At 43.6% G+C, this 57,671-nt stretch carries 49 protein-coding genes and 1 pseudogene (1 of these 50 running past the window's edge); 10 read left to right on the top strand and 40 right to left on the bottom strand.

The genetic code is table 11. The features are described from left to right. The 12 genes from CHI10_RS05505 to CHI10_RS22605 all read right to left on the bottom strand — a co-directional run. Nucleotides 1-167, bottom strand: the 5' portion of a protein-coding gene (locus CHI10_RS05505) for a M42 family metallopeptidase (RefSeq protein WP_095243313.1). The gene continues 901 nt to the left of window position 1, outside the view; the window shows 167 of its 1,068 coding nt (coding positions 1-167); the start codon lies at nucleotides 165-167; the stop codon falls past the left edge of the window. Between the two features lie 85 nt (nucleotides 168-252). Beyond that, nucleotides 253-1,872: an ABC transporter substrate-binding protein gene (locus CHI10_RS05500; protein ID WP_095243312.1), complete on the bottom strand. Its 1,620-nt coding sequence runs from the start codon at nucleotides 1,870-1,872 to the stop codon at nucleotides 253-255. Nucleotides 1,873-2,133: 261 nt separating this feature from the next. Further along, nucleotides 2,134-3,399: a cytosine deaminase gene (locus CHI10_RS05495; RefSeq protein ID WP_095243311.1), complete on the bottom strand. Its 1,266-nt coding sequence runs from the start codon at nucleotides 3,397-3,399 to the stop codon at nucleotides 2,134-2,136. Then, nucleotides 3,389-4,657: a cytosine permease gene (gene codB / locus CHI10_RS05490; RefSeq protein ID WP_061791640.1), complete on the bottom strand. Its 1,269-nt coding sequence runs from the start codon at nucleotides 4,655-4,657 to the stop codon at nucleotides 3,389-3,391. Before codB ends, CHI10_RS05495 begins: the two co-directional genes overlap by 11 nt. Before the next feature lie 304 nt (nucleotides 4,658-4,961). Beyond that, complete coding sequence (locus tag CHI10_RS05485) at nucleotides 4,962-5,318, bottom strand: SpoIIAA family protein (protein WP_095243310.1); 357 nt, start codon at nucleotides 5,316-5,318, stop codon at nucleotides 4,962-4,964. A 501-nt stretch (nucleotides 5,319-5,819) separates the two neighbouring features. After that, a complete protein-coding gene (locus CHI10_RS05475) occupies nucleotides 5,820-6,710 on the bottom strand; it encodes an acyl-ACP desaturase (RefSeq protein WP_095243308.1) in 891 nt (296 codons plus the stop codon). 276 nt (nucleotides 6,711-6,986) lie between these two features. Further along, complete coding sequence (locus tag CHI10_RS05470; protein WP_095243307.1) at nucleotides 6,987-7,817, bottom strand: carbohydrate ABC transporter permease; 831 nt, start codon at nucleotides 7,815-7,817, stop codon at nucleotides 6,987-6,989. 12 nt (nucleotides 7,818-7,829) lie between these two features. Beyond that, on the bottom strand, nucleotides 7,830-8,729 hold the full coding sequence (locus tag CHI10_RS05465; RefSeq protein ID WP_095243306.1) for a carbohydrate ABC transporter permease: 900 nt from the start codon (nucleotides 8,727-8,729) through the stop codon (nucleotides 7,830-7,832). Between the two features lie 132 nt (nucleotides 8,730-8,861). Further along, nucleotides 8,862-10,115, bottom strand: a complete 1,254-nt coding sequence (locus CHI10_RS05460) for an ABC transporter substrate-binding protein (protein WP_095243305.1) — start codon at nucleotides 10,113-10,115, stop codon at nucleotides 8,862-8,864. A 45-nt stretch (nucleotides 10,116-10,160) separates the two neighbouring features. Then, a complete protein-coding gene (locus tag CHI10_RS05455) occupies nucleotides 10,161-12,278 on the bottom strand; it encodes an amylo-alpha-1,6-glucosidase (RefSeq protein ID WP_095243304.1) in 2,118 nt (705 codons plus the stop codon). Nucleotides 12,279-12,430: 152 nt separating this feature from the next. Then, nucleotides 12,431-13,447, bottom strand: coding sequence for a LacI family DNA-binding transcriptional regulator (locus tag CHI10_RS05450; protein ID WP_095243303.1), 1,017 nt, complete (start codon nucleotides 13,445-13,447; stop codon nucleotides 12,431-12,433). Between the two features lie 321 nt (nucleotides 13,448-13,768). Beyond that, nucleotides 13,769-13,897, bottom strand: a complete 129-nt coding sequence (locus tag CHI10_RS22605) for a hypothetical protein (RefSeq protein ID WP_286137190.1) — start codon at nucleotides 13,895-13,897, stop codon at nucleotides 13,769-13,771. A 283-nt stretch (nucleotides 13,898-14,180) separates the two neighbouring features. Here CHI10_RS22605 and CHI10_RS05445 point away from each other — a divergent pair, with 283 nt between their 5' ends. Further along, nucleotides 14,181-15,053: a DUF1672 family protein gene (locus tag CHI10_RS05445; RefSeq protein WP_286137189.1), complete on the top strand. Its 873-nt coding sequence runs from the start codon at nucleotides 14,181-14,183 to the stop codon at nucleotides 15,051-15,053. A gap of 13 nt (nucleotides 15,054-15,066) precedes the next feature. After that, nucleotides 15,067-17,181: an SA1320 family protein gene (locus CHI10_RS05440; protein WP_095243301.1), complete on the top strand. Its 2,115-nt coding sequence runs from the start codon at nucleotides 15,067-15,069 to the stop codon at nucleotides 17,179-17,181. Nucleotides 17,182-17,540: 359 nt separating this feature from the next. Here the strand turns inward: CHI10_RS05440 and CHI10_RS05435 are convergent, their stop codons facing one another. The 10 genes from CHI10_RS05435 to CHI10_RS05390 form a co-directional block, all read right to left on the bottom strand. Next, complete coding sequence (locus CHI10_RS05435) at nucleotides 17,541-18,038, bottom strand: hypothetical protein (protein ID WP_095243300.1); 498 nt, start codon at nucleotides 18,036-18,038, stop codon at nucleotides 17,541-17,543. 445 nt (nucleotides 18,039-18,483) lie between these two features. After that, nucleotides 18,484-18,825, bottom strand: a complete 342-nt coding sequence (locus tag CHI10_RS05430) for a hypothetical protein (protein ID WP_095243299.1) — start codon at nucleotides 18,823-18,825, stop codon at nucleotides 18,484-18,486. A 150-nt stretch (nucleotides 18,826-18,975) separates the two neighbouring features. Continuing rightward, nucleotides 18,976-20,622 carry a glycoside hydrolase family 13 protein gene (locus tag CHI10_RS05425; RefSeq protein ID WP_095243298.1) on the bottom strand — a complete coding sequence of 549 codons (1,647 nt, stop codon included), beginning with the start codon at nucleotides 20,620-20,622 and terminating at the stop codon, nucleotides 18,976-18,978. Nucleotides 20,623-20,658: 36 nt separating this feature from the next. Beyond that, nucleotides 20,659-21,927 carry an FAD-dependent oxidoreductase gene (locus CHI10_RS05420; RefSeq protein WP_095243297.1) on the bottom strand — a complete coding sequence of 423 codons (1,269 nt, stop codon included), beginning with the start codon at nucleotides 21,925-21,927 and terminating at the stop codon, nucleotides 20,659-20,661. A gap of 12 nt (nucleotides 21,928-21,939) precedes the next feature. After that, complete coding sequence (locus tag CHI10_RS05415; protein ID WP_286137188.1) at nucleotides 21,940-22,773, bottom strand: carbohydrate ABC transporter permease; 834 nt, start codon at nucleotides 22,771-22,773, stop codon at nucleotides 21,940-21,942. A gap of 12 nt (nucleotides 22,774-22,785) precedes the next feature. Next, nucleotides 22,786-23,709, bottom strand: a complete 924-nt coding sequence (locus CHI10_RS05410) for a carbohydrate ABC transporter permease (RefSeq protein WP_197217751.1) — start codon at nucleotides 23,707-23,709, stop codon at nucleotides 22,786-22,788. A 53-nt stretch (nucleotides 23,710-23,762) separates the two neighbouring features. Beyond that, complete coding sequence (locus CHI10_RS05405) at nucleotides 23,763-25,031, bottom strand: ABC transporter substrate-binding protein (protein ID WP_095243296.1); 1,269 nt, start codon at nucleotides 25,029-25,031, stop codon at nucleotides 23,763-23,765. A 26-nt stretch (nucleotides 25,032-25,057) separates the two neighbouring features. Continuing rightward, on the bottom strand, nucleotides 25,058-26,083 hold the full coding sequence (locus CHI10_RS05400; RefSeq protein ID WP_179288961.1) for a LacI family DNA-binding transcriptional regulator: 1,026 nt from the start codon (nucleotides 26,081-26,083) through the stop codon (nucleotides 25,058-25,060). 241 nt (nucleotides 26,084-26,324) lie between these two features. Next, nucleotides 26,325-28,304: a bifunctional metallophosphatase/5'-nucleotidase gene (locus CHI10_RS05395; RefSeq protein WP_095243294.1), complete on the bottom strand. Its 1,980-nt coding sequence runs from the start codon at nucleotides 28,302-28,304 to the stop codon at nucleotides 26,325-26,327. A gap of 70 nt (nucleotides 28,305-28,374) precedes the next feature. Continuing rightward, nucleotides 28,375-31,155, bottom strand: coding sequence for a DUF6359 domain-containing protein (locus tag CHI10_RS05390; RefSeq protein WP_095243293.1), 2,781 nt, complete (start codon nucleotides 31,153-31,155; stop codon nucleotides 28,375-28,377). 309 nt (nucleotides 31,156-31,464) lie between these two features. Here CHI10_RS05390 and CHI10_RS05385 point away from each other — a divergent pair, with 309 nt between their 5' ends. After that, a complete protein-coding gene (locus tag CHI10_RS05385) occupies nucleotides 31,465-33,576 on the top strand; it encodes a putative bifunctional diguanylate cyclase/phosphodiesterase (protein ID WP_095243292.1) in 2,112 nt (703 codons plus the stop codon). A 404-nt stretch (nucleotides 33,577-33,980) separates the two neighbouring features. On the opposite strand, the gene CHI10_RS05380 is transcribed toward CHI10_RS05385, so the two are convergent. Together CHI10_RS05380 and CHI10_RS05375 are read right to left on the bottom strand one after the other, a co-directional pair. Then, on the bottom strand, nucleotides 33,981-34,547 hold the full coding sequence (locus CHI10_RS05380; protein ID WP_095243291.1) for a LysM peptidoglycan-binding domain-containing protein: 567 nt from the start codon (nucleotides 34,545-34,547) through the stop codon (nucleotides 33,981-33,983). Nucleotides 34,548-34,745: 198 nt separating this feature from the next. Continuing rightward, nucleotides 34,746-35,363 (bottom strand): cell wall hydrolase, encoded by a 618-nt coding sequence (locus tag CHI10_RS05375; RefSeq protein ID WP_095243290.1) that lies wholly within the window; start codon nucleotides 35,361-35,363, stop codon nucleotides 34,746-34,748. Between the two features lie 527 nt (nucleotides 35,364-35,890). Here CHI10_RS05375 and CHI10_RS05370 point away from each other — a divergent pair. Continuing rightward, a complete protein-coding gene (locus CHI10_RS05370) occupies nucleotides 35,891-36,604 on the top strand; it encodes a hypothetical protein (protein WP_095243289.1) in 714 nt (237 codons plus the stop codon). A gap of 156 nt (nucleotides 36,605-36,760) precedes the next feature. Here CHI10_RS05370 and CHI10_RS05365 read toward each other — a convergent pair whose 3' ends face one another. The 8 genes from CHI10_RS05365 to yhfZ all read right to left on the bottom strand — a co-directional run bounded on the left by CHI10_RS05365 (nucleotide 36,761) and on the right by yhfZ (nucleotide 44,289). Next, complete coding sequence (locus tag CHI10_RS05365; protein WP_095243288.1) at nucleotides 36,761-37,954, bottom strand: phosphopentomutase; 1,194 nt, start codon at nucleotides 37,952-37,954, stop codon at nucleotides 36,761-36,763. A 2-nt stretch (nucleotides 37,955-37,956) separates the two neighbouring features. Continuing rightward, nucleotides 37,957-39,117, bottom strand: coding sequence for a YhfX family PLP-dependent enzyme (locus CHI10_RS05360; protein ID WP_095243287.1), 1,161 nt, complete (start codon nucleotides 39,115-39,117; stop codon nucleotides 37,957-37,959). 27 nt (nucleotides 39,118-39,144) lie between these two features. Then, the gene (locus CHI10_RS05355) at nucleotides 39,145-40,287 is read right to left on the bottom strand and encodes an aminotransferase class V-fold PLP-dependent enzyme (protein ID WP_095243286.1); all 1,143 of its coding nucleotides are present in this window, start codon (nucleotides 40,285-40,287) and stop codon (nucleotides 39,145-39,147) included. Further along, the gene (locus tag CHI10_RS05350; protein WP_095243285.1) at nucleotides 40,287-41,204 is read right to left on the bottom strand and encodes a phosphotriesterase family protein; all 918 of its coding nucleotides are present in this window, start codon (nucleotides 41,202-41,204) and stop codon (nucleotides 40,287-40,289) included. Before CHI10_RS05350 ends, CHI10_RS05355 begins: the two co-directional genes overlap by 1 nt. Before the next feature lie 28 nt (nucleotides 41,205-41,232). Continuing rightward, nucleotides 41,233-42,525 carry a YhfT family protein gene (locus CHI10_RS05345; protein WP_095243284.1) on the bottom strand — a complete coding sequence of 431 codons (1,293 nt, stop codon included), beginning with the start codon at nucleotides 42,523-42,525 and terminating at the stop codon, nucleotides 41,233-41,235. Nucleotides 42,526-42,552: 27 nt separating this feature from the next. Beyond that, nucleotides 42,553-42,912, bottom strand: coding sequence for a DUF2620 domain-containing protein (locus tag CHI10_RS05340; RefSeq protein ID WP_061792828.1), 360 nt, complete (start codon nucleotides 42,910-42,912; stop codon nucleotides 42,553-42,555). Between the two features lies 1 nt (nucleotide 42,913). Then, entirely contained in the window at nucleotides 42,914-43,288 is a 375-nt protein-coding gene (locus CHI10_RS05335; protein ID WP_095243283.1) for a PRD domain-containing protein, read from the bottom strand. A 68-nt stretch (nucleotides 43,289-43,356) separates the two neighbouring features. Beyond that, entirely contained in the window at nucleotides 43,357-44,289 is a 933-nt protein-coding gene (gene yhfZ, locus CHI10_RS05330; protein ID WP_095243282.1) for a GntR family transcriptional regulator YhfZ, read from the bottom strand. 170 nt (nucleotides 44,290-44,459) lie between these two features. Here yhfZ and CHI10_RS05325 point away from each other — a divergent pair, with 170 nt between their 5' ends. Further along, nucleotides 44,460-45,053 carry a transposase gene (locus CHI10_RS05325; protein WP_353615962.1) on the top strand — a complete coding sequence of 198 codons (594 nt, stop codon included), beginning with the start codon at nucleotides 44,460-44,462 and terminating at the stop codon, nucleotides 45,051-45,053. A gap of 104 nt (nucleotides 45,054-45,157) precedes the next feature. On the opposite strand, the gene CHI10_RS22945 is transcribed toward CHI10_RS05325, so the two are convergent. Then, entirely contained in the window at nucleotides 45,158-45,649 is a 492-nt protein-coding gene (locus CHI10_RS22945; protein ID WP_441294255.1) for a methyl-accepting chemotaxis protein, read from the bottom strand. 42 nt (nucleotides 45,650-45,691) lie between these two features. Further along, a pseudogene (locus CHI10_RS22940) lies at nucleotides 45,692-46,087 on the bottom strand (PAS domain-containing protein); the annotation flags it as partial. Nucleotides 46,088-46,394: 307 nt separating this feature from the next. On the opposite strand from CHI10_RS22940, the gene CHI10_RS05315 reads away from it, so the two are divergent. Beyond that, the gene (locus CHI10_RS05315; RefSeq protein ID WP_095243319.1) at nucleotides 46,395-47,915 is read left to right on the top strand and encodes an alpha/beta hydrolase; all 1,521 of its coding nucleotides are present in this window, start codon (nucleotides 46,395-46,397) and stop codon (nucleotides 47,913-47,915) included. Nucleotides 47,916-48,297: 382 nt separating this feature from the next. Here CHI10_RS05315 and CHI10_RS05310 read toward each other — a convergent pair whose 3' ends face one another. Then, on the bottom strand, nucleotides 48,298-49,509 hold the full coding sequence (locus CHI10_RS05310; RefSeq protein ID WP_095243318.1) for an MFS transporter: 1,212 nt from the start codon (nucleotides 49,507-49,509) through the stop codon (nucleotides 48,298-48,300). A gap of 261 nt (nucleotides 49,510-49,770) precedes the next feature. Here CHI10_RS05310 and CHI10_RS05305 point away from each other — a divergent pair, with 261 nt between their 5' ends. Continuing rightward, the gene (locus tag CHI10_RS05305) at nucleotides 49,771-51,387 is read left to right on the top strand and encodes an SWIM zinc finger family protein (RefSeq protein WP_095243279.1); all 1,617 of its coding nucleotides are present in this window, start codon (nucleotides 49,771-49,773) and stop codon (nucleotides 51,385-51,387) included. Continuing rightward, the gene (locus tag CHI10_RS05300) at nucleotides 51,380-54,199 is read left to right on the top strand and encodes a DEAD/DEAH box helicase (RefSeq protein ID WP_095243278.1); all 2,820 of its coding nucleotides are present in this window, start codon (nucleotides 51,380-51,382) and stop codon (nucleotides 54,197-54,199) included. Before CHI10_RS05305 ends, CHI10_RS05300 begins: the two co-directional genes overlap by 8 nt. A gap of 7 nt (nucleotides 54,200-54,206) precedes the next feature. Here CHI10_RS05300 and CHI10_RS05295 read toward each other — a convergent pair whose 3' ends face one another. Then, complete coding sequence (locus tag CHI10_RS05295) at nucleotides 54,207-54,593, bottom strand: hypothetical protein (protein ID WP_095243277.1); 387 nt, start codon at nucleotides 54,591-54,593, stop codon at nucleotides 54,207-54,209. Between the two features lie 204 nt (nucleotides 54,594-54,797). On the opposite strand from CHI10_RS05295, the gene CHI10_RS05290 reads away from it, so the two are divergent. Next, nucleotides 54,798-55,196: a helix-turn-helix domain-containing protein gene (locus CHI10_RS05290; protein WP_179288960.1), complete on the top strand. Its 399-nt coding sequence runs from the start codon at nucleotides 54,798-54,800 to the stop codon at nucleotides 55,194-55,196. 146 nt (nucleotides 55,197-55,342) lie between these two features. Here the strand turns inward: CHI10_RS05290 and CHI10_RS05285 are convergent, their stop codons facing one another. Continuing rightward, entirely contained in the window at nucleotides 55,343-55,534 is a 192-nt protein-coding gene (locus tag CHI10_RS05285; protein ID WP_286137191.1) for a hypothetical protein, read from the bottom strand. Nucleotides 55,535-55,539: 5 nt separating this feature from the next. Further along, nucleotides 55,540-55,908, bottom strand: coding sequence for a single-stranded DNA-binding protein (ssb, locus tag CHI10_RS05280; protein ID WP_095243274.1), 369 nt, complete (start codon nucleotides 55,906-55,908; stop codon nucleotides 55,540-55,542). A gap of 265 nt (nucleotides 55,909-56,173) precedes the next feature. Between ssb and CHI10_RS05275 the strand changes: the two genes are divergently transcribed. Further along, nucleotides 56,174-56,632, top strand: a complete 459-nt coding sequence (locus tag CHI10_RS05275; RefSeq protein ID WP_095243273.1) for a YwpF-like family protein — start codon at nucleotides 56,174-56,176, stop codon at nucleotides 56,630-56,632. 18 nt (nucleotides 56,633-56,650) lie between these two features. Here CHI10_RS05275 and CHI10_RS05270 read toward each other — a convergent pair whose 3' ends face one another. Beyond that, nucleotides 56,651-56,938 (bottom strand): hypothetical protein, encoded by a 288-nt coding sequence (locus CHI10_RS05270; RefSeq protein WP_095243272.1) that lies wholly within the window; start codon nucleotides 56,936-56,938, stop codon nucleotides 56,651-56,653. Nucleotides 56,939-57,072: 134 nt separating this feature from the next. Then, nucleotides 57,073-57,501 (bottom strand): 3-hydroxyacyl-ACP dehydratase FabZ, encoded by a 429-nt coding sequence (fabZ, locus tag CHI10_RS05265; RefSeq protein WP_061792847.1) that lies wholly within the window; start codon nucleotides 57,499-57,501, stop codon nucleotides 57,073-57,075. Between the last annotated feature and the right edge of the window lie 170 nt (nucleotides 57,502-57,671).

The following is a 57,671-nucleotide window of genomic DNA, read 5'->3' as shown; positions in this document are numbered from 1 at the left end:
GGAAAATCCGGGTTATTTCCTTTCTTTTTCACAATCAGGTTCCCAACCGAATCGACGTGGTATTCATCCACATAATCCTTCACTTCATTTAAAATAAATCGTTGTACATCTTGTTCAAAACCGCTTGGACCGACGATATCGCATAAGCCTTTTAATAATTCATACACTGTGAAACCCTCCCTGGGGGACAGAGGGACAGGTTCACTGTCCCCAACGCACCTTGGGACATAGGACCTGTCCCCTCGTCCCCTGTTAATTCGTCAAGTAAACCTTCGTAAAGTCATCATCTTCCATTGGGTGTGCTGTGAATCCCTGGACATAGGCCGCCATTGCGATTGGCGGTGTTGTATGTGCAAGCGTCACCCATGGGGCATCTTTGTGGAAAATTTCCTGAGCCTGCTGGTAAAGCTTTGCCCGTTCGTCCTGGTCAAATGTTACACGGGCGTCCTGCAGAAGCTTCGTGAATTCTTCGTTTTCATAGAACGCACGGTTGCTGGCAGGTTTCTCCGTATTCGTTGCACTCAGGTTCGGGAACAGGAAGTTATCCGGATCGGCCATAACGCCTGTCCAGCCGTATAAGCCCATGGGATGTTCCCCGTTTCCAGACTTTTGAAGGTACGTTGCCCATTCATAGGTTACGATTTCGGCTTCGATGCCAACTTTCTTCAAATCTGATTGGATGGCTTCTGCCACCTTCATCGGCTGCGGCATATACGGCCTTGGGTTGCTCATCGCCCAAAGCTGGGTCTTAAATCCATCTGGATAACCGGCTTCTGCCAATAGCTTTTTCGCTTCTTCCACATTGAATTTGTAGTCTTCAATGCTGTCATTATAGCCCCAAAGCACAGATGGGAATGGGTTTTTCGCCACTTCGGCATAGCCGTTATAAAACGCATCTACAATGGCCTGTTTATCAATGGCCATATTGACTGCCTGGCGGACTTTAACATCATCAAAAGGGGCCATTTGTGTGTTGAGAACCATGTAGCCGATGTTAAAGCTTGGGCGCTTGACAAGACTTAAGTTTGAATCCGCTTCGATGGTCGTGGCATCATCCGGATTAAGCCCATCGATGATATCGACTTCCCCCGCTTGAAGAGCCGTAAGACGTGAGGAATTCTCCGGAATGACGCGGAAAATTAGCTCATCCAGGTATGGACCTTCGCCTGCATAATTTTCATTTTTCTTTAGGACGATTTTGTCATTGGTTTTCCAGCTTTCAAATACAAACGGGCCAGTTCCCACTGGATGCTGATAGAACTTGTCACCATGCTTTTCGATCGCCGCCGGACTTGCAATTCCAAACATAGGAATAGCCAAATAGCTGATAAAAGCTGCTGTCTTTTCCGTTAATTTAAACTCTACTGTTGATTCATCAACTGCTTTTACATACTCGATCTTATGGTTGGGATCCCCTTTAAAGCCGCCATACAAGAAAGGGTAGTATGGAAAATCCCCTTTATGGTAGGGGTTATCAGGATCCATCCACCGATCAAAGTTGAACACGACCGCTTCCGCATTAAAGTCGGTTCCGTCCTGGAACTTGATGCCCTTTTTAAGGGTAATGGTCCATGTCAGTCCATCGTCAGAGACTTTGTGAGATTCCGCTAATCCCGGCTGGACTTCAAGATTTTCGTCATATACAAACAATGTTTCAAAAATATTGCTTGTTACACGGATGGATTCGCCATCTGTTACATTGATGGGATCCAGCCCAATCGCATCAGCACCACGGGCATAAATTAAGGAACCGCCCTCTTTTGGATCGCCGCTGCTGCTGCCTGATGCTTTTTCATCGCTGCCGGAACATGCAGAAAGCAGCAATGATAGAATCAGTAAAATGCTTAAAACCAGTGAAGACTTGCCTTTCATTGTGTTTCCCCCTTATGGTTTTTGTGTAGATGAAAGTAAGAAAAAGTATTGTTTTTAGACTTTTCATACTTTTTAATAAAAATTAGTATATATTAGATTATCGAAATATTCTACTATATTTTTAGAGTCGAAATACTTATTTTGGAAAGCTTGTTTTACCAGCTTCTTTACCATTAAGGTTGTAAGCGATTACATAATTCTAATAATTTTTTGGATAGCAAAAAAACTGACCCAGTCAGCCTGAGCCAGTCATTCTTTCTATCATTTATGAAAATCCACATTCATTTTTTCTTCACCAAACACCACTGATGTCTGGCTGGGTTTCGTTTCAGCAATTATTTTTCCATTTCTAACTGAATACTTGACAGCCGCCTGCCTCCTAATCGCTTCATACTCATTTTCCGCATCAAGAATAATCAGGTTGGCCGGCTTTCCTTCTTCAATTCCATATTTCTCATCAATATTTAAAGTTTTAGCACTGTTAGTTGTTATCAGGTCAAACGAGTTAACAATCTGCTCATGCCCCATCAGCTGTGACACATGGATGCCCATATGGAGCACCTGCAGCATATTGCCTGTGCCAAGCGGATACCATGGATCAAAGATGTCGTCATGGCCGAAGCTTACATTTAGCCCTGCTTCAAGCAGCTCTTTTACTCTTGTAATTCCCCTGCGCTTCGGATATGTATCAAAGCGTCCCTGCAGATGGATGTTTACGAGCGGGTTTGCGACGAAATTAATGTTTGATAGCTTTAACAGTCTGAACAGTTTGTAGGTATAAGCATCATTGTACGAGCCCATTGCCGTTGTATGGCTTGCCGTTACCCGGCTGCCCAATCCGCGTTCATAGGCTTCCGCAGCCACCACTTCCACAAAGCGCGACTGTTCATCATCGATTTCATCGCAATGGATATCGACAAGGCGGTCATATTTTTCCGCAAGATCAAAGGCCGTTTTCATTGAAGCCACGCCGTACTCCCTTGTGAACTCGAAGTGAGGAATGCCGCCCACCACATCAGCCCCCATTTTCAGCGCTTCCTCCATGAGCTCGGCGCCGCTTGGATACGAATTGATCCCCTCCTGCGGGAAAGCTACCAGCTGTAGGTCCACATAGTCGGACATTTCTTCTTTTACTTCCAAAAGTGCCTTTAATGCCGTAAGACTTGGATCGGTTACATCCACATGTGTGCGGACATGCTGGATTCCCTGTGCAATTTGCCATTTCAATGCCGTTTCCGCCCTTGTCTTTACATCTTCATGTGTCAGGGTTTCTTTTCTTTGTGCCCATCTTTGAATGCCTTCGAATAATGTTCCGCTCTGGTTCCACTCCGGTTCGCCTGCTGTCAATGTTGTGTCGAGGTGAATATGGGGTTCGATGAAGGGTGCTGAAACCAGGGATCCGGCAGCGTCCAGAATTTCCTGGCTGGCATTAGATTCCCCTTGTGTCAGGCTATGAATCTTTCCATCTTGTATCGCTATATTCCATAAGCCTTCCCGGCCTCTCAGTTTCGCGTTTTTAATAATCACTTCTTAGTTCCCCTTCCCGAACTGTATTTCTGCCTTGTAATGAAGCAGCCAATTTTGATACCAGGACAAATGTTATGGCTGAACCTAACAGCGAGTTGACTGGCGGGATCCCCGGCACGAAATTTGCAGCGGCTACACCGGCTGCCCAGGCAAGGATCGCGATCCAGTTTACAGCCTTAAACTTCATATCTGCAAACTTCTTATATTCTCCGCGATTTACGATAAAGTAATCTGCCAGGATGATAGCTCCGATGGATGGCAGCGTCGATCCCAGAATCGTCAGGAACCCGACAAAGTTGTTGTACAGCCACATGGCCGCAATCGTTCCGACAATTCCGTTGAAGATGACAACCTTTCCCTTTCGGATCTTTAAAATGCTCGCAAACCCTAAGCCTGATGCATATAAGGCGTTATCGTTCGTTGTCCAGATGTTTAAACCAAGAACCAGAATCGCCGGGAAAATCAATTTTTGGATGAACATGACTTCTGAGATATCCGATTGCCCTGTTGCGATCGCACCGATTGCACCGAACAGGAACATGATCGAGTTTCCGATGAAGAAGGCGATGACGGTTGATACTACCGCTGAACGCTTTGTATTTGAAAATCGTGCGAAGTCCGGAGTCAGCGTGCCCGCACTGATAAACGAGCCGACGCAAATTGTTAAAGCCGCTGCCAGACTAATGGCCTCAGTTGGCTGATATTGCATAAGCCCTTCCAGTCCGCCTGCTGTTTCTGTTGCTTTAAAAACGGAGAAGCTTCCCAGAACAGTGATTAAAGGTACTGCTATGAAGCTTAAGATTGCCAGTGCCTTCATACCGAAGAAGGCTGTGCCTGTCATCAGGAGACCTGCCACCGCAATCAGAAGATACGCATCAATTCCTGTTACTTTTTGAACCGGCAGCGCAAACATCGCTACCCCAACTCCGAACCAGCCAACCTGAGTGGCAGCCAGCAGGAAGGATGATAGATAGGATCCTTTTTCACCGAAAGCATAGCGGGTGAGCAGGTGCGTTGATAGGCCTGTCTTTGCCGCGATATAGGCAAGTGCCCCTGTGTAAGCACCTAAAATCAAGTTGCCTGCCAGAACGATTCCGATAAACTGAATGAACGTTAATCCTGTTCCAAGCGTTCCGCCTGACCACATGCTGGCCGAGAAGAAGGTCAGACCGAGCATCACCACAAGCATTTTCCAAAAACCATTGCGATGCCCTTGAGGTACCGCTTCTAACGAAAAATCCAAATCTACTTTTTTCATACCAATTCCTCCAATCGTTTTTTGAACTGGTACCGAAGGATCTTCGATAGTAAGTGGATGGAAAAAGAAAAAGGCTTCTCGCCGTTTTCCGACAAGAAGCCTTTTCCCTGCATGAAGAACCCTTGGGCAGGATATACCTCACCCATTGGTCATCATACTTCCGCTGTCCTTGTCAGCCTCACGGGACTGAATTAAAGGTACCAGTATTTAATTGTCTACTATTGTTTCAGAAAAAATTAGTAGTGTCAAGATGGAAAAGTGAACCGAGATCCAATCCAACACAGAAAATAGCCCTTCCAAAAGGCTATTTCAATATCCATGACCAGGCTTCCTCAAGCTGATGGCCTTCAAAGTATTCGACTGTAATTCCAGGCAGGTAGTTCGTAAGCTTTGAGACTGTAAAAATCCAGTCTTTATCACTGACAACCGCGAATTTATTAAACTGCTTCCACCTTTTTATATCAAATTCCATTCCTTCCGTGGCACCCTGGAAAGTTGTCCCGTCTACATCCGTCATGATGGCGAGGATATTGAATTTCTGGTCATCTTTAAAATTTTCTCTCACGTATTGATCCAGTTTTTCAGCATCTTCCTTTGTTGCATTGCCATTGAATGCGAGGGCGATGGTAGAGGGAGAGCGGGATTCTATGAATTGAAGCATACTGATTACCTCCAAGTGGTTTTATTTGAGGTAATTTCCCGATTTTGCGGGCTGCGAAACTAGCAGTGGGGAGTTTTTTATTGGAAATGGAGTGTGCTATTTGCAGGTTTTGCTTTCTATTTGCAAGTTTTATCCGACTATTTGCAGAATCAAAAACCCTATTTGCAAGTTCACAATTCTATTTGCAAGAATTCAGATTCTATTTGCAGCATTCACAATTCGGTTCTTTCCCAACAAAAATAGAACCAGCCAACGCGCCGGTTCTATCTATTGGAAAATGGTGTGCTATTTGCAGGTTTTGCTTTCTATTTGCAAGTTATACCCGACTATTTGCAGAATCAAAAACCCTATTTGCAAGTTCACAATTCTATTTGCAAGAATTCAGATTCTATTTGCAGCGTTCACAATTCTATTTGCAGAAATCCAGATTCTATTTGCACTATTCACAATTCGGTTCTTTTCCAACAAAAATAGAACCAGCCAACGCGCCGGTTCTATAAATTATTTCTTGCTATAAAATCGATCCCGGACCTTTTTGAGGCGGGCATGATAGTTTAGGATATCAAGTCTTGCTTTCTCTGCTTCAGGTGCGATTGGCCGCAGCTTTTCCACTTCCCAATAGTCAATAATGACATCGAGAACCTGATCAAAATACTCGAGCGGGCCGTAGTTGGCTTCTTTTGCGATGATAGCCATGCGGTTTTCAAAATCGGGCATGACAGCACCCGGCATTTTAAAGTTCATGATGACGTTCGCGAGGTAGTAGCAATAGTTAGGTTCTAATTGCAGGTGATGTTTTATAACGTCTCTGTAAAAAGTATAATGCAGGGTCTCATCCTTGGCCAAACGCCTCAGCAGGGTGGACAAATCCTTATCATGAGGACCCGCTACCTTCGCCACATTATAGTAGAACACCATGGTGGCCAGCTCCTGCATGGAGGTATAAACCATTGTTTCAAATGGCGTATGGAAATCGGGATTCCAGCCATTTTCGACTGTCTGCTTATGCAGCTGGTGAAGCCTGCCCGGATGGACATTCCGCGTGATTAACAGATAGGTTTCAAGTAGGTTGGAGTGCTGATCCTCTTCCGCAGTCCAGGTATGCACAAATTCCTTAATAACATTCAATGACCCTTTAAATGTCTGGTCCAAATAAGAGGTGAACCATGGGAGATTGACTTCTGTCAAAAGAGCTGTCTCCACAGCGGTAATGACAGGCTCCGGTAGCGTCACCTGGCTTTCATCCCATGGTACACGCCGGAAATCCTGTGCTTTATCCCATGGAAGAAATTCGTGATAGCCCCAATCTATTTTTTCAGCACGCTTTTTATGCTCCTCATACAATTCCCTTACCTTCGGCTCCAGACGAAAATCGAGATGATTTGTTAACAAGTGTAGACCTCCATCGCTATTATATAGCTAACTATTATGACCTGTTACTAATTTAATTTAACTATATCACATTTGCACGTTAACTAACTAATATAAAAGTCGAATTTTCGGGAAATTAGGATTTTTATTAAGAGCTGTAAGGAAGAACGAAAGAACCGCCGATATAATTAATCAGCGGTTTACATTTAAATCTTGTATCACCTGACTAGGCCATTAGCTCTTTCACCAATATTGCAAGGCCCTCAGCACTTCGAGAGAGAGTCCCTGCTTCCATCATTACTTCCCGCCCGTAAACGAAATTCCTTTAATAAAGTAGCGATTAAAGAATGCATACAGCAGCAGGACCGGAAGCGTAAAGACCATGGACGCTGCCATAATATAGTTCCAGTAGCTGACAAATTGGCCTTTAAACGTATTCAGCCCTAATGGGAGAGTGTACATTTCTGTATCTGTCATAACAATCAGCGGTCTCATGAAGTCATTCCAGAAGCCCATGAAGACAAAGATTGCCTGGGCAGCCAGAGCCGGTTTGGCAAGAGGCAGCACTACCTTGAAGAAGATTCCCAGGCGGCTGAGCCCATCAAGCTGTGCAGCTTCCTCCAATTCTTTCGGAAAATTGATAAAAAATTGTCTCATCATGAAGATGAAGGTCGCATTGACCATCGAAGGTACAATCATTCCCTGATAAGAGTTCAGCCAGCCCAGTTCTTTCAGGATTAAATAGTTTGGAATCATGGTCACTTGCGCCGGTATCATTAACACAGCGAGAATAATGATAAACAAGGTCTTTTTACCGGGAAACGCAAGTCTTGCAAGGGCATAGCCTGCCATTGAGTTAAAAATGATATTTAGCAGCGTCCCGATTACCGCGATGATAAGGGAATTTAATAGCCATCTGGGAAACAGCTCCTGTTCCACAAAAATTTGCTGGTAGTTTGCCAAAGTGAAGTTTTTCGGAATAAAGTTCATGGTCCCGCTAATAATTTCTTCTAATGTCTTAAAGGAGGATGACAGGGCCCATAAGAACGGAACAAGTGTGGTGACAGCGTATAGCACAAGAATGACGTATAGAAGACGCTTGCTGAATGATTTTTTCCTGGAATTCATGTCCGTTCCCCCTTAATAAAGTGATTCTTCCTTCGAAAATTTACGCTGGATCAGTGTTGCAACTAGAATAATAATAGCCAGTGCAAATGCCAGTGCAGCCGCATATCCCATTGTTCCGAGTGATTTGAATGCATATTGATAGATTAATAGAACGACTGTCAGGGTTGAATTGTTTGGTCCCCCGGATCCGCCGGAGAAGATATACGACTGATCAAACAGCTGGAATGTTCCAATTAGCCCCATGATGACAACAAACGAGGTAACCGGACGCAGGAAAGGAACCGTTACATAAAAGAACTTCTGAAGAGCATTGGCCCCATCAAGCTCTGCTGCTTCATATAAGGAATCGGGAATATCCTGAAGAGCTGCGAGATAAATCACCATAAAAAATGGCGCCGTCGCCCAAATATTCATCAGCATGATTGCATTTAATGCGATATCAGGATCGCCTAGAAAGTTATACCCGGGAAGTCCGATCATTTCCAGAAGGTTGTTGATCAGCCCTTCTTTGTTATACATCCACATGAAAATTAACGTTAAAACGGCAGAGGAAGTTAACGTCGGCAAAAAGTAAACAATGCGAAAGAACTTTTCTCCCTTTAAACCGGCATTTAACGTTGCTGCCAATATCAGAGCTAAAGCCGTCTGGCAGGGCACCACAATCAGCACATATTTCGCGGTATTCTTTAACGCGATAAGGGCTCTGTTGTCTTCCATAATTCTGGCGAAATTTTCAAACGCCACAAATTCAAAACTCGTTTCGCCAAGAAGCTGAACTTTATTAAATGAAAGGAAAATAGCATAAAGAATAGGCCCAATGATAAATAGGGCTAACACTAATAGTGTTGGAGACATAAACAAATACCCCTGCCCGGCATCTTTTAATTTTTTCTTAGAAGATCGTTTGTTCATGAGTATTCCTACCTTCTATCTATTTGGATAATACTTTCCTAAATGGCCGGTACGCCTCAAACCTCAAAAGAAAGACTGCAGCATCAGATTATGAATGTACCTGACACCATAAAAGTGCCAGGTACATCTGCCTTATTGAATTTCACTATTTGCTTGCTCCTGTGCTTCCTTCAATGCGTCAGATAGCGGACGATCCCCAAGGAATGCAGCAATGAATTGGTTATTAAAGTTATTCATGATAATCGGGAGGTTCGCACCTTCCTGCCATACAGTGGCATAGGAAGCTCCTGCTACTAGTGCACCTCTTAATGGATCTTCATTAAAGCCTAATTTTTCCGCGACCGATTTGCGTGTAGGAAGGGCGAAACCTTTAGAAGTCCATGTTTCCATTCCCTCTTTGCCAGTCAGGTAGGAAATCAGCTTCCATGAAGCTTCCTTCTTCTCGGATGCTGCATTCATGACATAACCAACCGTATAAGCCATGGTCCCTTTTTCGCCATTAACAGCAGGAAGTTCAGCTGTTCCGTACTCCACATCAGGGAAAGTATCCTCTAAGAATGGAATCGCCCAATTCCCTTCAATGACCATTGCCGCTTTCTGCTGGCCGAACATTTCTCCGCCCCAGTTTGCGCCAACTTCTGATGCCTGGGCAGAAGTTTTGTCTTCAAGATGCTGATCAACGATTGGCTTTAGTGCTTCCACTACCTCCGGAGAAGCGAAATTCGCCTTATCATCCTTCACCACATCGCCGCCGGAAGCCTGGGCAATATGATATAACCTGGCAAGTTCAGGTGCTACACCAAATCCGTATACACCTTCCTTGGTAAGGGCTTTGGATACTTCGCGCAGCTCATCCCATGTTTTTGGGACTTCTACACCTGCTTCTTCAAACATTTTTTTATTATAAAAAAGAGCTAGAGTAGAGTAATCTTTTGGAAAGCCGTATGTCTTTCCATCCACCTGAAATGCTTCAAGCATCGGCTTCTCAAAATCTTCAGTATCAAAGTCCTCTGTAACATACTCGTCTAAAGGCTCGACGACACCCGTTTCAATCAATGCCGGCGCTTCAAGTGCATCCAAATAGAACACATCGGGACCTTCTCCGCCAATCAAGCGTGTTTTTAGGACATCCATATACTGCTCTGAAATCACTTCATGCTTAACATCAATGTCGGGAAATTTCTCTTCGAAGTCGGCAATGGTCTGTTTCAGAAGCTTTTGCTCAGATGGGTTGCCGCCCCATCCTGCAAGCGTTACTTCAACCTTCTCTCCTTCAGATCCTCCAGAGCCTTCCGAGTTTGTTTCATCTGAGCCGCTGCAACCGGCAAGCAGGGACCCCATTAACATTGTCGTCATACCTAAACCAGCCAACCATTTCTTCTTCATCCTTCGTAACCCCTCTCATTTCCATTGATTTTTTATGTTAAAAAATTATTGAGTTACCTTCACATGTTTGACGATTTCAAAGCCTGTTGTATTTTCTAAAATGGCTGTCTGTATTTCTTCACCCTGTCTGCTGACAGAAACGGAAAGGGTTCCTTCACCAATTTTGATGTTACTAACCTTCAATGTATTCATTTCATCAAGCAGCATCGGGCTCAGCTGAATTTCCTTCTTCAGGCTGTCCGGGAAAAGGCCCAGCAGTGATTGGACAAATACAAGCGGAGTACCTGCTGCCCAGGCCTGCGGTGAACACGCAACCGGGTATTTAACAGCCTTCCCGATTTCTGCACCATAGCCGCAGAACAGTTCAGGGAGACGATCGTACTCAAAATACCGGGAAGCCTGTATTAGGCCAGTCATTACTTTTTTAGCATCTGCAGAAAAACCAAGCTTGCTCATTCCCAGTAAAATCATGCTGTTATCATGTGGCCAGATACTGCCATCATGGTAGCTCATCGGATTATATCCTGCTTCTCCTTCACCCATTGTGCGAATCCCAAATCCTGAAAACATTTTCCCGCTCGTCAGCATGCTGCTTACTTTCTGTGCACGGTCTGCTGCGAGCATTTCCGAATACAGAACATGCCCCGGGTTGGATGTAATGGTTCCAACCTGTCTTTTTCCGCCATCAAGAGCGATGGCATAAAACTCCTGATCCGCCATCCAGAACTCGTTTTCAAATGCTTCTTGAAGTTTTTCAGCCTCAGCCTTCAGCTTTGCAGCACCCTCTTCGTTTTCAAGCCTGTTATACATGGAGGCAATCCCCTGCTTTGCCTGATAGACATATCCCTGTACCTCGGAAAGTGCTATTGGTGTTTCAGCATAATCACCATTTCGATGAACAATTGAATCTCCGGAATCTTTCCAGCCCTGATTCGCTATTCCCTTTGCTGATTCCTGATGGTATTCCACAAACAAATCGCCATCCCGATCTCCATACTGGTCAATCCACTCTAACGCACGTTTGACGTTTGCTTCGAGCTGCCGGAACGTCTCCAAATCTCCGGTCCATTTCACATACTCTGTTAATAGAACAAGGAATAACGGTGTCGCATCAACCGTTCCATAGTAAGGAGTGAATGGAATCTGGTTTGTATTCGCAAGCTCCCCGTAACGGATTTCATGCATTATTTTCCCCGGCTGCTCATCTCTCCACGGGTCGACTTTGGTCCCTTGCTGACTTGCCATTGTAAACAAAGTTCCTTTTGCCACATCCGGCTGGAAGGCAATCATCTGAAGTGCCGCAATCAGACTGTCCCTGCCAAACGGAACGCCGAACCACGGCAGTCCTGCCACCGGGAAATTGCCGTAGCCCATGTCTGTCAACAGCACCCGCAAGTCCGATAATCCCCGATCAACAAGCCTTTGCAGCGGCAGATAATCTGTTTCAACTGAAGCCAGCTCTGAAGACCAGCTCCGGTATGAAGATTTGAGCTTTTGAAGAGCTTCATTTACAGGTAAAAGATCTGTTCTCGTTTCTGCATTTTCAAGCGGAATAACCATAATGGTTACAGATTTAGATTCCTGGTGCCGAAGAGTTAGAGTAAATGTAATTTTGCCGTCTTCTTTTACTTCTTTAGGGATAAGAGAAGTATCCCATTGAATACGCGTTGCTCTTTTAATATCATCTGCACCATCATAATGGAATGTTAGAGCATTTTTATCAGCTGTCTGACCTGTTCTTTTTCCTACATCACCTGTCTGAAAACCGCGGACGATAAACATATCATGAAAATCCGCATCGGCTTCTACATTTAAATCAAACGTCACCGGTTTCGGAAAGTAGTTCTTCGCCGTAACCGTTTCATATAACACGTCATCATAGATAAATCGCTTTCTTTCAATCTCAACGGATTCTCTCCAAAGAATTAATTCCCCATCCTTTTCCTGGTGCGGATTTGTTGAGAGAATGGAAGACATATAGTTTTCAGATCCATCGGAGTGAAGAAGAATCGGCTTTTCATTGTTGATCCGCACATTAAATTTACTGAGGAAACGAGTATCGTTCTTGTATAAGCCTAAGCCGTAGCTGTGATTGGCAGTGATATCCCCCTGTTCATCTGTTAATAGAAATAGATTGTTCTCTTTTATCACTCTGTAGTTCATTTTGCCCCTCCTGCACTTCCGGTTTTCATAGCTGTTCGCTTTCCGAAACGTTTCGGTTTTTTAGTAAAAAAATATTACCAAAACGTTTCGGATTAATACTAAAGTAAAAGCTGGCTATCCTTGCTGGCTATCCAGCCCGGGTCCGCCAACATTTATTTTTTCACTTCTGCTGTACTCTCTCGTTCCATTAGCTCTGTTTTCATAACAAGACGGTGTGTGTCTGTCTCGTTTTGAAGCAGTCCAATCAGTAATCTTGCTGCTTCATATCCCAGACCGAACTTATTCTGTGCAATCGTTGTCAGCTTCGGACTAACATATGAGGCTAATAAAATATCATCGTATCCTATTATGGATAGCTCCTCAGGAACCTGACGATTAAGCTCTTTCGCAGCGGACATGGCTCCAATTGCCATTAAGTCACTTGCACAAAATAACGCCGTGATTTCAGGATGATTGCGCAGCATTTGAAAAGCCGCTTCCTTCCCTTTTTCTTCTGTAAATTCACCATCGGCAATGTATTCCGGATGGAAGGCAAGGCCTGCTTTATCGAGAGCTTTTTGATACCCCTGCAATCTTTCACGGCTGACAAAAGCAAATTCATGTCCATTAATCATGCCAATTTTTTCATGGCCGAGATGAGTGAGATGTTTTACCGCTTTCTCAGCCCCCAGCACATTATCTGTGGTGACATGGCTGACATGATCTGATTCAAGCGGAATATCAATTAATACACAAGGAATATCGCTCTCTACCACTTCCTTTAAATAAGGATCATCGGTGCGGATCCCCTGAATAATAACACCATCCACTCTTCGCTCACGGCACAGCTGAGTATACGTCTTTTCCCGCTGTTTGGAAGAATTAGTATTAAATAAGATAAGATCATAATTGGATCCCGAAACATACTCATTAACGCCCGCAAGAACCTCTACCATGAAATTATCCTTAACGCTTTCCTTCGTAAAACCTGACACCAGCAGCCCAATAGTCTGTGATCTTTTCATTACTAAACTTCTGGCAAGCGAATTAGGGCTGTAATTCAGATCCTTCGCAACTTGAGTTATCTTTTTTCGGGTAATTTCACTAACATCGGAGTATCCATTTAACGCCCTTGAAACAGTCGTAACAGATACTCCTGCCTTTTTTGCAATATCCTTAATTGTAGTCACTCAGACAACTCCCAAAACGTTTCGGTTTTTCTTTAACTTGACTATACAACATGCTGAAAACGATTACAACCATTTTTATAAAATTCTAAACTGTTTTTCTATAAAAACCAATTGGCAGCTCGGTTTTCCTATTTTATAGTGAATCATTTGCGGCATTTGATAGTCTATTTGCAATTTGATTGTTCTATTTGCAGGTTTCCGGCTCCTATTTGCAATCTCTTTGTTCTATTTGCAGGTTTCGAGCGGCTATTTGCAGATTCCATAATTCTATTTGCATGTCCCCTTCTCTTTACTATACAAAAGCTCAATCAAACGTTTGATTCAATTATTTCGGCCGCCTTCTTCCAATGGCTCTTTAAAACATTCCACCTGGTGGCAGCATCCGGCATTTCCAGGATTCGTTCTTTCATAATTGTTCAAGCTTGCCAGAGGAAGCTTAATTCCATCCACAAACTGCACTCGCTCTTTTTAATGTCCTTACCATGAGAAACAGCTTGAGCAACATATTTTTAGTACAATACTCCCTAACCACTCTCTTACTTTTTACCTATTTTTACCTAAAAAGTGTAATTTTCCACGTTAAAACTGTAAAAATCTAACTTCATCGGCTAAAATAGGGGGTATACTCTGAATGGCACATTCCTTTAGGGAGGACATTTAACTAATGCGCAAAAAAACAAAAATTTTACTCTGCAGTGTTGGAATATCATTAATGCTTGGAGGATGTTCTGGTATGAATAGCACGAATAACAATCAAGACAGTGAAAAAGCAAAAGAAACACAGGCTGCCGCCTCTGGAGAAACATTGGTAAGTGTCCAGGATTATACCGGGGAAGGCTATGCACTTCCATACGGAAAAGAAACGGATAAAATCGCTGATGAAAACCTTGATCAGATAGAGGAAGCTGCCATCAAGTTTTTTAAGGAGAAATATAAGACCGATGTAACGGTGCATAATGTAGTTGGGGCTAAGGATGGGGCTACTGTGTTTGTTGAATCCAAAGGTGAGCCGCATTTCTATACTTATGCTGTAGTACCAATAGATGAACTGGAAAAGAAAGCGATGACAGAAAAGATATGGGCGGATGAATTCCAGGTGGAGAATGCCATTAAAGGCGGATTGTATCACATGATTTTTAATGAAGAGTTCAAGAAGCTCGATAACTACCTAGAATCAGTTGCGGCTGACGGGCAAGTAACAGGTAAAACAGAAGAGGCCCTCCAAAATGTGGGCGGACATGGATATATGACTCCCTATTATTTTTTAGCATTAACAAGTAAAGAAGAGGCTATTAAACCAGTCTATGACCTTTATATTAGTAATCCTGAGGAAAGTACGGAAAATTTGAGAAATGCCTATGAAGAAGGCTCGTTTAATCCTGAAAACTTCAAAATCAATATTCAGTTATTCATGGCTGACAAGCAGGCAGAGCCAAGTGAAAAGACTTTCAATCAAGTAACGAAAGAACTGGAAGAAATGAGCTCAATACCTAAAGGCACCTACAGCTTCTCTCTCAATGATAACTTCATTGATAAACAGAGTTCAGAAGGTGCTAAAGAAAACTCATTAAAACGCGGATTCCCGGATTACATTATTAAGGAATAAAGCAGGTGAATATATGGATACTCTAAAGGGTTCACCAAATATAAATAAGGATATAGCAGCTAATAATGATAAAGATTTAGTGGAACTGGCCGGGCATCATGCTTATACCTATCCGCTATTTGAATCAGTGCTGCAGGTAAATAATACAGACTATACAGTTATTGATACCCGTTATGAAGACCCAACCGGGCTTGATGCTATGACAGTCGTAAATATGGAGACAGAGGAAATATCCATTATTTATGTCGGCACGGATGCAAGCGGAAAATATGGCAACAAAGATATTCTGACAGATGCACAGCTTTTAAGTGACCTGACTCCCGCCCAGCTGAGTGCAGCAAAAAGCTATTATTCTGAAATGAACCAAAAGTTTAACCAGGTTGGCGGCGTTCAATCGATCGCTGGAAATTCACTTGGCGGCGGTCTGGTTGGTGCAGTAGCAGTTGAAAATCCAGATGTAAATGCAGTTACCTTAAACCCTGCCCTGCTTCCTGAGGGGATGGTGGATCCTAATCAAACGTATGACAACATAACGAATTATTTCAGCAGCTACGATGTGCTCACTCAGACTTTGATTGCACTGGATCTGCATGGCAGGATTCCAGGAAAACAGTATGAAATCTTTAATGGTATTCCTGAATTCTCAAAGCTTGCCACAAACCATACTGGTTATTTGAGGAATGAAGATGGCACTCAGTTCTATGTTATTGGAGAAGTCGGCAAGCCGGGCTATGGCAAAATCTATGTGGATGCTGATGCCCATATCGTATCCAGCATCTGGACGGGAGTACCGCTGTATGGCGGGCATTCAGACCGCATCGAGATTAACAAGGAGAACCTGGATCTTCTTGCTTCCTCCCTGCAAAGTCATGTGATGGAGAGATTGAACCTGGCACACGAGTACCTGGGCAATTCGGTTGCCATTGTTGATGATGAAGCCAGCCGATATTATGAGCGGCTAAGCCGTCTGCAGAAGATTTTCGAGGATATGTTTGAAAATCTGATCAGCGAGCCGCTGTTTATGGGGATTACCTCTATCAGCAATCGATTAACGGCCGAGATTGATCATTTGGTTTCTTTGTTAAATGTGGCGGAAAGTCATGCTAAATCATTGAACTATATACTGAACTCTCCGCCTGCTGAGCTGCTTGAACATATTTTCCGGACGAACGTCAGTGTGGAAGGCATCTTTAACGAAATTCGCGGCTTTTTGTATGATTTGAAAGCAGATGTTCAGGATCTTTCCAAAAGCCTTATCCGGATCATCTCCAATAAAATTCCGGAGCTGTTTGAGGGCGGAAAAGAACTCTGGTATGATGCTGTAGTCAGTGAGTTAAAAGCACATTATGGGATCGTCAATAATAACAGGGATAAGCTTCTTTCACATATCGGCGAATATCAGAAACAAGTTCAAGATGTTGCCTCGAACTTTCATGACCGGGACCTTTCCCTGGGACAGTCGATTAGAAGCAAATCCACCCATTCCAATTCCATATCCGTGCAGGGAACGAACACGTATAAACTGGAAGATTCCCCTTATATGGAGCTTAGGATGAAGATTAAGGAATTCCAGATGGATACGTCTTATTCTGCCTTCACTGCCTCAACCCAGGCACTTCTCATGCCTATATTGCATAAGGGCTGGGTGATCACCCTGAACATTGAAAATGAACTTGAACTCCTGTCGAGCACTATCAAAGGCGCAACCAAATTCGCCTTGGACTACACCATCCCCGGCAAGTTATTCGGCCTGTTTTCGGACTTTGACGATAAAATCCGAAACAGCGTCAACAACGCGCTGGAGCCTTTGGATGAATTTGCCGGCACGATTGAAGGCATCCGAAAAGGTTTAGACCGATTAATGGCGGAGTACCCTACTCTATTGGAGAATTTCAGGCCTTATGTCGAGACAGCCATATTCAATAATAGCGGTTACTATAATGTCCACCTCTATAACCTCGCATCCATTGCTATTTTAAGAGAAATGGAGATGCTGTTTGATGATGTGGTGTATCAGCTTGGGAATCACAAAGCTGAAGCGATTGAGGCATTGTGCGAGGTTTCGAAAAAAGTGAAGGGTAATATGGGGATACTGTATGAACAGGTGGACCGCGGGACGATAAATTAACCCCGGGACATGGGGACAGGTTCCTTGTCCCACAATTAGAAATAACAAAACCGAGCTGAGTGGCAGTTCGGTTTTCCTTTTATATAGGGATCAATTTGCGATATTTCATAGTCTATTTGTAAATATTATTAATCTATTTGCAAGTTTCCGGCTTCTATTTGCAACCGCATTGTTTATTTGCAGGTTTCCAGTGGCTATTTGCAATTTCAATTACTCTATTTGCAGGTTTCCGGCCCCTATTTGCAAATTTAATTGTTTATTTGCAGATTCAATAATTCTATTTGCAAATTCACCAAACCGCCAAAAGCCTGCTTTTAAGCAGACGCTGCTCCGTGTCCCATACAGAAACCTGGATTGAATTATTCCGCTTTTTCCATATATTCCTTCAACAACTCTCTAAAAACCTCATTCAATTCCTTATTTTTCTGCTCCTTCAGCCATTCCACCTGGTTAATGGGCAGGTTTAATTTAAGTGTGATTTTTTCATTCGGCATCTCTACTTTTCGGATATCTTCCAGGGTAATGCCAGCTTCAATATCGGGAAAATCCGGAGCATCCTCTCTAATTCTTAAGACCCCTTCATATGACTCTTCTGGATCTATTTCGCAAAATAAGCTCAGCCGGGGCAGCTTCCCTGGCACAGCCTTTAGAAACATAAAGGAGCTTATCTGCCTGCCGTCCTCCAATTCAACTTCTGTGATCAGACTGTCCCTGTCCTGATATTTTCTTAGAGTAACTTCGCTAACAATCATGTCTACTTCCAGCGTATTTCCGGATGACGATTCAAAAATATAGATGGCACTGTTAAACACATATATTTCTTCTCCATCGAGATTTAATGACCTTATAGCAGACATCTTTGTTCCTCCCATATTTCATAAAAGCTGCATTCACTATGGCATTGTCTTAGCAAAATTTAATAAAGAGCATATCTGCTGAGTCTAATTTCCACATTTGCTGTAAATCTATAAATATAATGTAACATACGAATACGCAACCCACTATATATACGTTCCCCTTCAATGTTATAAAATTCGGAGGAAGGCTTTTCTAAAGTAAACTCAGGAGAAGTTCCGAGAAACTAGGGGGTGTCTCTCTTCCGGCAGTCATTTTAAATATTTTTTAAACAAAGAAAAACACTCTAGATGCTGGCATCTACAGTGCTTTACCTTATGTTTGAAATTTTTAGTGGGGTGTTTAGCAAACATGTTATAAGAGAGCAATAACCAAGAAGAGAAAAAAAGGGGAAAATATAGACTTTGGTGTGTAACTAATCTTTTAATTACACATTGGATTTTTATTTTAAAGGAGCTGTCTTTTGATATTGCCAATATCTCTTTCATTTCTTGCGGTTTTCTCCCAAATAAAATCCTGGTCTCTTTCAAGGATTTTAAAGTGCTCTAAGATCTCTTTATGGCGCTGATCACTTTTAGTTTCCAGCTTCTGCAGATCTTTTTTCATCTCTTGCTGTTCTATTTTCATTTCTAGTTGTTCTATTTTCATCGCTTGCTGTTCGATCTTCATCTCTTGCTGTTCTTTTTTCATTTCCTGCTGCTCTTTTTTCATTTCCTGCATATCAGATTGAAGACTGCCAACCATTTTTATTAATTGGGCAAGCATACTTTCCATTTTTGCTTCGTTCATTGTTCACACCTCCTCTTTTATAGTATATAACAAATTTCCTAAGATAAATGTGACAATTTCAGGTGAACATGGGGACGGTTCAACCGTCCTCATGCTTTCCAGCTTACTAGGAAGAATAACTTATACTATGCAAGAGGTTCATTCATCATTTCACCGCTTGTTCAAAATTCTATAAATCCTTGCTTCATAAGGCCGCATAACTAGCAACTCTGCAGAATCTCCTTCTGGAATTTCAGCATAATTCCCAAGCAGAAGTTCTTTCCCGGTACCCTGTGCAATATCCGGTAATTTGACCTCATTTGTTCTTTCACTATGATTAAGGACTATCAGCCATGTAACTTCCCCTAAAGACCGGGTATAGATATACAATTCTTCCTGGCCATCAGAGAGATCTGCATAATCACCGTAAACCATGACTTCATTTTCTTTCCGCAATGCAATCAGCTTTTTATAATAATGGAAGACAGAATCCGGCGTTTCAAGCTCCCTTTTTACATTGATCTCTTTGTAATTCGGGTTTACTTTTATCCATGGGATACCGCTTGTGAAACCGGTGTTTTCACTGTCATCCCACTGTACAGGTGTTCGTGAGTTGTCTCTGCTAAGAGGCTGCAGATCTTTCAGGACCTGAACAGGATCTTCTCCCCGTCCAACCAGCTCATTGTACTTATTTTTCATAGCGATATCGCGGTAGTCTGAGATATCTTCGAAACATACACCGGTCATTCCTATTTCTTCTCCTTGAAAAATATAGGGAGTTCCCGGCATGGTATGAACTAGCGTACCGAGTAATTTAGCCGATTCTGCCCGGTATTCCCCATCATTTCCATATCTGGTCACCTGCCGGGTATGATCGTGGTTATTTAAAAACTGCGAGTTCCAGCCTTTCCCCTTTAAGCCCTCATACCACTGCTTCTGAATTTCCTTGTATCGAAGCATATCCCAGGATGGCATATCATCAGCCACCTGAAAATGGAATAAGGTATGAAGTTCATTTCGATCTTCCCCAACGTATAATAAGCCATCTTCAGGGGTGACAAATGGGATTTCCCCCACAGTCATAATGTCATAATGCTTAAGGACTTCACGGTTCATTTCCTGCAGGTATTCATGTATGCCCGGATTATTGCCTAAGTAGGAAAGGTCATAAGGATTAGCCGCATCTCTATAGTCTTTTTGTTTTGCGAGCAGATTAATAACATCCATACGGAATCCGTCTATTCCTTTATCGAGCCAAAAACGCATGATTCTGTATATTTCTTCGCGCACTTCGGGATTTTCCCAGTTCAGGTCTGGCTGTTCTGCAGCAAAAGAATGGAAGTAATATTGACCCGTTTTCTTATCCCATGTCCAGGGTGAGGGGGCAAAGTAGGAGCGCCAATTGTTTGGCTCTTTTCCATTTTTAGCATCTTTCCAGATATACCAGTCTCTTTTCGGGTTATCCTTCGAAGACCTGGACTCCAGAAACCATGGATGCTGATCAGACGTATGATTAACGACTAAGTCCATTATTATTTTCATACCAAGGTTATGAACTTCTGTGATTAGCCGCTCGACAGTTTGCATATCCCCTGCCTTTTCCATTACCCCATAATAATCCGAAATATCATACCCATTATCTTTGTCAGGAGATTGATACATAGGATTCAGCCAGATGACGTCCGCCCCAAGATCTTTAATGTAATGCAGCTTTAACAGAAGGCCTTCCAAGTCGCCGATCCCGTCTCCATTAGAGTCGTAGAAACTTCTCCAATACACCTGATAGACCACTGCTTCTTTCCACCATGTTTTTTTCAAGACTATCCCCCGCCTTCACACATTCTGATAAATAGGTCAGCTTGATGAAATACTTTCCCGGATAAAACAATTCTCTTTTAATAGATTGCTTCTTAACTCATCCGCATTAAGTGCTTTAGGATGGATGCCCTTCTCGACAGACAGCGCTGCGGCCATGCCTGCTGCCTGGCCCATTGCATAGCATGTCGGCTGAATACGGAGGGAGGAATGTGCTTCATGTGTAGAAGAAATGCATCTCCCCGCTACCAAAAGGTTATCGAAATCCTTTGGAAGCAGGCAGCGATAAGGAATGTCATACCATTGACCCTTCGGCAGAATCACCTTCTCAGTCCCGGCCCCTGTTGGATTATGAATATCAATCATATAGGAGCAGGAAGCAATAGCATCATCAAACTTTCGGCATTCCAGTACGTCCTCAGCAGTTAAAACATATTCACCCATAATCCGGCGTGATTCACGAATGCCAATTTGCGGACCTGTCGTAACCAGGTAAGAGTTTTCAAACCCTTCCACGTTTTCCTGCATATATTCAACAATCTCTTTGACTTGCTTTCTGCCTTCGATTTCGGCTCTGGTTAAATCATCCACATCCAGGGCATCCACGTTGACGATGCGGGTCATATTAATCATGACCTCTCCTTCACGGGGCATCTTAAAAAATAATACCCTTCCCTGTGGAAGCCTTTCATCTTCAACTGCATACTCACAAGCTTTTTTCCGGTTTGTGACTCCGCCCATTTTGAACATAATGCTTGCAGGCTGACACTGGCCATCGGACTCACGTCCAATCTTAAATTCTGCTCCTGCTCTTGCTGCCAGGTCGCCATCCCCTGTACAATCAATGAATGTTTTTGCTTTTAACAGCTGGCGTCCTGATTTGCTTTCAATGATTAACCCTGAAATCAGATTCCCCTCTGTCACCGCATCGACCACAAAAGAATGGAATTGAAGCCGGACCCCGCTTTCGAGAGCCATTTCATTCAGGACATATTTATAAACTTCAGGATCGAAGGACCAGGCATGCCCTCCTCCTCCAAATGCTCCCGCCTCCTTCAGACGATCAATCATTTCCTGAAAGATGCCTTTCACCAGCTGGGTTTTCCCTGAAGAAAAACTCATAAACGGATTTACAAGTGCAGCGGAGCCCATTCCTCCTAAAAAACCATTGCGTTCAAGCAGGATGGTATCTGCCCCCTGCCTTGCTGATGCAATGGCAGCCGCAATCCCGGCAGGGCCGCCGCCAGCTACGATTACATCTGCCTGTTTTGAAATCTCTATATTTTTTACCTGAGTATACATTTCCATTTCCAATTCCTCCTATCCCTTTACCCCTGATGATGCGATTCCTTCTACTAAATAACGCTGAAAAACAATAAAGATTAAAGCAATCGGAATCATGGATAAGGCAGATGCCGCCATTAAAAGATTCCATTTCACCTCATACTGTCCCTGGAACTGAGTTAAAGCGACTTGAAGCGTCATCATATCCGGTGAATCCAGCATAATTAATGGCCATAAAAATTCATTCCAGGCTCCAAGAAACGTTAAAATTCCCAAGGTGACCAGTGCCGGTTTGGTTAAAGGCAAAATAATCTGCCAGAAAATCCGGAATTCCGAGCATCCGTCAATTCGGGCCGCTTCCATCAGCTCAGTTGGAATGGTGCTCATAAACTGCCTCATCAGGAAAACCCCATAAGCGTTTGCCACCAGTGGCAGGATAACAGACCAATAAGAATTTAATAAACCGATTTTTGACATCATCAGAAAGATCGGAATCATAATGACTTGCATGGGAATCATCATCGTTCCCAGGAATAACAGAAAGAGCAGTTTCTTTCCCATAAAGTTAAATTTCGCAAATGTGTAGCCCGCCAAAGAACAGATAAATAAGGTAATGACTGTTGTTAATACCGATATAATCGACGTGTTAATAAAATATTGAGTGAAGTCTCCCGAGTTCCATGCTGCTATAAAATTCCCCCAATTTGCATCCTTGGGCAGGAATGTAGGAGGACTTGTAAAGATTTCATTATTGGGCTTCAAAGCACTTGAAATCATCCAGACAAATGGAACAAGCATCCCAATTGAACCTAATATCAAAAATGCATATAAAGGTATTCGCTTTAACATTTCTCTGCTTTTATTGCTCATAGAAGGTCCCTCCTAGAATTCACTGTCGGATTTAAACACTCTCATTTGAACCAGCGTTAAAATAAATAGAATGATAAAGAATACATATGCTGCCGCAGATGCATACCCCATATCAAATCGCTGGAATGCCTCCTGATAAATATAATGCACAAGAACCATTGTGCTCGTGCCAGGTCCGCCGCCTGTTATGACATACGCCAGATCAAATATTTTAAATGAACCGATTAACGTAATGATGAGTACAAATAGTGTTGTAGGCTTCAGGAGCTGTACGGTAATATGCCAAAACTTCTGCCAGGAATTAGCGCCATCGATCTCGGCAGCTTCATATACACTGCTCGGAATGGCCTGTAAACCGGCAAGAAATAACAGCAGGTTGCTCCCCAGTCCTTTCCAGATACTTACGATAATCAGGACAATCATGGCCTGATCTGAATCAATCAACATGTTCTGAAGAGGCAAGCCAAGCTTTTCTAATACATAGTTGATAAATCCATAGCTTGGACTGAACATCCATTGCCACACCAATCCGACGACAACCATGGAAAGAACGACCGGGAAGAAAAAGGCAGCCCGGTAAAATCCTAAACCCCTTATCTTCTGATTCAAAAGCACCGCAATAAATAAAGCAATGGCCACCTTTAAAGGAACAGAAAGAGAGAAGATTAGAGTGTTCTTAATCGAAATCCAGAAAAGCGGATCTTTGAATAGACGCACATAGTTTTCAACGCCTACAAATTCGGGCGTTCCAATCATTCCCCATTGGTGGAAGCTCATAAAGAAAGCAAATAAAACCGGGAAGAATAAAAATAGGGAGAAAATAAGAAGAACAGGTGACATAAATCCAATCGGAGTTAATTTTTGTTTCCATTTATATCGTTTTGCCGCCAGATGATTGCGTCCCTCTTTCACTTCTATTGACTTGACCAAATCCATGTAATATCACCCCTGGAATTAGAAAGGAGGGGATGCTGCCCCTCCATCCTTCATTATTTTTTTAGCACCGAATTGTTTATTTGCTTTTCCATAGATTCAGCAGCTTCTTTCGGAGACTTTTCACCTAAGATTACCGATTGCATTTCGCTCGTGAGAATGGATTTATAGCCTAAGTATTCAGGAATTGAAAAATCTTTCACCGCAAATTCAGGAACACTATTAATCTCATTAATGATGGTTTGCATCCCTTCATCAATAGCCCCATAATCCACAGATTCCTGTGCACTCGTACGGGTAGGAACGACTCCTTCTTTTGCTGCAAACTCAGCCATTTTCTCTTCGCTTGTTAAGTATTTCATCAGTTTGACTGCTTCTTTTGGATGCTTTGTCTCATTAAAAGAAACAATATTTGCCCCGCCCAGCTTCGTTGCTGTTACTTCTTTTTTCGGCAGGTATGTCACGCCATATTCAAACCCTTGAATATCTTTTTCAAATGAATTGATCAGTCCAGAGAAAGTAATGACCATTGGCAGCTGTCCCTGTTTGAATAGCTCATCTGATTTTTCTGACCCGATAAAGGACTCTTTGGAAGCCAGACCTTTATCAAATAATGATTTGAAAAATTCGATGGACTCAATGGAGGAATCAGAATTGATTCCGGCAGATTTTTGGTCTTCACTTAAGACAGTTCCCTTATTTTGATAAAGGAATGGAAGGAATTGTGATACATCACTTCCTGTGCTGACACCATATTTTAAGTTGTTGGCACTTTTTACTTTTTCCGCAGCTGCAGCGAATTCTTCCCAGTTCCATGTTGTATCAATGGATTCAGGTACTTTCACGCCAGCTTTTTCAAAAAGATCTTTATTATAGAAAACGGCAATGCTGTCTGTAAAATGAGGAACTCCTACTACTTTATCTCCATTCTTTACACTTACAAGAGCAGAAGGGAGAAAATCATCCTTCTCTTCCTTAAGATCGCCGGAAACATCCAGAAGCAAATCCATATTGGCATATCGCTGAGTTGCAAGTACTGGAGTGTATAATAAGTCAGGTGTTCTGCCTCCAGCAATCATTGTTTCGATTTTTTCAAAGAATTGATCTAAAGGTATCTTTTCAACATTTACTTTAATGTCGGGATTTTCTTTTTCAAATTCCTTAATTTGTTCTACAAGAGTCGGGCTGTCATTATTAAGGATGAAGCGGAGTTCGACTTTTCCATCTTCACCGCCCCCGGTCTCAGATCCACCGCAAGCGCTTACAAACAGGGATAAAATAAGGACGAATGCGAACAACAAAGACATTTTACTTTTTCTTAACATCTTAATCCTCCTCAAAAAATATGAATTTATAATTTTTTACAAGAACTATTTTTCATAAAGTGAAGATCGATAAAATTGGCCTTAGGCGTTTCATTTCCTTCCAGTAAAGAAATGGCCATCTTAGCTGCCTCTTTTCCCAGCTCTACCTTAGGGATTCGGATAGTGGAAAGCTCCAGCCCAATAAAGTCATTAAACTGTTCATTCAGCTCCTGGTTATCATCAAATCCAATAACAGAGATATCTTCCGGAATCTGAAGGCCTGCTTCCTTAATGGCAGTTGTTGCCCCAATCGTTGCATACGTGTTGTTAATTATCACAGCTGTGGGCTTTTGCTTCAGTAATTCTTTCATGGCGTTATAGCCATCCAGTTGTGTCTGGCTTTCTTCAAACACAAGCTGAGGATTATAGACAACATGGTGCTTATACAGAGCTTCCTGGTATCCGAGCAATTTATCATAGTCAGGTTCAATGATTCTTGATTGTCCTATGAATCCGATTTTCGTATGACCCAGCTCTATTAAGTGTTCAGTTGCCATCCTTGTACCTTTCACATAATCAGGCGATATGAAATAAGGCTGGATTCCTTCAATCTCCCTCTTTCCAATAAAGACATAAGGAAACCCTTTTTCATGTACATTCCTGATATCATGCTGATTAATCTTTACACCCATGAATATCACACCGTCAACAAAGCTCGAATGAGTAATCCGGTCACTGTAGGATTGATCTTCACGATTTGCAAAAACCAGCAGATCATACCCTAATTCAGATGCACCCTTCTGAACACCGTTAATAATTTCATTGTAAAAAGCCGGGTGGACGCCTTTTTCGGTGTACACGACGAGCCCAAGGATGTTCGTTTTTTTCCTTGCAAGACTTCTGGCAATTAAATTGGGCTGATAATTAAGCTCTTTTATTGCCTTTAATACTTTCTGCCTGGTTTTCTCTGAAACACTTCCGCTATTATTGATGACTCTGGATACGGTCATGTTAGAGACTCCGGCAGCTTTTGCGACTTCTATTAAATTTGAACTTCGAGTCACCAGCATCATCCTTCTTACTCTTTTCAAAAATGTTAACGTTAACATTTTTATGTTAAAAAAAATACTTTTGAATGAAATATTATGTTAGCGTTAACATAATAATAGCCTTTTCGAAAATGACTGTCAATATGAAATTTACGCTTTTTATTTATTACCTTTCCCACTTGGTTTAACAGAGTATTGAACCCCAATACAACAGTAAAATACCGGCCACAAAGGGCCGGCGTCTAATAAACTTTCAAATTACTGCTTATTTAATAGTAAGCTTCTGAATATTCTCTGCTCCTCGAAGCTCCACTAAATCACTTTTCTCAATAATGACTTCTTTCACTTCTGCATCGCTAAAGTCTACGATGATCGGCTCTTTCTTTGGTGTTACACGAACACTCACATTCTTAAGGCCATCCCCCTGCAGGACAGCAGAGTTTTTGAGCCAGATGCCATTTTTAATTTTTGCGGTTTTTTCAACATTAATAAAGGAAACCTTGTTTACTACTAATTTCTTCTTTTTATCATCCGTAAGATTATATTCCTTTTCAAAATCAAGCTCTGTTACTGGAGGAAGGCTGTCAACGTCTATGATACGGCCTTCCACCGCCGGTTTGATGGTGCCCAGGCTGGATAGGTGATCCGCAAAGTTTTCCCAATCAGAAAGTCCAAGATCTGTTACTCTGCCCTCCTGGTAAGCTTTTGCGAAGACTGTATATCCATCTCCGCCTTTAGCTGTAAAAGCATTTGTAGCGATTGTGTAGGTTTGATTGTCCTGGATTTCAGTGTAAGTGCCCTGTTCATTTTTATATTCAATCGAAACAATCCGCTCGCCGGCAGGTTTAGTCGAATCGAATTTTACTTTTGCACCGGACACGTGCAGGAAGCCGCCATTTTCTGCAGGATATTGTCCCACGCTGATTTCAAAGGCCTCTTTTAATTCAGCTCCCGTTATCTCCATAGTGGCTAATGTATTGCCAAATGGAAGAACCGTGATTACTTCGCCAACAGTGATTGGCCCTGCATCAATACCTGCACGAATGCCGCCTCCATTTTGGAGTGCCATGATTACATTGCTGTCATACTGCTTTGCTTTTGCGAGCATGCCGTCTGTAATCAGGTTGCCCAGGGCGGTTTCATTTTTCCGTACACTTGGCTCTGTGCTATCTCCGCTTGTACGCGGATTCTCAAGGGCAGCCAGCGTTTCTGCTCCGATTTCCGTGTTCTTTAGTTCCTCTATCTGGGAGGAGTACTTTTCAAGCAGCGCTGCAGCTTCAGGATCCTCTGCTTTATCCGCTACTTTAATTAGCTGGCCGGCATGCCCAGTTACTTTTCCGGCCTCGTCAAATTGTACATCCAGCGTTCCGAGATAATTATTGTACTGGCCGGCTTGTACAATAACCGTAGGATCCTTTGCAACTCCTGTTTCATCAGCTGCCACAACCACTGGGGCATTTAATTGCGTATGGCTGTGTCCGCCAACAATCACATCAATTCCATCTACTTGAGCAGCCAGGTTTAAGTCATTATCCACATTTGGGTTATCATCATAGCCGATATGAGTTACAGCCACGATTTTATTAATACCCATGCCCTCAAAAGTTTTTACTGCTTTTTCTGCTTCTTCCAGATAATCCTCAAATGTTACCTTACCCGGACTGGAAATACTGGCTGTTTCAGCTGTAGTCAACCCAAAGAATCCTACTTTTTCTCCGTTAACCTCTTTGATAATGCCATTATATATTTTTCCATTGGCAGGTTCGCTCGATATAAGATCACTGAACAATCCCTGCAGGTTGGCATCCTCAGAAAAGTTTACGTTTGAACTGACGAATGAGAATTGTGCACCTTTTACAAAGTCAGCCAGTGCTTTATGTCCTTCCGCACTTGAACCTAAATCGAATTCATGATTACCGAAAGTCATAATGTCATAGCCCATGAGATTCATAAATTCAAGGTCAGCTTGTCCAAGGAATTTATTAAAATATAAAGTTCCGGAAAAAACATCTCCTGCATCAACCAGCAGGGCATCCGGCTTTGCTTCTCTTACTTCCTTTACCGCCGTCACTTTCTTTGCGGCGCTGTCCATATTGGCATGTGTGTCATTGGTATGCATTAACGAAAGCGTGAAATCTGAAGCTGAAGTCTCATTTGCTGAAACCAGGCCTGCCGGAGCGGCTGCCGAGATGGTTAATGCTGCTGTTAAGGCTACTGTAGATAATACTTTAATAGGTAATTTCATAAAAAATGCTCCTTTCAATTGTTGTTCAAAGAGATTGAAAGCCGGAGCTGCTGCACTCCGGCTTCAATTGTTATGCCGCTCCTTCTTCCTCATAAGGAGAGTCCATTACTTCCCCATCCGAATCTTTGAAAATGATATGAGACGGGTCCGCCTTTTTCCCAAGTGTCCACTTCTGCACATTTTCAGCGCCGCGGATTTCCACGACTTTGTCACTATCGATCATGACTTCTTTAATTTCTGATCCTGTTAGATCCACCACTGCCCCTTTGTTGGCGGAGCTGATGACCACTTTCGTATGTTTCAGCCCTTCGCCTTTAACAGCAGCTGATTTCTTCAGCCATAGACCCTGCGAGAGGCTGGAGGTGCCATCCATCACAACTAATGCATTATGTGGTCCTACCACGAATTTCTTCGCATGGTAGTTTACCAGATTGAAAACATGATCATATTTAGGCTCTTCCGGTTTTTCTGCCGGATTTAAGCTTGTCTGTATCAGGACAGGATCATGGTCACTTGCACGGCCGTGCTCTTCCATGAAGCCTGAGTTGATGTGAAGAATATCAACTTCTGTTTTCTTTGCCAGGTTGTTGGATACTAAAATGTGATCGAGCACCTGTGCATTTCCCTGGTACGTATAGGTGTATCGCTCTTCTGCCGAAACTTTTTCAATCATATTAGTCAGTTCTTCGCCCTTTAGTGCCTGTAAAGGATTGGAGAACTCAAAATCGTTAAAGTCGCCAAGCAGGACGATGTTGGCATCAGGGTCTTCCGCTTTGATATCCTTTACAAAACCGTTCACAACGTTAGCGATTTTCATGCGCTGGATTTCACTGCTTAAGACTGGCGGCTGCTCTTTTCCGAATAATGGAAGATCTCCGCCTTTCGAGTTAAAATGGTTCGCTACAACAATAACGCTTTCGCCCTGGAATTCGAACTGGGCTGCCAATGCTTTGCGGCTATCTTCAAAGGCTTCGTTTGTTGGATCAATACGCCCTGGGTTTAGCGTCAGTTTGCCGTTTTCAAAATCAACTGCATCTGTCGCAGAGCCTTTTTCACCTTCGGTTAAAGTTACCCGTTCAGCGTTGTAAAGGAAGCCGACACGGATATTTCCTCCCGGCTGGCCGCCATCCTGTTTATCTTCCGGTGCAATGTCTGTGTATGTGTAGGCCGGTCCGCCAAGCTCTTTAATTTTTTCAATTAACAATGCTGCACTTTGATCTGCTGCTGTGGTGCCGCTATCAGTTGGTCCGTCGTTATCCTGAACTTCTGTCAGGCCAATGATATCCGGCTGTTTCATTTTATCTGTGATCGCTTCTGCTAATCTCGTAACCTTTTCCGCATCCGTTTTGGTTGAGAAGTTTTCAACATTATAGGAAGCAATGGTTAATTTGTCTTCTTCTGATGTAATGCTGGTTTCTTCTCTTACTGCAGAGCCTTCAACGAATTCAGGCAATGCGTCTGCATCACTCAACACTTTATAGTTACTGAAGCCATAGCTGACAACACCCTGGATGCTGCCTTTGAAGCTGTCACCCATTTTGGCAACAAAATCTTCATCGTTAATATCAAGCGTGATTCTCTCAGGGTTAAAATCGTTTTCTGAAATACGCAGTCCGCCTGCCGTTGTGTTTGTATCCACATCGCCAGGAACAACTACAAGCTCGCCGTATTTTTGTGGGGCAACTACTTTAGCGTTGTCCACTTGAACAAGCATGCCTTCCAGGCTTTCATAAAAATCGATTCCATCCTGCTCTGGATCAAACTTCCCAAGATTATCATTGTCGATAATTTCAGTCGGAAGATTTTCTTTGTTAATAACCACCGGAGCAGGAAGTTCCTGACCGGAAGCAATGATCTCAATCGATGCTGCATTGATTTCTGTTACTGGAAGATCTGTTTTCAGCTTGTCTGAATAGCCATCAAGCACCCACTCTTTCACCTGTCCTGAAACGGATACCACATCTCCTGCCGTTAGACCGTGGCCTTTTTTATAAACCAGAATTCCTTCAGATGTATTTTCATCATTGTCAGGCTGCTGATCCTGCATGTAGAAATTGCTGCTGTCCACTACCTTAGTGATAATTCCTTCAACATTTGAAACCTGCTGGTTCGCATATTGGGAATAGTGTCCTGCACCTTGAATATCATGAATGCGCTTATCTTCCAGTCCAATCATGTACTGAAATACAGACAATTTGCTGTCTGTTAAGCCATCTTTGACAGCTATTGCTTTAATCGTTGTCTCTTCATTAATAATGATGTGATCGGAATATACTGTGCTTTCAGCAGTCGGTTCTGATCCATCAACTGTATAATGGATTACTGCACCATCAGTGGAGGTCGATAGTTCAACTGCTGTTCCAGCTTTAACAGGACCCGCCTCAGGGGAAGCTATAACCGCTGAAACCTGTGGTGTGCCAGTATCTTCTACAAATGTGTATGCTGTTGGGCTTTTTAAACCCGGCACTGTATAGTACGCTTCAAGAGAGCCTGTAATTTGGACCTTTTTCCCGAGGTGATCCGGGTTGTCCTTTAAATTCAATTCTGTCCTGATAGAATTATTAGGCAATTGAACCGGCAGTATTTTACTGGGGTCTGTTTCACTTGGGGAATCGGCAATGGCTAAATTTGTATATACGTCAAATGGGCCGGTATGGGTATATTTCGGCCCATTTGCGGTCGTTCCCACAATATATCCTTCAACCGTTGCTGTTCCATTATTATCCGCAATCGCTTCTGCCACAGACTTTAGTTCTTGTGCACTTGCCGCGGCAAAGGGACTGAATAGACTAAGAATAAATGCAAAAATACTCATAAAGCTAATGAACTTTATGCGCTGCTTCTCTATCATGTAATCCTCTCCTATATCCATATTTTAAAGCGTTTACACACACTACCACTCTAGTAAATCACTCTTCTTTTTGGCATACAATCTGATATTTGTAAAAATTGAGTAAATAAGTAAAAATGAGAAAATACTCATGTATCATAATGAGGAATAAGACCTTCAAAAGAGAGCATTACCACTCTTTTTGGACTAGAATTATTTTTCAGACAAATCTCAATAAATAAACTTTTGTTGTTATAATTGTAAATATTGGGTAATCATAGTACCCTTTTACTAAGAATATTACGAACTCCGAAAAAAAGGAGAAGATATATGAAAATCAGGAAGAGGAAAAGTTCAGGTCTCTTTTCTATCGTTCCTTCAAAAAATCACGGCAATACTCAGCAAGAGAACATAGATTCCTTTAAAGCCATCTACAATGATTATTCCGACGCCGCTTTTTTAATAGAGAAAGAGGGAAAAATAATCTATGGCAATGAAGCTTCTCAGATTTTGTTCGGATATATGGAAGATAGAAAAGAGCCATTTACCAACTACTTCATTCATAGTGACAGGGATTCAATTAAAATGTGTTTCCAGCGAACCATTATGGAAGGAAAAGCACAGCGGGGCAGCTTTTTTGGCATTCAAGCAGGTCAAATTGCAGATATTCAGGCCACCTTCACCCCCGCCTTCAATGGAAGTAATATTTCAGGAGCCTATCTGACTCTTCATGTTCCTGAACAGCAGACAGCCTTATTAGAATTTCATAATGATGAACTCCAGCGTGAATTGTCAGAGCTTAAAGAGCGAAAAAAGAAGATCCTAGAAAGCATTGACGCGGGAATATGGGCTTTCGATATAGGCGCGCAAAGATTTACAGTTTGTTCTGAAGGCATCCGGAAAATAACGGGCAGAGAAAATGCCGACTTCCTGACAGGTAAAGTGACTTGGAAAGACCTTGTATTCAAACAGGACCTTGAAAAATATGAATTGAGCCAGTCACTGCTTTCAGAAGGAAAACAGATACGGCATGAATACCGCATTACCCTTCCAGATGGCTCTCTGAAGTGGGTGAGTGATCAAACAATTCCAACACTGGATGAGCATCAGAATTTAATCCGCCTTAATGGAATTATTACGGATATTAACGATCATAAAATTTTGCTGCACAAGGTTCAGCATATAAGCTATCACGATTCACTGACGAACCTTCCGCTGAGAAGGCTGGCAGAGAAGGAAATCCAAAGACTTTTACTGAAAAGCGAAAAATTCGCCATTTTTTATATAGGTATTGACCGTTTTAAATATATCAATGATATTCTCGGACATACACTTGCAGATGAGGTGCTCATCCAAGTGGCAATCCGGTTTAGGTACTTTCAGGAAAAACGCTGCTTTGTTTCCCGAATTGCCGGTGATGAATTCATGATCATTTATCCGATTCATTCAAAAGAGGAAGCCATTCAGGGTGCGGAAGAAATACTAAGCAAACTAAGCAAGCCTTTTCGGATCGATTCGTACGAAATTCCACTCCAGGCTTCCATTGGAATCAGTACGTTCCCTGATGATGGAGATACCCATATTGATTTGATCAAGAATGCGCATGCCGCTCTTCACCGGGGCAAGGAAGCCGGTGGACGAAGCATTCAAGTTTACACAAAAAATAATGATCAGAAAACGAAAAGAATATTTGAAATTGAAAGCGGCCTGCAGAAGGCTTTAAATAAAGAAGAATTCATTCTGCATTATCAGCCTAAAATGGATATTCAAAGCGGCAGAATGATTGGCGCCGAGGCTCTCATCCGCTGGCAGCACCCCGAGCTCGGACTCTTGTCACCAGGGGAATTTATTTCTATCGCTGAAAAAACCGGATTAATTCTGGATATCGGCGACTGGGTCATCAAACAAGCATGCGTCCAGCTGAAATTATGGATGAATGAAGGCCTTCCAGTTGTGCCCATTTCCATTAACATCTCACCACAGCGCTTTTTGAAATATGACTTGGTCAACTATATTACGCGCACATTGGAAATTCTTCAAATTCCGCCTGCCCTGCTTGAGCTGGAAATCACCGAAACACATTTTCTCTATAATGAAGAAAGAGTAAATTCCATTATCCAGGAGCTAAGAAAGCTTGGGATCCGGATTGCACTCGATGACTTTGGTACAGGATTTTCGTCTTTAACACATATAAAAGACTTCCAGATTGATACTCTTAAAATAGATCGATCCTTTATAAAAGAGATTGAAACAAATAAAAACCATGCCATCCTTGTCGAATCCCTTATTTTCTTATCAGAACGTTTGGGAATCGACGTCATTGCAGAGGGAGTCGAAACACAAAAACAGCTCGAATTCCTTAAGCGCACGCAATGCCAGTATGTGCAGGGGTTTATATTCAGCAAGCCGCTGCCTGTTGAGGATTTTGTTCGTTATCTTTAGTAGAGTGCCCATTCCTGATAGGGATGGGTTTTTGCTTTTAGCGCGGGGATAGGGTTCTATTTGCAGGTTTGCTGGATCTATTTGCAGAAGTTCAGTGTCTATTTGCAGGATTTTTGACTCTATTTGCAAATTTGCTGGTCTATTTGCAGGTTCGCTGATTCTATTTGCGGCGTTCACAATTAACCTAGAATTCTCCCTTACAAAAAGAGAGTCTCCCACACAGTTTTGCAATTTTGCTGGATCTATTTGCAGAAGTTCGGTGTCTATTTGCAGGATTTTTGACTCTATTTGCAAATTTGCTGGTCTATTTGCAGGTTCCTCATTCTATTTGCAGCGTTCACCTATTAAGAAAGCAATCTCCCAAACAAAAAAAGAACCTCCGCTCGGGAGATTCTCTCATTTTATTATTTATATACTTTGATTGTCACTGTCTTGCTGCCCCATTGAAGGGCACGCTCTTTGTTCGGGATGAATACGTCAATTTTACTTCCTCTTACGGAAGAGCCTTTATCTCCCGCAATTGCTTCTCCATATCCTGGAACGTAAACTTTAGAGCCTAAAGGAATAACTTTCGGATCCACTGAAATAACCTTGGCATTCGGGTTCTTTTTCAGATTGATTCCTGTATAGGTAATGCCGCTGCAGCCCTTGCAGCTGGCAGTATAGGCAGTTGCTTTCACTTTAATTTCTTTATAAGCTTTCGTTGATGCAGCCTTTACAGCTGTCTTTTTAGGTGCTGCAGCTTTCGCTGAAGCTCCAGTAACTTTAAGCACTTGCTTTGGTTTAATTGTATCTGAAGATAATTTATTCCATGATTTGATTTGCTTTACGGTAACTTTATGTTTTTTAGAGATGGCCCAAAGCGTATCTCCCTTTTTTACTGTATACGTATTTCCTGCGGCTGAAGTGACATTGGAAAATCCAAACGATAGAAAAACAGCTGTGATTAGATAGATTACTAATTTCTTCATGATATCTCCTTTATGTCCCTTGATAGGAACATATTAACATCGTTAGATAACAGAAAGATGTCAGTAAAACTCTATTTCCGTTACAAATTAAGATGATTTTAATATATTTGTAATAAAAATTACCAGATTTGCATTCGGATTTTCCTGCAGAACCAAATAAGACACCTTTTCCCGCTTGTACAGGTAAGGTGCCCCAATTTAATAGGCAAAATTGTGACTGCCGATTTGTTTAATGACTGTTCTAGTAAATATCCATTGATCCGAAGCTGTATAAGGATTGTAATAATAGACGGCACCGCCAGTGGGGTCCCATCCATCAAAGGCATCTTTTACTGCCTGATAAGCTGTAGCATCAGGCTGCAGCCAGTATTGGCCGTCATTCACAGCTGTAATGGCATTCTTTTGGAAAATCACATTGGAGAATGTATCCGGAAATTCATTTGACTCCATGCGATTGAGAATGACAGCGGCAACTGCCACTTGGCCTTCATAGCTTTCCCCGCGCGCTTCCCCATAAACGACATGAGCCAGCATGTCCACATTTCGAAGCATTTCTGCCGTGTTAACTCCCACTATGCCATCAGCGGCTAAACCGAAGTCATACTGAAAGTTTCTTACTGCATTCTCTGTTACCGTTCCATAATACCCTGTATGGTCTGTATTAAAATAACCAAGCTTTTGTAATGCTGATTGAATATATGTAACTTCCGGGCCTGCTGAGCCACTCTTTAAAACAGCTGCCTCTGCTTTCGGCTGGCTGAAGCTCAGCACAAATACCATTGCGACAGCGGCTGTAATCCATTTTATGTATTTCATTTGGACACTCCTCTTTATGTATTATGCTGGTGCTTCGAGCTAGACTTCCCTCCTTTAAATAAGATAATAATCACCTTTGCTAGTTTCCCTATAAACCCGTTTGAAAACTCGGTCAAATGGTTTAATTTCTCTTACGGGACAATTTATGTCCTTCGTTTAGGGATTTTGCCACGGATTCCTTCAGATTCTTCCTAACAGTGAACACCCTTACCAGGCTAACAGTTCCTACTACCAAGCTTGTAGTGGGCTTTCACAATTAAGTTTTAGCCCAATGCCAGGCGCACACAAAAAGTTGGGTACCTCTTGGATACCCAAACTCTCTTCTTTTTGCCGAAAAGTTTAATCTATTCATTATGTCCCCGAATACTATATATTCACCATGTTTTTGCATGCTTGTGTATCGGAACGAGAATATGATTCATTGAAAAATGGTTATTTGTCATAAGAAACCAACATTAACATAGTATCACTGCACGCATTTATATGGTTAAGTGTGATTGTAATTAAATTATCAGGAAGGTGATCAAATGCGGGGTAGTATCAATTCTTATGAAAAGAAGGTAAGATCTCAGAATGGGGAAGATGGAATCATTGAAGAGCTATTTTTACGAATAGGGACAACAAATAAATATTTTGTGGAAATTGGCGTACAAGATGGATCAGAATGCAACACCGCCTATCTATCCTTATTCAATAATTGGTCAGGTCTTATGATCGAAGGGCATGAAGAAAATTATAAAAGGTTAAAGGCTAACTTTTCCAACCATAAGTTTGTAAAAACAGTACATCAATTTGTGACGAAAGATAATATTTCATCAATATTCAAACATAATTATGTTCCTGCAGAATTTGACTTATTGTCGATTGATATCGATGGTAACGATTACTGGGCTTGGAATGCTTTGATAGAATATAAACCACGAATAGTAGTCATAGAATATAATGCATCTTATCCTCCGCCTAAAAAAATGGTGATACCATATAATCCAAATTTTGTTTGGGATGGAACATCTTATTATGGAGCCAGTTTAACTTCTCTTTCGGAACTTGCAAAGAAATTAGGGTATGCTTTATTAGGAACTGATTTGAGGGGAGTCAATGCGTTTTTTATTCGTAAGGATTTGGTTGCCCTTTCCGGATTCCAAGAATTAACTCCGGAACACGGATATCATCTTCCTACTTATAACAACGGCCCCCTGGGAGGACATCCATGGAGAGATTGCCCTATATTAGAAATATAATAGGGGCTTTACCAAAACATGTTCTTAAATGCGGAAAACTTCTAGATTACTAATTTGTTGGAAGAAACCTTCTTTATGTTAAGTATTTGAAATTGTGTTCAAGGTATAAATACCCCCGTTTTTAGGGAGGGACGAGCACTTGTCCCTTTGTCCCCATTAATCTATAATCTTTCCCAAAAAACTCTCGCCCTCCTCAGTAGCAGGCAGTCCAAAAAACTCGCTAAATGTCGCTCCAACATCAGCCATTGAATTGCGCTTCCCGATGTTAACCGGTTTTACCCGCTTACCGGCAGCGAGGATCGGGACGTATTCTCTCGTATGGTTGGAATGGCCGATGGTTGGGTCGTTGCCATGGTCGGCCATGATCATGATCAAGTCGTCCTCTTCCATCTTGGGCAGGAATTCTGCGAGCCACTGATCGGTTGTATTGAGCAGCCTCGCATACCATTCTGTATCTTCGGCATGTCCTGCCAAATCGGTTTCCTGTACATTTACCAGAAATGCCGCATCCTCTTTTTCTTCTAAATAAGCACTCTCCAAAGCTTGTAATACTTTTTCAGTATCGACAATTGGTTCTGTAGGTCCTTCACCATGTAAAACATCTGCCGTTTTGCCAATCCGGTGGACTTTGAGGCCATGCCGGGCAGCGATCATTGGAAATTGTCCGTCTATGTTTACGCCGTAGCCCATGTGATAGACTTCATAGCCTTTGCCGTACACCTTGGCCTTTGGGGCATCCACTCCCCATTGGCCTGGATTTTTTTCATGGACAACTGACAGGATATGTTCAATGGTTGTATAGGGTCCTCCAAATGCAATAACACGGCTGGTGTCTACATTCTGGCGGACAATTTTCCCGACTTCCTTTAATTCCTGGAAAGGCATTTTATTAAAATCAGCAGTTAAATTGATGATGTTTCCCAATGAAGATTCGAGATTATCCCCGATCACACAGGCACTATTCACTAATAGCACCGGCCGGTCTTTCCATGGGTATTCAACCACATAGCCTGCTTCCGTTAATGCCTTGGCCAGATCTGGATGAATATCTTTCATCAGTCTTTTATTTGAGCGCTTCGGGCAGCTCCCTGCAATTTCCTGATGCCCGAGGTATGTGTCTGCCCCGTGATGGGCCAATGCCGAGAAGCCGTAAGCATTGGCAGGGGCTTCCTTCCCATCCACAAGCGCTCCCAGCCCAAGCCTATATAGAGTTGGTATTTCTAAAAAAGCAGCAGATTCCCGGATATGCTTATAGGTATTGGCCCTGCAGTCAGAAGGGCTGAACTTTCGGCAATCCTCCATTGCGCCGATTCCAAAGCTGTCAATCACCAGCAGAATTGCTTTTGCCATCCTTACCACTTCCTCTCAAAGTGAACCAGTTCCGGCTTTCCGCTTTGAATTCCTTTTACCAGGGCAATATGGGCCCTTGTGACGAACACCTGAGTGCGGAAAGAGAAAACAGCTGTATCGCCTTCAGATATCTGAAAGCTGTCCGGCTTTTCAATCGCACCATAGTAATCAATCGCTTCAGGAGCCGGTTCGATTGCTTTTACATACTGGTTCAATATGTTTTTTTCATCATTTCCGACCAGACACCCTGTTAGATTGGAGCGACCGTAGTAGCCGCCGCCGATGACATAATAATTCTCCTGATCCTGGTGGGACACTTCCGTTACATATACAATGGCCGGTTTCTCGGGGAGATCCCGGTATGCATGCAGCGGGGTCGTTCCGGTAAGGGCATGTCCCGGTTCTCCATGTGTTACACCTTGTTCTGCCAGGAACGGTATGGTTTCACAGCTGGTCGCACTTGGGCCGTTTACCTGTTTTACTGTAATGCCCTTTTCTTCCAGAGCCTCTTTTGCTTTTAAAAGAGTTGTAAGGTTAGGCGTCGGTTCCATGCTTTTCTTATCTTTAGATAGCTGAAAGTTCGGGAAGGTCGTGACGCCTGCTATGTTAATCCCGGGAAGTCCGGCCAGTTCGTGAAGCTCTTCATCCAGCTTTTCCAATTGAAATCCTCCCTGCTGTCCGGGATATATCATATCGTCTTCTGCATACACCCTTAGAAGTACATCCTGCACCTTTCCTGTCTGAACAGCCGCATCGGAAAGCTGTCTGGCACGTGCAAGGGAAAATAGGGTAATGACCTCAGGATTCCATGACAGCACTTCCTGCCACTGATTTTTTCCTGGCTGGACCAGGTGCCCGACGTTTCCCATTTTCACGCCGCCTTCTGCCAGTGTTTTGGCTTCGTCGAATTCAACAGCAACCGCCTTTTCGATGCCATGCTCTGCAATAAACTGACCTATAATTGGAAGTCTTCCAAGCTGCTTGCTCATGAAATAAAGCGTAAAGTCATGGTTTTTTGCCGTTTCCGCCATAGCTGCAACATTCTCTCCGAGTATATCGAGGTCAATCACATACGTATTCGGGGGTATCTGACCGCTTTGATGCAGGGTGACACCCGATTGAATAAGCTTAGGATTTCTGCGCTTTGTTACATCTAAAAACATGGAAGTTTCCCCCTTTATTTACGGGTATCAAAGATGCTGCACTTCTTTTGCAAGAGGTATCACTTTTTCGAGAATGCCGATGATCGTGTTCGCTCCTGATTTCATCGGATTGATGCGCAGCCCATAATCCTTCAGCTCAGGCTGTGCTTCCAAAAAGCTGCCGGAAACTCGGTAAATCATCGGAATGATTTCATATTTTGATTCTGCCCCAACCGGATGGGTGGCCGCCCCATGCTCATCACTGATGCTGATCACGCTTTGGGCAATCGGATCTTCGAGCTCTACAATGACGTTCTTGGATTGTGCATTCGTCATGTAGGCGGCGCGAATTCCGTTCACAGCGCCTTCATTCAGACGGCGGCAGAGCTCTTCCACCTGCTCATTCTGAATAGCCAGCGAGACAGGCGCGAAGGTCATCATTCTTAACAGCTCCATGGCTTCGTAGCCCTGAACCTGGCCGCCGCCCGAGTAGTTATAGTGATGGACCCGTTCGATGGCGTCTTTCTTGCCGGCAATGACCGCAATTCCTTCCGGCCCGAGAAGCTTGAATCCGGAAAAGGTTGAGTAATCCGCCCCTAATTCCACGCCAATCCCCTTTGTCTTCAATGCGCAGTAATTGTCATCCACGACAATTGGAAGATCCGGTCGTTCTTCCTTCACAGCTTTGATGACTTCTGCCAATTGGTAATGATCTGCTGGCTGCTGGCGGGCATGCTGAATATAGAACACTTTAGGATTTTGATTAGTCCTGATAGCCGTTCTTATTTCCTCAAGATGGTTGTAATCTGCCTGGACTGTTTTAATCCCTAAAATCCTTAACGTTTCCTTTGTTGTCGTGTAAACAGGGGCCGTATGAATAAACATTTCATCTCCAGGAGACAAAAGCATGCTGAGAATATTGCGGATCGCACCTGTTCCGGCTCCCCTGACAAGAGCACAGTCTTCTGTTTCAAAGAAATCAGCCAGAACTTTTTCCACAAGGTAGGTCTGTTCCGGACGCTTATATATTGGGGAAACTCCAAGGTCTCCCATCGAAAGAAATTGCCTGCCCTTGAAATGGCGGCTCATTCTGTCTACCAATTTGAATTGTTTTTCCTGTGCTTCCTGTATGGATAAGCTCGGCAAAACTGAATTTGCATACTTTAATTGGGCTCTGTTGTATGTGGACACTATGATCGCTCCCTTATTGAAAAAGCTCTGGATGGATTAACGGTCAGGAATTGATGAAGGATGCTTTCAGGAACTCCTGATTTCTTCAATTTTGGAATAAACGACTCAAGCACAAGACCGTAGCCCGGGCCTCCGTGCTTCTTCCAATGCGATTTACGGGTTAAGTCTGCTGAAAGAAGAATTTGCTTTTCATATCCGCGGTTTATAAAATCAAGAAGGAAGGCAGCTCTTTCTTCATCGGGACGGTAATTATTTTTCCCAATCGTATCAAACGCGATATAGGCTCCTGTTTCCAAAACAGCGAGAACTTCGTCTTTATTCGGGTTGAGGTCCTGATGGCCGATGATGATCTGATCAGCCGGCAGGCCATGCTTCGTCAGCAGCTGCACCTGCTCAAGCCCGAGTGTTCCGAGCGTTGTATGAGTGGTCACCGGAAGGCCGGTTTCGGTACCGGCCATGGCGGCACCAATTAACAGCTCACGTTCGATCGGCTTCATTTCATTTTTGCTTGTGCCCACTTCCCCGATGACACCCGGAAGTATGCCCGTATCAGCAATCCCTTCCTTGGCTTCTTTTATAAAATGCTGTGCAAACTGCTCCGCGTTCCAGCCGTCGGCAAAATCCGGGATATAAGGATCTTTATAGAAGCCTGTGCATGTAATAAGGTGAACTCCTGTTGCCTCGCTCAGCCTTTTTAGCACAAGAGCATCCCGGCCCATGCCGTCATTTGTCACTTCCACCATTGACCTTCCGCCGAGACGGTAAAAATCCTCCAGTTCCTTACGCATGCCCTGTTCATCATCCAGAATCGTATCCGGATCTTTTTTTACCCGCGAAAGATCAATGGAGAGATGCTCGTGAGCCGAGCAAATCCCCAATTCTTCCGGAGCAATTTTTCCAAGTACGGTTTGTATCATGGCTGTCCGCTCCGTTCTCTTTGTTTTTTTACTGAGGTATGTTCATGATGCCTAGTGCAACCAGGATATTGGCGATGATTCCGACTGCAATGGCACCCACAGGGCCGACTGCAATGCGGACAATCGGGCGTCCTGCTGCTTCATTCAGCAGATAGAATCCGGCAATGAAGAAGAATCCGAACCCTGGTGCAATCGCATTGGCAGCATTCGCTCCGCCGATTAATAGGGCTACTTCCAAAAGCTTGGTCATCGCACTGCGGATATTTTCCCCGGAATTACGCACACCGGGATATTTATCAAGGAATCTCGCAATTGAGCTTAATAGCATAACTTCAATGAAAATAATAATGACACCGCCGATTAAGGCTACCCAAACATTCGGGGAGAAAAATCCGACGACGAAGATGAGAGTGAAACCGACCGGACTGTATACACCTGTTGCGATCGCTGTACTGGCAACAAGCGGAATAAAGCCGAGCGCACGGGCAGCCGCTGCAATTCCGGCATCTGTTGATTTACCCTCTGCTAATAGATTTAGAGAGATCGGGTCTCCTGCCATGATCCATAGATTCGTAGCAGCGGCAATGAGACCGCCAATAATCATAAAGAACACAACATTTTTTCTGATTTTAGCCACTTTATCACTGAATACAGCAGCAAGATCGATGGAGGAGCCTTCTTCTGCTTTTTCCTTCATGGCAAAAACAAGCAGGAAGATCATTCCTGTGATAAGGGCCATTCCTTCCTGGTTCAGTGTTACTGTCGTGCCTGAAATCGTCAGAACTCCGCTTTCATTCAGCCAGACAGCAAGCTGACGGATCAATGCAGAAACGATAAAGGTTATGACCCCTTTTTTAACGCTGAATTGCATGGCCACCGCAAGTGCCGGGAATGCCATAAAGGTAACGACGACCGGTGTTCCGACCGCTCCCATTGCTTCAAGGAAATTAAGCGGCAGATAATCGAACAGCTTCACAAAGCCTTCGAGCCCGATTAACAGCCCTGCTCCATAAGCACCGCCAATTACCGCCGCAAGCGGTGTTCCCCATTTATTTTTCGGCGTCAGCAATCCGATAATATCTGTTCCCAGCAGGATACTGTGAACGAGAATGATACTGGCCGAGAGTGTAAAAGGTATTCCAAATCCGATTACAAGTCCGAAGCTCATCGCAAAGGCAGTGAAGGCAAGGTCCCTTCTCGTCATTCGCCCTTCAACGTGTTCGGAGACAATTGGACGAAGCCCATCATTGAAAACGGCAATGTTCATATTGGCCAAGACAGCAGCAACGGCACCGATCAGGATAATTAATGTCATTTCCATTTCTTTTTCCCCCTTAATTAAAATGGATTAGCTTTTATTTTTTAACGCTTTGATAATCATAGGCACTGCGGCTTCTTTGTGGTCAGCTGTAAAACCAAATGCTTTCTTCCCTTCGCTGACAGCGGTTACAATTTTCTCCTCAACAGGCTTTTTCCCCGGCATAGAAACCGTCTCACAGTTTGGCTTGCCGAGAAGGGCAATCGCCATGGCTAAAGCACCGCCGCCTCCTGTGTGGCAGGCACCTACATAATAATCTGCCTGTCCTGTCTTAACGGCCATCGCTGCTTCCAGATCGGATTTGACCATCGTTGTTATGCTGCTGTCAATCTCCTTTATTAAACTCTCAATCTCTTTTTTATCCACCTGTCCGCCAACTACAATTTTCATCTTAAATTCCTCCTTTGTTGATTTGCAGTACATTTGTGTAATGTATGAGCAGAAAATCGATTTCCTCTTGGGGGAGCTGATTCTTCCATTGCTGCTGTACAAAATCGATTTCCTTCAATGCTGTGGATGCTTCCGGTGACTGTTTGACTTCATCCAGCAAGGCAGGATGGGGAGCTTCAACCTGTTCACCCTTTTCAATTCTCGTCAGAGCTGTCGGCAAATGGGTGAAAAGCATTTCCGCCCCGTCAATGGCAGCCTTTTTCAAGTGTGACTGCAGATTCATAAAAGCTAATGTCGTTATATCAGCGGCTTTTGTGCTGACAACAGACGAGCTTACTAAGATATCCATTCTTTCTTTGAGCTGGTTTATATCCATTGATTTAACCCCTCCAAAATACAGTATTTAGTATATTAATGCTGCTAAGAAACTAGAACTTCAGTTTCTTAATAGTGCGGATATTTTTTCCCTTCCTCTACCAGCCTTTGGATCTCTTCCACTTTATTAAACTGGAGTAGCTGGATTTGTTCCCTGATATTTGTTCTTTCACTTTCGATGACAATGGCTGCTGTGGTTGCTTTTACGGCCAGTTCCTTTGCTCTTTTCGATTTAAAATCTGAGGAGGCAAACGTTTTTAGTGCTCTCGCTTCATCTGCATTCCAGACCGCCGCATCAATAGTGCCGTTTTTCAGCATATTGAAAAGCTGCATATAGTCTACTTTTATCAGTTCAACCTTGTGCTCTTCACATTCAAGAAGAGTGATATTGGCCTGATCGGCAGATGAATAGTCGATTCCGATTTTCATGCCATCTTTGATATGTCTGTTTTTGCTATCGGAGAAAAAGACTTTATGGGATGTTACATAGGTCTCCGGTCCAAGAGTATGGAGAATTTCCAGTCCGTCAAACTCCTCTACGGCCTCTTCTGCCGCCAGCTGGGACATGATCGCAAAATCGTAGCGCCGGGTTTTTAATGATTCGATCCGCCTTCTCGCCCCTCTCATGTAAGCAAGGCCAGACTTCTTGTTGATTTCCTCAAAGCCTTCGACAATGCCAGTCGCCAATCCTTCATATTTGCGGGAATAAGGCAGCGGCATAACCCCCATTACCGGTCCGATGCCGGCAATTTCGTACAGCAGGTTGATGTCCCTTTTTTTAAGAAACGTTCCCAGATGCCCTCTGGATTCAAGCGAGATGGCATGCAGATCCTCCAGCACTCTTAATGCCCCCTGCACAGTCCCGCGGCCCAGGGATAGCTTGTCTGTAAAATCACTTACCCGGGGGATTCTCTCTCCCTCCGAAAACTGAATAAGCTCCTTCGCAATAAACTTGGCAGCCAGCCCATTCTTTGAATATAAACTTTCCCAAATACGGCTCATATTGTAATACCTCTTTACTTTTATCAATATACGGAAAACTGTATATTATTAGTTTAGCTGGTATGGGGGATTATTTCAAGAGTTTTCTAAAAACGGTGACAGGCACCACCCGAATTTTGTCGAATTAAAGGAATTCTTCCTCCAAGGAGAGAATACATATAAGGAGAATTATGAAAGGAGAATATAGAATGACACGCCCTAAAAGAATTTGGAGTCCCGACCATTACCACCATGTGGTCAGCCGCGGTAATTGGAGGGCTAACTTGTTTGAAGATGATTTAGACTTTATCTCATTTTTGAATATCCTTCACTACACTCATCGTTCTTCCAGCTTCGAAATTGCAAGCTACTGTCTAATGTCAAACCACTATCACCTCATGATAAAAACTCAAGATGCCTCACTTTCCAGGGTAATGAGAAACGTTAATAAATATTACGCTGATTACTACAATAAAAAATATCAAGTACAGGGACATTTATTTGAGAAACGATTCTTCAGTAAGCCTATTTATGATCTCTATGGGCTGCTGGAGGTTAGCCGCTATATTCACTTAAATCCGGTTGAAGCAAATATTACGGATGCTCCCCAAAATTACCGCTGGTCAAGCTTCCCCTTCTATTATTACCCACACCAGCAATCACCTGATTTCCTTAACCTCATGCCAATAATTGAACTTTTTTCCGGAGAAACCGAAAGTATGCAAAAACAAAATTACTGCAGATGGATGGTAAAAAACCTTAAAATTGAACAGCTCAATAAATAATCTTTCACTATAGCAATAGTGATTAGTGGTCTATAAACTGGTACAGGTACCTGTCACCCAAAAAAGAAAGCTGCTATAAAAGCAGCTCCGTCACTTCGTTTCATCTATAATATGCTTTTAAAGCTCCTTGCCTGCTCATCCAGTTTTCTTGCTGCTTCCCCGATATCTTTAAATGAGGATACCGCCTGTTCATTGAGAAGTTGATTTTCAGAGATGCCTGACTGCGATTGCAGGGTAGCGTCACTGATTTTGTTAATTTCACTAGATATTCCTTCAATATGGGCGTTGACTTCCTGGATGGAGTCCTGCACCCGGTTTGCGAGCTTTCGCACTTCGCCGGCAACGACATTGAAGCCTCTGCCATGCTCGCCTGCACGCGCGGCTTCTATTGCTGCATTTAAGGCGAGCAGGTTGGTTTGCGCCGCTATTTCCCGGATCGTTTTTACGATGCTGCCGATAGATTGTGCCTGTGATTTGAGAGAATGGAGGATTTCCAGGTTCCCTTTGGACTCAAGAACGAGCTTGCCAATTGCCTGAGCGGCCTCTTCACTTCTTGCAATTCCAGCTTTTGCTTTTTCACTAAGGGCTTCTGACATTTCCTGAAGCTGGTATGCCACCTGTGCTGTATTCGTTTCCCGCTCCGTTATATCAGTAGCAATCTTCACAACACCGGCGATCTTGCCATCCTCCCCGAAGACCGGTGTGTATGTAGCTTCCAGCCAGATGACATCTCCTTGTTTCGTCACACGCTGGATTTTTTCCTGAAAGCTTTTGCCATTGCGCAGATTTCTCCAAAGCGCCTGATATTCCCTGCTGGCTGCAAACTCAGGTGTGCAAAATTGCTTATGCAGCATATTTGGCATCTCTTCTGCCCGATATTTCACGGTGCGGGCAAAATTCTCATTTGCCCAGAGCACTTTCCCGTTCCCATCAAATTCAATCATCGCCAGAGAATTTTCAATTGCAGCCAAAACAGCTTCTTTTTCCAGAACCTGTGTGCTTTTAACATGATTAGGCTGATACGTTGTAAGCATGCTCTTCCTCTTTTCAAAAAAAGTTTGTCAGAACATATCCTTACAAAAGAACGGGTCCCCTGTAAGTGCTGGCCGGTTGGGCTACTAGCTCGAATTCATTCAAGCGCCCAAATTACCTTGAATTCTCATTGCTTCCAGCTTGTTCTTTTTATATGTCTATAGTACTAGTATCGGGTTGGCATCACAATTTTGAATGCTCTTCATTTGTACTGAATTTTCAAATAATTAAATATTAAGACCCATGATTCCCATATTTAGTAAAAGTAGAATGATAATGTAAGAGATTATGAAGAAGGGATGGATTTATCTGAAAAATAAGCTGATCGCGTTATCTTTAGCTTCTGTTTTAAGCTTTTCACTTTTTCCGGAGGGCAGTTTTGCGGAGCAAACTGCTGTGGAAAACCAGGCGATCATACCTGGTGCGCACACAGTAACAGAACAATACTTTGACGGCGCCGGCAACAACTGGCTGACCACTAAGAATCCCCAGCAATATCAGCAGGCAACCCTTTACGGCAATATTGGCCTGGCTCCTTATCTATGGGGAAATGCCGCAGAAGGAACCGGCTGGCACCAAATGTACAAGCCTGCTTCTGTAACAGGGACTCAGGTAAATGGTGTTTTTGAAGATGCCCAGTTTGTCATCAGGGTTCCGGATCACTGGAATGGCCGGCTGGTTGTTTCAGGAATTCCGGCGACAAGAAATGAAACGTCGACCGATCTGCTTTTCAGCGATTATGTCCTGGAAAAAGGATATGCTTTTGCTGCGATCGATAAGGGCACCCAGGGTGAGGCTGATTCGGCTGATCCATTGGCAAAAGTAAAGAATGCTTTAGTCGATGATAGTGTAGCAGAATGGCATCAGCGGTTCCGCCAGGTTACGAAAGCCGCACAGCAGTACTTAGTCAGCCATTATTCGGATGGGCTGATCGATCCGGCGGATTCTTCTGACCCGGCGAGCGATTTAGTATCGGCAGAGCATAAGATTCCTACATATGCAATGGGAATTTCCAATGGCGGATACGTCGTGCGTTATGCTCTTGAAAATGATGATCCGGAGAAAACCGGAGAACCGCGGCTTTTTGATGGAGGAGTCGACTGGGAAGGTGTTCTCTGGACGGAGAAAAAAGAAAACTTGATCAGTTCCCTGACCACTGTTGTGAACAATGCTGAGGAAGCTTTGTACGGCAGCGGCAAAGACCAGCAAAAAGCGGTTAAAGAGCTATACAAAGCAGGCTTGCCAAAAGGGTCGGAAAAACTGTGGGCCTACCATGATCAGGTATACTGGTTTGTCTCGCTGAATATCTATCGGGACCATTTCGATCCGGAAGCACCAGGCCGGACGGATTGGAGCAATTTCCTGAACTTCGTTAATGGCGTGAGAGATCGTTCCTATGATCCTATTTTTGAAGATTATAAGTATGTGACCCGGCCGAAGGAAGTGAAAGAAAATATAAAGGCGGTGGCCAATACGGGCGATATTGATGTGCCGCTCATCTCTTTTACAGGTTCTCTTGATTCGCTGATTTTCCCGGAGATCCATGCAAAGGGATATCAAAAGCTGGTCAAGAAAGCCGGAAAGCAGGATTTGCACCGTATGTACAGGATCGAGAACGGGAACCATGTAGACAGCCTTGTCTGGAACGCGGGGACTGATCCGGATCAGGAACTTCAGCCTCTGTTGCCTTATGCTCACCAGTCATTCGATTTGCTAGTTGACTGGGTGGAAAACGGAAATGAGGCCCCTGCGAGCAAGACGGTTGATGCACCGGAGAACCCTGTGAAGGTTGTTGATTTGAAAACTGGGCAGGAACGGGATCCTCGTTAAAATAACCTATCAAAGTGCTGCCCCAATCGTTATTGATTGGGGTTTTTATGCTTTTAAGTAAATAAGCAACGCATTCTCGCTCGGTTTCGGACTCTGGAGGACAAATAAGTGTTCTCTCTGAGAGAAGGTTACCCTCGGGTCCGAACACAAATTGATGGTTTCACGTTCTTTCTGTCTGAAGTCCCCTGGGCTTCAGACTCTAAGTGATAATTTCATGCTCGCGTGTCTGAAGTTACCCCGGCTTCAGACTCAAAGTGGATAATTTCTGCTTTCTCTGTCTGAAGTTGCTCCAAGTTCAGACTCAAACTACATCACTTCTGCTCATTCGGTCCGAAGTTAACCCAGATAAATCTGCTCATCCCTCCCAAAACACCCTCTCATTTCATCGAAGAACCTTCCGGCTTCCCGCCATCAGCCACATCACTACCGGAACCAGTCCAAAGGAAACCACGGTAATCCCCGTCCAGCCTCCGGTCTGCCATACCAGGCCGGCAAGCGTCCCACCGGTTGCGACTCCAAGATAATAGCTTACAAGATAGAGGCTCGAGGCACCGGCTTTGTGATGGGCAGCGCGCTCATTTACAATAGCCGCCATCAGTGAATGCGCCACAAAGAAACCCAGACAGGTCAGGCATAGGCCTATCACAATTACCGATAAAGAGTGCACATTTGTAAGCAAGGTCCCTCCTATTAAAATGACAGTTCCAACCGAAACCAGTGTGGTTTGCCTGAAATAAGAGGATAACCTTCCGCCCAGAATGGAGCCTACTATACCAAAGCTGTACGCCAGGTAGGTAAAAGAAATATTTTTTACAGAGAGATTAAAGGGGTCCTGTTCGAGATAAAAAGGCAGGTACGTCCATACTCCTGTAAACGAGAATTGGAGGAGGATCCCCATCGCGAAGGCAGGGAAAAGCTTCGTATTTCTCAGATGCGAGGCCATTCCTGACAAGTCTTTTTGTACAGATCTTTTACTGGGACTAAAATAATGAGATTTTGGCAGAGTTATAAAATAAATGATGAATAGCAAAATGGAAAATCCAAACAGGCAGTAGACAGAAGTCTGCCAGCTGGCCATATCTGCAATGTACCCGACGAAGATGCGGCCGGCCATTCCGCCAATGGCATTCGCTGCAATATACATGGTGATGCCGAGGCTGATGCTGCCTGGAGCGAGTTCCTCCCCTATATAGGCGATGGCTGCTGCGGGCAGGCCCGCTATACAAAAGCCCTGCAGGAAGCGAAGCACCAGAAAGGTTTCAAAATTAGGCGCAACGGGCAATAGCACCAGCGGAATTATGGTGCAGACAAGTGTGAAATTCATAATGGAAACCCGTCCGATTCGATCAGACAGAAATCCGAAAAATAATAATCCGAAAATCATAGAAACTACAGCAGCAGACAGTGATAAACCGGCTGCTGCAGATGTGATGTCAAATGAATCTGCCAGCAGCGGCATAATCGGCTGCACAAAGTATAAATTGGCGAATACTAAAATGGATGCACTTGTCATTGCAATCATCATTTTTTTGAAGCCTGCATCCTTCAGCGAATATTTATTTGATTCCTGTTGTCGAGCTTGTACGGCAGTCATTTTTTCACCCTGTTCCATTAAAGCGTTAAATTCATCTTACCATTTCCTTTAAAAGGAATCGAAAATTTCCCCCTCTCGATTCCCATTAAGAACTTCCCTCAACTTTTTTTGAAACAGCGCGCACCTTCATTCCAGCTGTCCAAAATGTTATAATAAAGGAATGTACTTTACAGGGTCGACTAACCCGTTTTACGGGAGCCCTGTTCTAAATAGATTCGACAAAATTCGGGTGGTGCCTGTCACCAATAAGGAGGTATGAACATGATTCCGGAGCGGTTTTTGGAGCCTTTGGAGTTTGCAGCGAATGAGCTGAAGGGGCTGCTGCGGGCTGAGAATGAGGAGGATGTGCGCCTGGTGCAGAAGGGGCTGATGCTTTTTCGGCAGGGGCTTGTGTATCAGCTGCGCTTTGAAGGTGATAAGGTGTCGGCGACCGTACAGGATGTGACTCCCGCAAAGGTTGAGCTGGATCTTGAGTTCATTCATTTGAGTGAGTGTTCCTGTCCGGCCGAAGGTTTTTGCCGCCATCAGACTGCTGTCTTTCTGCAGCTTCTCTCTAAAGCCAGAAGTGTGTCCATGTGGATTGAAGAATGGCGGAAGCCGATCAAGGAAAAGCAGACCGCCAAGAATTGGGGGCTTCAAAAAGCAAAGGATCTTTTAAAATCCTCCGGCCAGATGAAGGCGGATTATGATCGCTGGATTGCTTCATTCGACGAAAGCTTTACCGAGCTGATGGAAAAACAGGGAGAGCCCCGTCCTTATGTCCTGCCTGAGCTTTTCCATGTGTATCTGCGCCGCATGAAAGCGGGAGCACCGGTGGAGCAGGAATGGAAGCTTCTTTACCTTCTGATCGGCTATGTTTTTTCTTTTAAAAAGCTGATGGCGCTGAGCAGGAAATACGGCCATGGCGAGGAATTGATTGACCGCTACTACCGCCATCTTTATCAGTCCCTTATGGAAGATTCCGCCCAGATCATGAATAAACTGTCGGTGCACTCCCTCCCCTTCGCGTTCGATCAATTTATTGAAAAGCTGAAGGATGATTCTGCCGGACTGATCAACGGTTCCTTTGGGATGGAGTATGAACGAACCCATTTATATCGGCTGTTATGGACGCATTTTTTCAAAAAGAAAGAATGGCGTGAAGCAGAGATCGAAAGGCTGGAATCCTTCGTCAAAGAAGAGGCAAACATGCCGTCAGTGGCTGGTTATGTGCATCTTCAGATTCTTGAACGCAATGATGAACAGGCACTCCGTGTTCTAAATGTGCCGAATGACTTAATGACACCTTATATGATTTACTGGCTCGATTACTTTGCAGCCAACAAAGACTGGAACCGGATGGGCCCGTATGCAGAAGCATTTATCCATAAATTACGTGATTATCTGAAAGAAATTGATGACTATTACGCCTGCATGGATTTTACCCGGATGTCCGTCAAGGCGATTTCTCCTTATTGTCTGGAAAGCAGCAAAATGGATTTGTACGAGAAAGCCCTGATGGAGACGCTGCCGTACAGCTATAATGACTATGAATATTTGCTTTTTGAAAAAGGTGAATTCATGAAATGGGCAGATCTGCAGGCCTTTATCGGCTTTGATCTTGATTCTCTTGGCAAGGACCGGATCAGGGAAATCAGCAAAAAGGAGCCCTCCATCCTCCTGCCGCTTTATCATCAGTCCATCACAGGCCATATTAATATGAAAAACAGAGATCATTACCGCGAGGCCGTTCGGAAAATGAAAAAGCTTCGCACGCTGTACAACAAGCTGAAACGCCAGGAAGACTGGCAGCTTTTTCTTGAATTGCTGCTTGAAAAAACGAAACGTCTCCGCGCCTTTCAGGAAGAATGCAAAAGGGGTAAGCTAATCGATGCTTAAAACGAGATTTCTTCATGTGAAAGTGAAACCAATAAACAATGACCGCTACCTGATTTTTGCTGTCGATGAAGAGGGTCGCCTTCTTTCTCCGAAGGAATGGAAGCCGCTTCTTTTTAACCATCACAGGGAAAGCTTTTTCGGAACCATGCTTGATGCTGCAGAGGCAGACGGCATTAAAGGGATCTCTGTAAGCGGATGGCAGCTGGTCACCCTTTTTGCGGCAGAACAATTCAACCGCTTGATTGATTGGAGCTGGGATGAAACGGCCGAAATTCTGCTGGCCTCCTCTCATGCTCTTTATGATTCGATTGTGGACCAGGAATGGATGCCGGATTTCGCAGCCTGGGAACAAGGTCATTTCCGCTGGGCACTGCCGGAAAGTGTAATCACCGAATTCGGCGCAAACTTTTGGGAGCAGATGGTAGAAGACTCTCCAGTCAGGGAATTTATCGGGGATTTATTTCACCGCTCCCTTGATGGCTATATGAATCAAAACCAGGATGCGAAAGCGCAGTTCGGTGAAAAGCTTGAAGCCCTGCGGAGTGAGCATCTCTCACCGCGCGACCTAGCAGCTTATTTTGACGAAGAAAGCTGGCAGGAATGGATAGGGGTTAAAGCAAATGAAGCTCCTTTTTCAATCGGCCTTAAGCTGGAAGAGCCCGGGAATATTAATACCAGCTGGGATTTGACGATCTTTCTGCGCGATAAAAAGAACCCCGATGTATTTGTCGATTACAGGGATTATTCGAATTATCCGCATGACTGGCATGATTATGAGGATTCAATTGAAAAAGAGATCCAGCGCTGGCTGGAGCTTTTCCCATGGCTTGAAGGCAAGCCCGGCGAGATTTCGACTATGCTGACGGAAGATGAAGCCTGGACTTTTCTGACAGAGGCAAGCGAAACCATGCTGGCACTTGGCGTTGAAATTCTGCTTCCATCGTGGTGGCAGGCAATGAAGAATGCAAGCCTGAAGGTAAAAGCAAAAGTGAAAGGAACAGGAGGCCATCGTCCTTCGTTTGTCGGGCTGCAGTCGATGCTTGATTATGATTGGCGCTTCAGTATGAATGGCGTTGACTTAACAGAGGAAGAATTCCGGGGCATGGTAGAGGAAAAAAGACGGCTCGTCTACGTTCGCGGGCGGTGGATTAAGCTGGATCCCCATTTTGTCCGCCATATCCAGGATTTAATGAAGAAAGCGGAAAAAGAAGGTTTGCATGTCCGCGATTTGATTGAGCAGGAACTTATGGCTGACGGGAGCACCCAGGAAGACGATCTGGATAATCCTAAAACATTTGCCCGGATTCAGATTGAGCTTAACCGCCAATGGAAACAGATGGTGAAGCAGCTCCGCGATATTAAAAACCTTCCGCTTGAAGAGGTCCCGGCAAGCTTCAAGGGTGATCTCCGCCCTTACCAGAAGCTTGGGTTGAGCTGGCTGCTGTTTTTGCGCCGCTATGGGTTTGGCGCCATTTTGGCAGATGATATGGGTCTTGGAAAAACGATTCAGCTGATCTCCTATCTTTTAAGAGTTAAAAAGGATGAAGACAGCGGCCCATCTCTCATCGTCTGCCCTACATCTGTTCTCGGCAACTGGCAAAAGGAAATCGAGCGATTTGCCCCTGGCATGAGCGTATATCTTCACTACGGATCCAACCGCCTGAAGGGAGAAAGCTTTTCTGAAAAAGTAATGGAGTCTGATATTGTGCTGACATCCTATGGACTAACCCATATGGATCTGGAGGATTTTGAAGCAATTGAGTGGAGTTCCATTTCAATTGATGAAGCCCAGAATATTAAAAATGCGCAGACAAAGCAATCGAGAGCTGTCCGGAAGTTAAAGGGCAAGCACCATATTGCCCTCACCGGAACGCCGATGGAAAACCGTTTGACCGAGCTCTGGTCCATTTTTGACTTTACGAACCACGGCTATCTCGGCAGTCTAGGGCAGTTCCAGAAGCGCTATGTTCTGCCGATTGAGAAGGATGACGACAAAAATAAAGTTAAGCAGCTGCAGGCCTATATCCGCCCCTTCCTTCTCCGCCGCACGAAAAAGGATGAGGATGTGGCTCTGAATCTGCCCGATAAGCTTGAGCAGAAGGAATATTGCCCACTGACTGCTGAGCAGGCTTCCCTATACGAACAGCTTGTCCAGGATACATTCGCACAGATCGAAAAGCTGTCAGGTTTTGAGCGCAAAGGCCTGATTCTGCAGTTATTAAGCCGCTTAAAGCAGCTGTGCAACCATCCGGCCCTTTATTTAAAAGAAGAGAAGCCTAAGCATGTCCTTGAGCGTTCTGTAAAGCTTGAAAAGTTAAGCGAACTTGTCGGCGCTGTTCATGAGCAGGGAGAAAGCTGCCTGATTTTTACCCAATATATTGAAATGGGGAATATGATCGCCCGCCTGCTGAAAAAACAATTCGGATTCGACGTGCCGTTTTTAAACGGAAGCGTGCCAAAGCACGAACGGGATTCTATGATCAGCCGTTTTCAGAATCATGAGTTCCCGGTATTCCTGCTGTCTCTTAAAGCCGGCGGAACCGGTTTGAATCTGACGGCAGCAAACCATGTTATCCATTATGACCGCTGGTGGAATCCTGCCGTGGAAAATCAGGCGACTGACCGCGCCTACCGGATTGGGCAAAAACGCTTTGTTCATGTCCATAAAATGATTGCTACCGGCACACTCGAGGAAAAAATAGATGCTATGCTTGAAAAAAAGCAGTCCCTTAATGATCAGATTATTACGAGCGAGAACTGGATTACCGAGCTTTCAACTGATGAGCTGCGGGATCTGGTTCACCTGACATAGAGTTGATTCAGTCTTCAAGTCCTTGATATGCATAAAGGCTTGAAGGCTGTTCTTTTATTTTTGCATATTCCGGCTTATTGGGTTTTTGCGTCAGAAACGTGACTTTGCTGCCTTCTTTTATAATAAAACAGGATAGCAGCTGGTATGTAGGTTTCTTGTCCCCGGCGTTAATTGCCACCTGGCTTAATAAAAAGTTAAACTTGTAGTGAATAGTTCGTTCCGTATCGTTGAACATAAGTGAAGTATGGCTTCTTAGAGGAATTCTTTGATAGGATTTGTTATTCTGGAGCTTAATGAGCTGAAGCGCATCAAAGAAGCTTGGCTGATGATTAGTATTTAGACTTTTATTTTCTGTTTGAAAATACAGGTACCCGGTTTTATCTCCTTTTCCCACTAAATCCCCTCCTTTTCATTATTTTCAAAAAATATATTCGACATATTCCGTGAAAATCCTCCCTGGTTCTTAATACCTATTCAGCGATATTTATTATTCGTGAATATTAATCACGTTTAATAGTGTGATCACCGTTCACAAACAGCCTTTTTACACTTTATTCCCGCTAAGTTAAAAGAAAGAAAGCAAATGGCGGTGAAAAGGATGTCTTTACCTGAAATACTGAAAAAGTTAAGAACGGATCGAAAATGGACTCAGGATTTTGCTGCAGAAATGCTGAAAGTGGATCGCTCAACCATCAGCAAATACGAAACAGGCAAGGTCACCCCCACTTACCAAACCCTCGTTCACATGGCAGAAGTGTATAAAGTGAACAAGACCTTACTGACTGATGAATTGGAAAGCCCATCCTCCTACTCAGCGGACAAGTCCGTATTAAAAGAAAACCCGGATGATAAAGATATGGAGATGATCCGGGAAATCATCGGCCACTATCCGGACCTGAAAAAGGCTCTTCTGGACATATACACCTTTAACGAAAAGAAAAAAGCCCTCGCTGTGAGAATGATTAAGCACAACATTCATGCATTAAAGGAATTTTAGGTTATTCGACAAAATTCGGGCGGTGCCTGTCACCATAAAAATAACCCGGCACACGAGTACCGGGTTCCAATTTGGGGAAGTTTTGGGGATATGATTGATTTTCTATAGGGAAGGAATATGTGTGGACAGCTGGATGAGGGATGCCGTCAATTCATGATGGAGAAGCGTTTAGGTGTTTGCCGCTCTTGTGTATGGCTGTTTTGCATGACCGTTTCACGGATAAGCGATTCAAGCTGGAGGACCCGTTTGTTCAGATCATCGACTCTGTGGTTTGATTTTCCGAGCATTTTGATGAGGCTTTCGAGCATATATTCCATTGCCTTATCTCTTTCAGACACTTCATTCAAAACGGAAGCTCCTCCTTGGTTACAGTCACCGGAATGTCCTCTGTCTTCTTCCGTTCAAGAAAGCGGACGGATTCCGCAACCACCTCTGTTACATAAATGCGCTTCTTTTCCTGATTATCATAATGCCTTGTCTGGATCCGCCCGGTTACTCCAATCAGGGTTCCTTTCCGGCAATACTGGGATGTATTTTCAGCCGTTTTCTTCCATAAGGTGCACTGCACAAAGTCTGCATCGATTTCACCATTCTGGTTCCGGTACTGGCGGTTAACGGCCAGTGTCACATTTGTTACCGGAATGCCCTCCTGTGTCCTTTTCAGCTCAGGATCCTTTGTCAGCCTTCCCACCAGGGTCACTTGATTGATCATGGTATTCATCTCCTCTCTTTGATAGCCTTATCATAGCCGGAACTTCTCCCTTATGTAAAAAAGCGAAAATGTGTTTTTCAAAGTGCTTTTTCGGCAAAAACACCCTTAAAATTTAATTTTCCACCCCTTTTCAGCAAAAAATGACCTCGAAAATACAATTTTCAGCATTAATAAAAAGAAAATTCGACAAACTGTCAAATTCGCTTTCAGATTGGCCTGTGTTATAATTTTTTTAAACAACTTATTTTAGAGATGGAGGTAAGCCATGAAAACATTTAAACTTGTTTCTCTGCAATTGGTGGAAGAAAATGGCCTGATTGATATTGAACTGGATGACGGATTGATTATCAATAAAGAAGATGAAAAGAGCAACTGGCTTCTGGAGGCATTTATTGATAAGTCCTATCTTGAGTACTTCAAAAAGCGCGCTGATGATGAGGACGAGCTGACCATCCAAGTTGTTATTACCAAAAAAGAAAACGATCCAGCCGCATTCCAAACTAAAATTACCTCTATCAGCGAACTGGAAAACCATATCAGCATCCTTTTTGAGGGATCACTCAAAAGAACGAAAAATGATTACGCCGAATTGCTGCTTCAGGACCTCTTGGACAAGGGCTATACCGGCGACAATCTTCTCGATGAATTCAAGGTTAAGATGCAAGGCAAGCCGCGCCTGGCCACTGCAAAAAAGGATAACAAAGAAACTCCCGCTCAGTCATGACGGGAGTTTTTTTAGCTATTACTTATCTTTATTATCTTCATCCTGCATATCAAGCTTATCTTCCACAGCATCTTCGCCCGGCTCGTTGTTGTCTTCCATCATGTCGCCGTCATCATCTGTGTTGATGTCGTTGTCATCAGTGTTTTCATTCAGATCATTTGTCATATCGCCATCATTTACATCACCATTTTCCTCAGTGATTGTATCATCTTCCGGCGGCGGCTCCTGATCATCAGTAGCACAGCCTGCCAGTAGCATGGCGGAAAGAGCGGTCCCTCCGATAAGTGTTAAAAGCTTTTTATTCATCGTAAAAGCTCCTTTCAAAAGATGTATTGTTGACCTGCTGCATTGGTCTTCCTTTATATTTCCCAAAAACCGAAACAACTTGCATCTTTTTTTACAGAAAAAATCCCGCACATTGTGTACGGGATTACCAACTCTTATCTTTCAATCGCAAACATAATTTCCGCTTCCATCGCGACTTCGCCATCAACGGTCGCACGGGCTTTGCCTTTTCCGATTCCTCTGCGGACGGAAAGAAGTTCTACCTCCATGAGGAGTGTATCGCCCGGCCGCACCTGGCGCTTCCAGCGGCATTTCTCCACACCGGCAAAAAAGGCGAGTTTTCCTTTATATTCATCCAGTGACAGCAGCGCCACAGCACCTGTCTGCGCACAGGCTTCAAGCGTCAGGCATCCCGGGAATACATTGTAATTAGGGAAATGCCCATTGAACACTTCCTCGTTGGCACTTACATTCTTTTTGCCGACAGCCCTTTTTCCAGGCTCAAGCTCTTCAATGGAATCCACGAACAGGAATGGATATCGGTGAGGGATGATTTCTTTGATTTCTTCTACATTTAATTTCATATGTATCGCTCCCATGCATTATTTAGTACCAGATACTAATAGCTTATATTTATTTTACTAAAAAAATGATGATACGCAAAGTGCCAACAAGAAAAGCGGAAGCGCCTTGCCCACCCCCGACAAGCACAAGCCAATCCTCCCGGAAAGACGTTCTTTGCCTTTTTGGGAGG

It is taken from the genome of Bacillus sp. 7894-2, from assembly GCF_002272225.1.
In the GTDB taxonomy this organism is placed as follows: Bacteria; Bacillota; Bacilli; order Bacillales; family Cytobacillaceae; genus Cytobacillus.
Note: the sequence above shows the minus strand (reverse complement) of the source record. Positions and strands in the feature narration are given on the sequence as shown.

Bases quoted from the DNA above. Each gene is read 5' to 3' on its own strand.
- CHI10_RS05335 (WP_095243283.1), bottom strand. From the start codon at position 43,288: ATGGATATAAACCAGCTCAAAGAAAGAATGGATATCTTAGTAAGCTCG.
- CHI10_RS05415 (WP_286137188.1), bottom strand. From the start codon at position 22,773: ATGAGCAATAAAAGCAGAGAAATGTTAAAGCGAATACCTTTATATGCA.
- CHI10_RS22945 (WP_441294255.1), bottom strand. From the start codon at position 45,649: ATGTCAGAAGCCCTTAGTGAAAAAGCAAAAGCTGGAATTGCAAGAAGT.
- CHI10_RS05445 (WP_286137189.1), top strand. From the start codon at position 14,181: ATGAATAGCACGAATAACAATCAAGACAGTGAAAAAGCAAAAGAAACA.
- CHI10_RS05470 (WP_095243307.1), bottom strand. From the start codon at position 7,817: ATGAATTCCAGGAAAAAATCATTCAGCAAGCGTCTTCTATACGTCATT.
- CHI10_RS05370 (WP_095243289.1), top strand. From the start codon at position 35,891: ATGCGGGGTAGTATCAATTCTTATGAAAAGAAGGTAAGATCTCAGAAT.
- CHI10_RS05410 (WP_197217751.1), bottom strand. From the start codon at position 23,709: ATGGATTTGGTCAAGTCAATAGAAGTGAAAGAGGGACGCAATCATCTG.
- CHI10_RS05340 (WP_061792828.1), bottom strand. From the start codon at position 42,912: ATGAAAATTGTAGTTGGCGGACAGGTGGATAAAAAAGAGATTGAGAGT.
- CHI10_RS05420 (WP_095243297.1), bottom strand. From the start codon at position 21,927: ATGGAAATGTATACTCAGGTAAAAAATATAGAGATTTCAAAACAGGCA.
- CHI10_RS05395 (WP_095243294.1), bottom strand. From the start codon at position 28,304: ATGAAATTACCTATTAAAGTATTATCTACAGTAGCCTTAACAGCAGCA.
- CHI10_RS05325 (WP_353615962.1), top strand. From the start codon at position 44,460: ATGAAAGGAGAATATAGAATGACACGCCCTAAAAGAATTTGGAGTCCC.
- CHI10_RS05345 (WP_095243284.1), bottom strand. From the start codon at position 42,525: ATGGAAATGACATTAATTATCCTGATCGGTGCCGTTGCTGCTGTCTTG.
- CHI10_RS05305 (WP_095243279.1), top strand. From the start codon at position 49,771: ATGATTCCGGAGCGGTTTTTGGAGCCTTTGGAGTTTGCAGCGAATGAG.
- CHI10_RS05400 (WP_179288961.1), bottom strand. From the start codon at position 26,083: ATGATGCTGGTGACTCGAAGTTCAAATTTAATAGAAGTCGCAAAAGCT.
- CHI10_RS05310 (WP_095243318.1), bottom strand. From the start codon at position 49,509: ATGACTGCCGTACAAGCTCGACAACAGGAATCAAATAAATATTCGCTG.
- CHI10_RS05300 (WP_095243278.1), top strand. From the start codon at position 51,380: ATGCTTAAAACGAGATTTCTTCATGTGAAAGTGAAACCAATAAACAAT.
- CHI10_RS05365 (WP_095243288.1), bottom strand. From the start codon at position 37,954: ATGGCAAAAGCAATTCTGCTGGTGATTGACAGCTTTGGAATCGGCGCA.
- codB (WP_061791640.1), bottom strand. From the start codon at position 4,657: ATGAAAAAAGTAGATTTGGATTTTTCGTTAGAAGCGGTACCTCAAGGG.
- CHI10_RS05275 (WP_095243273.1), top strand. From the start codon at position 56,174: ATGAAAACATTTAAACTTGTTTCTCTGCAATTGGTGGAAGAAAATGGC.
- CHI10_RS05270 (WP_095243272.1), bottom strand. From the start codon at position 56,938: ATGAATAAAAAGCTTTTAACACTTATCGGAGGGACCGCTCTTTCCGCC.
- CHI10_RS05455 (WP_095243304.1), bottom strand. From the start codon at position 12,278: ATGAACTACAGAGTGATAAAAGAGAACAATCTATTTCTATTAACAGAT.
- CHI10_RS05375 (WP_095243290.1), bottom strand. From the start codon at position 35,363: ATGAAATACATAAAATGGATTACAGCCGCTGTCGCAATGGTATTTGTG.
- yhfZ (WP_095243282.1), bottom strand. From the start codon at position 44,289: ATGAGCCGTATTTGGGAAAGTTTATATTCAAAGAATGGGCTGGCTGCC.
- CHI10_RS05460 (WP_095243305.1), bottom strand. From the start codon at position 10,115: ATGAAGAAGAAATGGTTGGCTGGTTTAGGTATGACGACAATGTTAATG.
- CHI10_RS05440 (WP_095243301.1), top strand. From the start codon at position 15,067: ATGGATACTCTAAAGGGTTCACCAAATATAAATAAGGATATAGCAGCT.
- CHI10_RS05360 (WP_095243287.1), bottom strand. From the start codon at position 39,117: ATGTTTTTAGATGTAACAAAGCGCAGAAATCCTAAGCTTATTCAATCG.
- fabZ (WP_061792847.1), bottom strand. From the start codon at position 57,501: ATGAAATTAAATGTAGAAGAAATCAAAGAAATCATCCCTCACCGATAT.
- CHI10_RS05500 (WP_095243312.1), bottom strand. From the start codon at position 1,872: ATGAAAGGCAAGTCTTCACTGGTTTTAAGCATTTTACTGATTCTATCA.
- CHI10_RS05465 (WP_095243306.1), bottom strand. From the start codon at position 8,729: ATGAACAAACGATCTTCTAAGAAAAAATTAAAAGATGCCGGGCAGGGG.
- CHI10_RS05485 (WP_095243310.1), bottom strand. From the start codon at position 5,318: ATGCTTCAATTCATAGAATCCCGCTCTCCCTCTACCATCGCCCTCGCA.
- CHI10_RS05385 (WP_095243292.1), top strand. From the start codon at position 31,465: ATGAAAATCAGGAAGAGGAAAAGTTCAGGTCTCTTTTCTATCGTTCCT.
- CHI10_RS05390 (WP_095243293.1), bottom strand. From the start codon at position 31,155: ATGATAGAGAAGCAGCGCATAAAGTTCATTAGCTTTATGAGTATTTTT.
- CHI10_RS05405 (WP_095243296.1), bottom strand. From the start codon at position 25,031: ATGTTAAGAAAAAGTAAAATGTCTTTGTTGTTCGCATTCGTCCTTATT.
- CHI10_RS05430 (WP_095243299.1), bottom strand. From the start codon at position 18,825: ATGAACGAAGCAAAAATGGAAAGTATGCTTGCCCAATTAATAAAAATG.
- CHI10_RS05290 (WP_179288960.1), top strand. From the start codon at position 54,798: ATGTCTTTACCTGAAATACTGAAAAAGTTAAGAACGGATCGAAAATGG.
- CHI10_RS05380 (WP_095243291.1), bottom strand. From the start codon at position 34,547: ATGAAGAAATTAGTAATCTATCTAATCACAGCTGTTTTTCTATCGTTT.
- CHI10_RS05350 (WP_095243285.1), bottom strand. From the start codon at position 41,204: ATGATACAAACCGTACTTGGAAAAATTGCTCCGGAAGAATTGGGGATT.
- CHI10_RS05435 (WP_095243300.1), bottom strand. From the start codon at position 18,038: ATGTCTGCTATAAGGTCATTAAATCTCGATGGAGAAGAAATATATGTG.
- ssb (WP_095243274.1), bottom strand. From the start codon at position 55,908: ATGATCAATCAAGTGACCCTGGTGGGAAGGCTGACAAAGGATCCTGAG.